Source organism: Agrobacterium sp. LR_9 (assembly GCF_041954855.1).
Lineage (GTDB): Bacteria > Pseudomonadota > Alphaproteobacteria > Rhizobiales > Rhizobiaceae > Agrobacterium > Agrobacterium leguminum.
The window spans coordinates 1-48724 of the sequence record NZ_JAVAYA010000028.1 but is presented as its reverse complement, the minus strand read 5'-3'; the positions used below and the strand labels follow the sequence as shown (position 1 = coordinate 48724).

The 48724-nt window shown below is 62.6% G+C and carries 43 protein-coding genes and 1 pseudogene; 10 read left to right on the top strand and 34 right to left on the bottom strand.

Features of this window, described 5'->3' with window-relative positions; genetic code table 11:
* Positions 1-108: 108 nt before the first annotated feature.
* Positions 109-1773, bottom strand: coding sequence for an electron transfer flavoprotein-ubiquinone oxidoreductase (locus tag RAC79_RS22625; RefSeq protein ID WP_174038971.1), 1665 nt, complete (start codon positions 1771-1773; stop codon positions 109-111).
* Positions 1774-2303: 530 nt separating this feature from the next.
* On the opposite strand from RAC79_RS22625, the gene RAC79_RS22620 reads away from it, so the two are divergent.
* On the top strand, positions 2304-2816 hold the full coding sequence (locus RAC79_RS22620) for a YcxB family protein (protein ID WP_078054242.1): 513 nt from the start codon (positions 2304-2306) through the stop codon (positions 2814-2816).
* Positions 2817-3069: 253 nt separating this feature from the next.
* On the opposite strand, the gene RAC79_RS22615 is transcribed toward RAC79_RS22620, so the two are convergent.
* Entirely contained in the window at positions 3070-3990 is a 921-nt protein-coding gene (locus tag RAC79_RS22615) for a cation diffusion facilitator family transporter (protein WP_003524087.1), read from the bottom strand.
* Between the two features lie 181 nt (positions 3991-4171).
* Here RAC79_RS22615 and RAC79_RS22610 point away from each other — a divergent pair, with 181 nt between their 5' ends.
* Complete coding sequence (locus RAC79_RS22610) at positions 4172-4960, top strand: SDR family oxidoreductase (RefSeq protein ID WP_142846221.1); 789 nt, start codon at positions 4172-4174, stop codon at positions 4958-4960.
* Positions 4961-4982: 22 nt separating this feature from the next.
* Here the strand turns inward: RAC79_RS22610 and RAC79_RS22605 are convergent, their stop codons facing one another.
* A complete protein-coding gene (locus tag RAC79_RS22605) occupies positions 4983-5954 on the bottom strand; it encodes a diguanylate cyclase (RefSeq protein WP_174038969.1) in 972 nt (323 codons plus the stop codon).
* Between the two features lie 305 nt (positions 5955-6259).
* Between RAC79_RS22605 and RAC79_RS22600 the strand changes: the two genes are divergently transcribed.
* The 3 genes from RAC79_RS22600 (at position 6260) to RAC79_RS22590 (ending at position 8843) form a co-directional block, all read left to right on the top strand.
* Positions 6260-7558, top strand: a complete 1299-nt coding sequence (locus RAC79_RS22600; RefSeq protein WP_174038968.1) for an Hsp70 family protein — start codon at positions 6260-6262, stop codon at positions 7556-7558.
* 43 nt (positions 7559-7601) lie between these two features.
* A complete protein-coding gene (locus tag RAC79_RS22595) occupies positions 7602-8501 on the top strand; it encodes a uracil-DNA glycosylase family protein (RefSeq protein WP_174038967.1) in 900 nt (299 codons plus the stop codon).
* Positions 8502-8651: 150 nt separating this feature from the next.
* The gene (locus RAC79_RS22590; protein ID WP_003509784.1) at positions 8652-8843 is read left to right on the top strand and encodes a hypothetical protein; all 192 of its coding nucleotides are present in this window, start codon (positions 8652-8654) and stop codon (positions 8841-8843) included.
* Between the two features lie 256 nt (positions 8844-9099).
* Here RAC79_RS22590 and RAC79_RS22585 read toward each other — a convergent pair whose 3' ends face one another.
* Positions 9100-10035, bottom strand: a complete 936-nt coding sequence (locus RAC79_RS22585) for a DMT family transporter (RefSeq protein WP_059753763.1) — start codon at positions 10033-10035, stop codon at positions 9100-9102.
* A 440-nt stretch (positions 10036-10475) separates the two neighbouring features.
* On the opposite strand from RAC79_RS22585, the gene pepN reads away from it, so the two are divergent.
* The 3 genes from pepN to RAC79_RS22570 all read left to right on the top strand — a co-directional run bounded on the left by pepN (position 10476) and on the right by RAC79_RS22570 (position 16147).
* Positions 10476-13124 (top strand): aminopeptidase N, encoded by a 2649-nt coding sequence (pepN, locus tag RAC79_RS22580; RefSeq protein ID WP_174038966.1) that lies wholly within the window; start codon positions 10476-10478, stop codon positions 13122-13124.
* A 128-nt stretch (positions 13125-13252) separates the two neighbouring features.
* Positions 13253-13573, top strand: a complete 321-nt coding sequence (locus RAC79_RS22575) for a carboxymuconolactone decarboxylase family protein (protein ID WP_065654163.1) — start codon at positions 13253-13255, stop codon at positions 13571-13573.
* A 237-nt stretch (positions 13574-13810) separates the two neighbouring features.
* Positions 13811-16147: a PAS domain-containing sensor histidine kinase gene (locus RAC79_RS22570; RefSeq protein WP_078054246.1), complete on the top strand. Its 2337-nt coding sequence runs from the start codon at positions 13811-13813 to the stop codon at positions 16145-16147.
* Between the two features lie 230 nt (positions 16148-16377).
* On the opposite strand, the gene RAC79_RS22565 is transcribed toward RAC79_RS22570, so the two are convergent.
* Positions 16378-19347, bottom strand: a complete 2970-nt coding sequence (locus tag RAC79_RS22565; RefSeq protein ID WP_374997556.1) for a bifunctional [glutamine synthetase] adenylyltransferase/[glutamine synthetase]-adenylyl-L-tyrosine phosphorylase — start codon at positions 19345-19347, stop codon at positions 16378-16380.
* A gap of 287 nt (positions 19348-19634) precedes the next feature.
* Between RAC79_RS22565 and RAC79_RS22560 the strand changes: the two genes are divergently transcribed.
* Positions 19635-20498, top strand: a complete 864-nt coding sequence (locus RAC79_RS22560) for a MipA/OmpV family protein (protein ID WP_174038964.1) — start codon at positions 19635-19637, stop codon at positions 20496-20498.
* A gap of 75 nt (positions 20499-20573) precedes the next feature.
* On the opposite strand, the gene RAC79_RS22555 is transcribed toward RAC79_RS22560, so the two are convergent.
* The 22 genes and pseudogenes from RAC79_RS22555 to RAC79_RS22450 all read right to left on the bottom strand — a co-directional run bounded on the left by RAC79_RS22555 (position 20574) and on the right by RAC79_RS22450 (position 42221).
* Complete coding sequence (locus RAC79_RS22555; protein WP_374997555.1) at positions 20574-22295, bottom strand: DUF4166 domain-containing protein; 1722 nt, start codon at positions 22293-22295, stop codon at positions 20574-20576.
* Between the two features lie 61 nt (positions 22296-22356).
* A complete protein-coding gene (locus tag RAC79_RS22550) occupies positions 22357-22782 on the bottom strand; it encodes a thiol-disulfide oxidoreductase DCC family protein (RefSeq protein WP_125144621.1) in 426 nt (141 codons plus the stop codon).
* A 279-nt stretch (positions 22783-23061) separates the two neighbouring features.
* Positions 23062-24471 carry an ATP-binding protein gene (locus RAC79_RS22545; RefSeq protein WP_174044137.1) on the bottom strand — a complete coding sequence of 470 codons (1410 nt, stop codon included), beginning with the start codon at positions 24469-24471 and terminating at the stop codon, positions 23062-23064.
* A 9-nt stretch (positions 24472-24480) separates the two neighbouring features.
* Positions 24481-25239, bottom strand: coding sequence for a response regulator transcription factor (locus tag RAC79_RS22540; protein WP_031233368.1), 759 nt, complete (start codon positions 25237-25239; stop codon positions 24481-24483).
* Positions 25240-25440: 201 nt separating this feature from the next.
* The gene (locus tag RAC79_RS22535) at positions 25441-27009 is read right to left on the bottom strand and encodes a Do family serine endopeptidase (protein WP_174038962.1); all 1569 of its coding nucleotides are present in this window, start codon (positions 27007-27009) and stop codon (positions 25441-25443) included.
* A 153-nt stretch (positions 27010-27162) separates the two neighbouring features.
* On the bottom strand, positions 27163-27630 hold the full coding sequence (locus RAC79_RS22530; protein ID WP_174038961.1) for a cytochrome c-type biogenesis protein CcmH: 468 nt from the start codon (positions 27628-27630) through the stop codon (positions 27163-27165).
* 26 nt (positions 27631-27656) lie between these two features.
* Positions 27657-29648, bottom strand: coding sequence for a heme lyase CcmF/NrfE family subunit (locus RAC79_RS22525; protein ID WP_020808641.1), 1992 nt, complete (start codon positions 29646-29648; stop codon positions 27657-27659).
* A complete protein-coding gene (gene ccmE, locus RAC79_RS22520) occupies positions 29645-30157 on the bottom strand; it encodes a cytochrome c maturation protein CcmE (RefSeq protein WP_174038960.1) in 513 nt (170 codons plus the stop codon). The genes RAC79_RS22525 and ccmE overlap by 4 nt, the downstream gene beginning before the upstream one ends.
* Positions 30154-31317, bottom strand: a complete 1164-nt coding sequence (ccmI, locus tag RAC79_RS22515) for a c-type cytochrome biogenesis protein CcmI (protein ID WP_174038959.1) — start codon at positions 31315-31317, stop codon at positions 30154-30156. Before ccmI ends, ccmE begins: the two co-directional genes overlap by 4 nt.
* A gap of 161 nt (positions 31318-31478) precedes the next feature.
* Positions 31479-31907, bottom strand: a complete 429-nt coding sequence (locus RAC79_RS22510) for a hypothetical protein (RefSeq protein WP_078054311.1) — start codon at positions 31905-31907, stop codon at positions 31479-31481.
* Positions 31908-32012: 105 nt separating this feature from the next.
* Positions 32013-33413, bottom strand: a complete 1401-nt coding sequence (locus RAC79_RS22505; RefSeq protein WP_065654175.1) for a HAMP domain-containing sensor histidine kinase — start codon at positions 33411-33413, stop codon at positions 32013-32015.
* Positions 33403-34074, bottom strand: coding sequence for a response regulator transcription factor (locus tag RAC79_RS22500; RefSeq protein WP_003509815.1), 672 nt, complete (start codon positions 34072-34074; stop codon positions 33403-33405). The genes RAC79_RS22505 and RAC79_RS22500 overlap by 11 nt, the downstream gene beginning before the upstream one ends.
* A 94-nt stretch (positions 34075-34168) precedes the next feature.
* Entirely contained in the window at positions 34169-34423 is a 255-nt protein-coding gene (locus tag RAC79_RS22495) for a hypothetical protein (RefSeq protein ID WP_003497070.1), read from the bottom strand.
* A gap of 137 nt (positions 34424-34560) precedes the next feature.
* Positions 34561-34767 carry a hypothetical protein gene (locus tag RAC79_RS22490; protein ID WP_035262738.1) on the bottom strand — a complete coding sequence of 69 codons (207 nt, stop codon included), beginning with the start codon at positions 34765-34767 and terminating at the stop codon, positions 34561-34563.
* Between the two features lie 34 nt (positions 34768-34801).
* Positions 34802-38599 (bottom strand): glycoside hydrolase/phage tail family protein, encoded by a 3798-nt coding sequence (locus RAC79_RS22485; RefSeq protein ID WP_374997554.1) that lies wholly within the window; start codon positions 38597-38599, stop codon positions 34802-34804.
* A 15-nt stretch (positions 38600-38614) separates the two neighbouring features.
* Complete coding sequence (locus RAC79_RS22480) at positions 38615-39049, bottom strand: NlpC/P60 family protein (protein WP_174038957.1); 435 nt, start codon at positions 39047-39049, stop codon at positions 38615-38617.
* Entirely contained in the window at positions 39046-39930 is an 885-nt protein-coding gene (locus RAC79_RS22475; protein WP_174038956.1) for a DUF2163 domain-containing protein, read from the bottom strand. The genes RAC79_RS22480 and RAC79_RS22475 overlap by 4 nt, the downstream gene beginning before the upstream one ends.
* Entirely contained in the window at positions 39927-40565 is a 639-nt protein-coding gene (locus tag RAC79_RS22470) for a TIGR02217 family protein (protein ID WP_174038955.1), read from the bottom strand. Before RAC79_RS22470 ends, RAC79_RS22475 begins: the two co-directional genes overlap by 4 nt.
* Positions 40566-40621: 56 nt before the next feature.
* Entirely contained in the window at positions 40622-41203 is a 582-nt protein-coding gene (locus RAC79_RS22465; RefSeq protein ID WP_174038954.1) for a phage tail tape measure protein, read from the bottom strand.
* 70 nt (positions 41204-41273) lie between these two features.
* Entirely contained in the window at positions 41274-41483 is a 210-nt protein-coding gene (locus RAC79_RS22460) for a rcc01693 family protein (RefSeq protein WP_174038953.1), read from the bottom strand.
* A pseudogene (locus RAC79_RS22455) lies at positions 41480-41814 on the bottom strand (gene transfer agent family protein). The gene RAC79_RS22460 and the pseudogene RAC79_RS22455 overlap by 4 nt, the downstream one beginning before the upstream one ends.
* Positions 41814-42221 carry a phage major tail protein, TP901-1 family gene (locus tag RAC79_RS22450; protein ID WP_174038951.1) on the bottom strand — a complete coding sequence of 136 codons (408 nt, stop codon included), beginning with the start codon at positions 42219-42221 and terminating at the stop codon, positions 41814-41816. Before RAC79_RS22450 ends, RAC79_RS22455 begins: the two are co-directional and overlap by 1 nt.
* 90 nt (positions 42222-42311) lie before the next feature.
* Here RAC79_RS22450 and RAC79_RS22445 point away from each other — a divergent pair, with 90 nt between their 5' ends.
* Entirely contained in the window at positions 42312-43511 is a 1200-nt protein-coding gene (locus tag RAC79_RS22445; RefSeq protein WP_174038950.1) for an MFS transporter, read from the top strand.
* 7 nt (positions 43512-43518) lie between these two features.
* Here RAC79_RS22445 and RAC79_RS22440 read toward each other — a convergent pair whose 3' ends face one another.
* The 7 genes from RAC79_RS22440 to RAC79_RS22410 form a co-directional block, all read right to left on the bottom strand.
* Positions 43519-43914 carry a DUF3168 domain-containing protein gene (locus tag RAC79_RS22440; RefSeq protein ID WP_174038949.1) on the bottom strand — a complete coding sequence of 132 codons (396 nt, stop codon included), beginning with the start codon at positions 43912-43914 and terminating at the stop codon, positions 43519-43521.
* Positions 43911-44246 (bottom strand): phage head closure protein, encoded by a 336-nt coding sequence (locus RAC79_RS22435; protein WP_174038948.1) that lies wholly within the window; start codon positions 44244-44246, stop codon positions 43911-43913. The genes RAC79_RS22440 and RAC79_RS22435 overlap by 4 nt, the downstream gene beginning before the upstream one ends.
* A gap of 3 nt (positions 44247-44249) precedes the next feature.
* Positions 44250-44819: a head-tail connector protein gene (locus RAC79_RS22430; RefSeq protein WP_174038947.1), complete on the bottom strand. Its 570-nt coding sequence runs from the start codon at positions 44817-44819 to the stop codon at positions 44250-44252.
* Positions 44820-45008: 189 nt separating this feature from the next.
* On the bottom strand, positions 45009-46277 hold the full coding sequence (locus RAC79_RS22425) for a phage major capsid protein (protein WP_174038946.1): 1269 nt from the start codon (positions 46275-46277) through the stop codon (positions 45009-45011).
* A gap of 30 nt (positions 46278-46307) precedes the next feature.
* A complete protein-coding gene (locus RAC79_RS22420; RefSeq protein WP_174038945.1) occupies positions 46308-46880 on the bottom strand; it encodes an HK97 family phage prohead protease in 573 nt (190 codons plus the stop codon).
* 28 nt (positions 46881-46908) lie between these two features.
* Positions 46909-47229 (bottom strand): DUF6107 family protein, encoded by a 321-nt coding sequence (locus tag RAC79_RS22415; protein WP_003521211.1) that lies wholly within the window; start codon positions 47227-47229, stop codon positions 46909-46911.
* 194 nt (positions 47230-47423) lie between these two features.
* Positions 47424-48590, bottom strand: a complete 1167-nt coding sequence (locus tag RAC79_RS22410) for a phage portal protein (protein WP_174035803.1) — start codon at positions 48588-48590, stop codon at positions 47424-47426.
* Between the last annotated feature and the right edge of the window lie 134 nt (positions 48591-48724).

Genomic DNA, 48724 nt, shown 5'->3' with positions numbered 1-48724 from the left:
GAATACGAGTAGAATCAACACCGTGCGCCATGTCCACCAAATTTAAACCGGACAGTAGTGGGACAGGCCCGAGCATGACGGAAGAGAAGGCTTCGGCCGTAATCGCCATCACATATTGGCGTAAACCGGCCCCTCGCCGCCCTGCGGCGGCACCCAGTTGATGTTCTGGTTGGGGTCCTTGATGTCGCAGGTCTTGCAGTGCACGCAGTTCTGGGCGTTGATGACGTAGACTTCTTCGCCGTCCTTCTCCACCCATTCGTAAACGCCGGCCGGACAATAACGCGTCGAAGGGCCGGCAAAGACGTCGTGCTCGGACGATTTCTGCAGCGCCATGTCCTTCACCTGAAGATGCACCGGCTGGTCTTCCTCATGGTTGGTGGAGGACAGGAACACCGAGGAGAGGCGGTCGAAGGTCAACACGCCATCCGGTTTCGGATAGGCGATCGGCTTGTGTTTCGAGGCCGGCTCAAGGCTCTGCGCATCCGTCTTGCCGTGCTTCAGCGTGCCGAAGAAGGAGAAGCCGAACAGCTGGTTCGTCCACATGTCGAGACCGCCAAGACCGACGCCGATGAGCGTGCCGAATTTCGACCACAGCGGCTTGACGTTCCTGACCCGCTTCAGGTCCTTGCCGATGTCGCCGTCGCGCCATTCCGCCTCGATCTCCGCCACCTCGTCATGGGCGCGGCCGGCGGAAATCGCTGCGGCGATCTTTTCCGCTGCCAGCATGCCCGACAGCACCGCATTATGGCTGCCCTTGATGCGCGGCACATTGACGAAACCGGCGGAACAGCCGATCAGCGCACCGCCGGGGAAGGTGAGCTTCGGCACCGACTGGTAGCCGCCTTCGGTGATGGCGCGCGCGCCATAGGAGATGCGCCTGCCGCCCTCGAAGGTCTCGCGGATGGCCGGATGCGTCTTGAAGCGCTGGAATTCCTCGAAGGGATAAAGATAGGGGTTCTTGTAGTTGAGGTGCACCACGAAGCCGACGGCGACGAGGTTATCCTCGAGATGATAGAGGAAGGAACCGCCGCCGGTCTTGAAACCGAGCGGCCAGCCGAAGGAATGCTGCACGAGACCCTGTTTGTGCTTCTCCGGCTTCACCTGCCAGAGTTCCTTGATGCCGATGCCGAATTTCTGCGGCTCGCGATTCCGGGACAAATCGAATTTGGAAATCAGCTGCTTGGCGAGCGAACCGCGCACGCCTTCGCCGATCAGCACGTATTTGCCGTGCAGCTCCATGCCGCGGGTGAAGTTCGGGCCCGGCTCACCGTTCTTCTCGATGCCCATATCGCCGGTGGCGACACCGATCACCGCACCCTCATCGTTATAGAGCACTTCGGTTGCGGCAAAGCCCGGATAGATTTCGACGCCGAGCCCTTCCGCCTTTTCCGCCAGCCAGCGACAGACCAGCCCGAGCGAGACGATGTAATTGCCGTGATTGTTCATCAGCGGTGGCATCATGAAATTCGGCAGGCGGATGGAGCCGGCCGGGCCTAAGAACAGGAACTGGTCGTCCTTCACCTCGGTCTTGAAGGGATGCCCCTCCTCTTCGCGCCAGCCCGGCAGCAGCCTGTCGATGCCGATCGGATCGACAACCGCGCCGGAGAGAATATGCGCGCCGACTTCGGCACCCTTTTCGAGAACGACGACCGAAAGCTCCGGCTCCACCTGCTTCAGCCGGATCGCGGCGGCAAGGCCCGCAGGACCCGCGCCAACGATCACAACGTCGAATTCCATCGCTTCGCGTTCGGGCAGTTCCATCGCTTCCGTCATCTCATCCTCTCCGCATCGCCGGTCCCATCCGGCTGTTGTTATATCCGCTTTCCGGCATTCCCGGCGCATCGCCTGCGCCGGTCAAAAAGCCATACGCGACACCGCATCCACCAGCGCCTGTCTTCGCAAAGCAGGACGCCTTTGTCGAGCTTCTATAGCGGCAAAACATGTCGCACGCCAGTCAATTGTCAGACAACCTGATGATTGATGAATTACTTTTACGTTCACGTAATAATGAAAATAGAAGTTGGGAGTGTAGCCGTCAAGGGTAGTCGGCATTTGTGCCACTCTCGCGTTTACCGCGGGTGAAACGCCCATTCGGCTCGCTTCATCAATGGCGGCGCTTCTGTTTGCGCCAAAAGCGGACGTACCTTTACGTATCGATGATTGTCCGCTGTCGCCCCCATTGAAGACGTTCACCGGCTTGATCGCGACGCTGCAAACCGGACATAGTACAACAGCAAAACGTGTCGCAGGTTTTGAGAATTATGTCATAGGTGTGGTATCTTACCAGGGAGACAATGAGAGATATGAACCGCAGCGTCACCTTCACTTTGACCGCCGACGACTATGTTGCTGCCAACAAGCTGTTCATACTGAAATATTCAACCTCACGCTGGCCGCTCGTTTGCTGGCTGATTTTCGTTGCTTTGCTGCTTGCCTCGCTCTTCACGTTGGCGCTGCGATTCCCCGATGCGCCTTTCATGTCGCTCTTCTACATCTGTGTGGTGGTTGTGATCTCAATACCGCTCTACCAGTATTTTTTCGGCGCTGCCGTGTTTGCCCGCAAGGCCTACGCAGAACAGAAAACCCTTCAGCAGCCGATCACGGTTACATGGTCTGAGGAAGGCTTTAGGAGCAAGGGACAGCAGGGCGACTGGAATGTTCCTTGGAACGACTATCTCAAATGGACCGAAGACAGCAAAGTGATCCTCCTCTATCAGAGCGCGCGCGTGTTCAACATGCTGCCCAAGCGCGTCCTGACGCCAGCACAGATCGAGGACTTCAGGCAATTGGTGGCCACCCACATCAAACGCGCGTAAAATGCCCCCACGAAGATGGAGCCGTTCCTATCGCAAACTCCCAAGTTGCTTCAAAATCGCCACTGCCGACTTCTAAAGGAATTTCTGTAGCAAGCGTTTGGTGCAAAACTCCGGCTTGAGCGACACTGGAAGACCTCTTCCCTCTCTCTCAGCGTGAAACTTGCCAATCCGCTCTCCCCTCATCGGTCCCGTCCAGATCAGTGCTACAATCGGTTTGGGCCACAAGCCGACTAGCTAAAATCGCTCTCCAACATCAAACCGCCCATTCCTCATCCGTCGTGAACACGATCGTCAGCCAGCGGTCGCTCCCCTCGCCGCCCAGCGCATCGCCGATTTCGTCGCGGATCGCGTCCCATTCTTCCAGACGCCGTGGCGGCCAGTTCTTCGGCACGATGAAAAAGAGTTCGATCTGACGGCCGCGGCCGACGCGGGCGACATAGGAATAGTGCGAGGAAAAGCCGAATTTCTCCACCGTTTCGGCCGCCACGCGGTCCACATGCTGCTTGAATTCCAGCGGGGTCACCAGAAGGATGTCCGCGAGCGCCTGTTTCACATTGCCGAGCGGCATGGGAATGATGACGAGGCAGACCAGCGCCAGCACGGCCGGGTCGATGTAGGGTGCGAGCCATGCCTGCGCCGTTCCCGTGAGCCCGTAACCCACGGCGAAGGCGACGAAGAGCGCCATGCTCAGAAGCGCGCTCATCAGCCAGCTTTTGGCGTCCAGCGCCACGAAGGCGGATTTCAGCCGGCGGTTCTGCCGTTTGACGAACCATGCCATGGCGAGCGAGACGGCGAAGCTGACGAAGGTGACGACAATGGCGTAATCGAACTCGATCGATCTGCCGCCATCCATCAGGCTGTCGACGGCATTGATGAGGGCGTAGATCGCCGCCCCCATCAGGAGCGTGCCGTTAAGCCCGAGCACCATCGGCTCCAGATGCCAGAAGCCCATTGTGAAACGCTCCACCAGCCGGCCGCCGGGCTTGGGCGCTGCGGAAGCGGCGATCAGCCGCGCGACAAGCAGCGCCAGCACCGTCATGAAAGCATCCGTCAGCGCATAGACACCATCGAAAACCACGGCGAAGGAGCCGGAGAACAGGCCTGCGCCGATGCCGAAGAGCGCCAGGAGAACCGTGACGGCAATGGAGAATTTGAGCAGGGATTGTTCTGTCATGACGTGTCTTTACCTTCAAACCGGACGCTACCTTGCTCTAAGCGTTTTCCCTTTTCCTTGAATCGAGAAAACCCTCTAACTCTTTGTTTTGTAGCATTTCCAGGCGGAAAACCGGGGTCCACTTTTCCTGGAAATGCTCTATAAACAGCACATCGAGCACTCACAAGACAGGACAAAACCCATGGATCTCGGCATTTCCGGCAAACGCGCCCTCGTTCTCGCCTCCTCTCGCGGCCTTGGGCTGGGCATTGCCACCGCGCTGGCGAAAGAAGGCGCACATGTCCTTCTTGTCGGCAGAAGCGGCGAAAAGCTGGAGGCGAATTGCAAGGCGATCAATGCGCTTGGCAAGGGCAAGGCCGACTGGGTCTGGGGCGATCTGGCCGAGGACAATTTCGTCGAGGCCATGGTTCAGGCCGTCAGGGAAAAGCTCGGCGGCATCGATATTCTCGTCAACAACACCGGCGGCCCGACGCCGGGCCTTGCGCAGGAAATGACGGCCGACAAGCTGGATACCTTCTTCCAGTCGATGGTGCTGCGCGTCATCACGCTCACCAATGCGCTTTTGCCGCAGATGAAGGAACAGGGTTTCGGCCGCATCCTGACCGTCGCTTCCTCCGGCGTGTTCGAGCCGATCGCCAATCTGGCGCTGTCCAATACGCTGCGCGGCGCACTGGTCGGCTGGAGCAAGACGCTGTCCTCCGAAGTGGCCTCCTTCGGCATCACCTCCAACCTGCTGCTGCCCGGCCGTATCCACACCGACCGCATCGATGAACTCGATGGCGCCAACGCCAAGCGTCTGGGCAAAAGCGTCGAGGAAATTCGCGAGGCTTCCGTCAAGAGCATTCCGGCCGGTCGTCTCGGGACGGTCGAGGAATTTGCCGCCGCCGGCGCTTTCCTCTGCTCGGTGCCGGCAAGCTACATCACCGGCACGATGCTCAGGGTAGATGGCGGCGCGGCGAAGTCGAATTAAGGCCACAGAGCTACGAATCCGGTCAGGAAGCCGCTCCGTAGATCACGTAGCGGTTCCGGCCAGTATTCTTGGCCTCGTAGAGGGCGGTATCGGCGCGGCGCAGGACATCGCTTGCGCTCTCGCCCGGATTTGCAAAGGCAATGCCCGCCGAGCAGCTGTATCGGAAACCGGGCATGTCTGCGAGCGGTGAGGCCTGCGCCAGTGATGACAGCACCCCCTGCATGACCGCCTCAACCCCCAAAACGCGCGAACCGGCGACCATCAGCAGGAACTCCTCACCGCCGATCCGCCCCACGAGATCGTCGCGGGCGACCGCAGCGGAAAGTCGGGCGGCGAAGTCCTTGAGAACCAGATCGCCGCAGGCATGGCCAAAACGGTCGTTCACGGACTTGAAGTGGTCTATGTCCATGATGATGACGGCAAGGGCCTCGGCCTTGTTGGGGCCAAGCCTGTGATTAAGAATATCCATGACGTAGCGGCGGTTGCCGAGGCCGGTCAACTCGTCGCTCAGGGCGAATTTCAGCGCCCTGTCCCGCTCCTGGCGAAGATCGCGCAGCTCAACACCGAGTTCGGAAATATCGGTGACGACGCAAAGCATCCAGCCGCCCGGCAGCGTCGTCTCGGTCGTCAGCATCCAGCGCCCGTCATTGAGGCTGGTTTCAATGGTGCGATACGGCAGCTTGCCGCGCCTCGTTCCCGCCGAGCGCAGCCATAATTCGAAATCGGCGGTCTCGACGGCCGTGCCGGTGGAGTTGCGGTAACCGATGCGCATCAGATCGGCCCATGTCGGAAATTCGTCCGGCCCGATGCCGAGCGCCATGCGGAACGCCGTGTTGGCGAAACGCAGTTCATCTTCGCCGTCGAAAAGGGCATAACCCTGCTGGGACGCCGCCATCAGGTCCATGAGATGGCGGTTGAAGCTCTCCGCATCGCCGCGGGCGTTTTGCGCCGGCAACACGTCTTCGAGGGAGGAACGGGCCGGCTTTCGGGACATCGGGGCTCCGCGTCTGCAAACACAACAAATACAAAAATAAATCTGCTCTTTAACGCTATAGTTCAGCCTTATACTCGCTTTATGCGAAAAAATATTTAATGCCGGCAGCAGGACGGCCTTCCAGCCATGGCAATTACTTCATGCAATTTTCACAATAAACCCGGGTGCAGGCGCTTGCCATTCCGTCAGCCCTGTGCAATCAACCGCCCTCCTCTGACATCGGGGTGCCAAAGGCATCCCTTATTTTCACGCCGGGCCGCCTTTCAGGCCGGGCGGGTGTTTCTATCGGCAACAAGGATATGGCGATGACGCAAAAGCGGGCTCTCGGCCTCGATTTCGGCACGACCAACACGGTCATGGCTCTTTCCGACGCGGGCGGTGCCAGCCGTTCCATGCGCTTCACCAGCAGCGCGGGCACGGATGATAGCATGCGCACGGCGCTCTCCTTCATGAAGGATGCCGGCCTTGGTGCGGCCGCCCTGCATGTGGAAGCCGGCCATGCCGCCATCCGGCAATTCATCGACAATGCCGGCGACTGCCGTTTCCTGCAGTCGATCAAGACATTTGCGGCCTCGCCGCTGTTTCAGGGCACGCTGATCTTCGCCAAGCGCCATAGCTTCGAGGATCTGATGGACGTGTTCCTGCGCAAGCTGAAGACCTATGCGGGCGAGGAATGGCCGGGGGATGTCTCCACCGTCATCGCCGGCCGGCCGGTGCGTTTCGCCGGCAGCAATCCGGATGAAACGCTGGCGCTCGCCCGTTACAACGAGGCGCTCACCCGCGCCGGTTTCCCGGAAATCCACTATGTCTACGAGCCGGTGGCAGCCGCCTATTATTTCGCCCAGAGCCTGAAGAAGGACGCCAATGTGCTGGTGGCGGATTTCGGCGGCGGCACGACGGACTATTCGCTGATCCGTTTCGAGACCCATGCCGGCAAGCTTTCCGCCACCCCCATCGGCCATTCCGGCGTCGGCGTGGCGGGCGATCATTTCGACTTCCGCATGATCGACAATCTGGTCTCGCCGGAAATCGGCAAGGGCAGCAAGTTCAAGAGCTTCGACAAGGTGCTGGACGTACCCTCCGGCTATTACGTGAATTTCGGCCGCTGGAACCAGCTGTCGATCTTCAAGACCTCGAAGGAGTTCACCGACCTGAAATCGCTGGTGCGCTCGGCGCTGGAGCCGGAAAAGCTCGAACTCTTCATCGATCTGGTCGAACATGACGAGGGTTATCCGCTCTATCAGGCGATTTCCGCCACCAAGATGGCGCTCTCCTCGGCGGAAGAAGCGGAATTCAACTTTGCACCATTGGGCAAGGCCGGCCGCAAGATGGTGAAGCGCAGCGATTTCAACAATTGGATCGCCGAAGACCTCGCCAAGATAGAAGAAGCGCTCGACGAGGTTCTGGAAAAAACGAAAGTCGCGCCCGAAGCCATCGACAAGGTGTTCCTGACTGGCGGCACCTCCTTCGTGCCGGCGGTTCGGGAGCTTTTCACCCGCCGTTTCGACGCCGACCGCATCGAAAGCGGCGGCGAGTTGCTCTCGATTGCCCATGGTCTGGCCATGATCGGCGAAAGCGGCGACATTCAGCGCTGGACAGTGTGATTTGCGGGTTTCCCGGGCGGGGAACATGGGGTAATTTCCGCCCATGATCGCCGCTCACGACCTCTCCCCGGCCGAACTCGCCGCCCTCCTGCATTTCCATGCGGATGCGGGCGTGGACTGGCTGCTGGAAGACCAGCCGGTCGATCGTTTCGCCGAATTTGCCGCCGCCCGCCCGGCCCGATCCGCGCCTGCGCAGGAGGCCGCAGCAGCTTCACGCCAGATGGAAAGGCCGGCGGACCGCCGTGCCGATGCGCCTCAGCGGCAGGCGGCGACGCGCAGCGCCCCGGCGCGCGGCGCACCGGCGGCTCCCGCCATTCAGCAGAATGTCGCCATGCCGGACGAGCAGGCGGTGGCGGCGGCGCGTTTTGCGGCCGAAAGCGCGCGGTCGCTTGCCGAGCTGAAAACCGCGCTCGACGGTTTCAGCGGCTGCAACCTCAAGAACAGCGCGCGCAATACGATCTTTACCGAAGGCGACCCCGCTTCCGCCATCATGGTCATCGGCCCGATGCCGGATGCCGATGACGACCGCGAGGGCCTGCCCTTCGCCGGCAAGGCCGGGCTGTTGCTCGACCGAATGCTGGCAGCCATCGGGCTTGAGCGCAGTACCATCATGCTCGGCAATGTCGTGCCGTGGCGGCCGCCGGGCAACCGCCCGCCGACTCAGGCCGAAATGGATATCTGCCGCCCCTTCATCGAGCGTCAGATCGCCCTTGCAGAGCCGAAACAACTGTTGCTTCTCGGCAACTTTACCGCACGTTTCTTCTTTGGCGGCACCGGCACGATCCATACGCTGCGCGGACAGTGGCGTGATGTCGCAGCCGGACACCTGATTTTGCCGGCTTTGGCCAGCCTGCATCCGCAGGAACTTTTGAATGCGCCTGCCAGCAAGTCATTGGCATGGCAGGATTTATTGGCTTTTCAGGCAAGGATTGCCGAAGGCTGACTGCCTTATTATTGCTCAATGTAAATGAATTATGAAAAAAGCCATGCACAATGCGCATAACAGCGGCGCATTTGCTCAGCTTGCCGAATCCATGCTGCGCTGCGATATAGCCCCATGTCTTGGGAGGAATAGGTTTAAGGAACCAAGGCAATGACCACTCGCTTCCGTCCGGTACATTCCGGCTTTGAAACGCTCCGCCTGGCGGGCCTCGGCCCTCGCTCCAGTCAGGGCTACCATCGTTTCGGCGCAGCCGCAAACGAACAGATGACCGCACGCGCTGCCATGCAGCAGGTCCGCGTGACGCGTCCCTCGGCAGTCTTTGCGGATTTTCGCGAGCGCTGAGAAGCACTCAGGCCAGTCTAGCGCTGGTCCACAGATATGATTGCGCGCTGGCGTCTTTCTTCGGGAAGGCGCCTTTTGCTTTTGCGGTTTTTACGATCATAAGTCTCCGTCATGCCGAACCTGATCCGGCATCCAGCCAGCCCAAGTCCTTGGGCTGAAAGAACTCTTTTCGCCGCGCGGACGCGCGTCGGCTGGATCCCGGCTCAAGGCCGGGATGACGGAAGCGGTTGCCATGAAACACCGGCAATAACATCTCTCACCCCTGCGGCGTCGAGGCCTTGCGGGCCGCCCGTCTTGCCAGGCCCAGCTGATGCTCGCGAAAGATGATGAAGATGCCGGCAAGGATAACGATCGCCGTGCCGATCAGCATCGTCACCGTGGGAATATCTCCGAACAGAATGTAGGAGACCGCGATGCCGAAGATGATGGAGCTGTATTCGAAGGGCGCGATGACCGAGACTTCGGCGTGCCGATAACTCTCCGTCAGGAAGATTTGCGCAACCCCGCCGCAGATGCCGCTGGTGATCAGCAGCATGGCCTGCGTCATGCTCAGAGCGCTCCAGCCGAAAGGCACGCTGACGAGCGACAGCAGCGTGGCGGTGAGCGAAAAATAAAGCACGATGGTCGGCGTCTTTTCTGTCTCCACCAGTTGCCGCACCTGGATCATCGCCAGACCGCCGAGCGCCGCACCGCACAATACGGCAATGGCCCCCAGCCCCTCACCCGCGGCAAAACCGCCTTCCCTCAGAAGCGTCATCTTCGGCCAGAGAATCACCAGCACGCCCGTCATACCGACGAAGACCGCGCTCCAGCGATAGATGCGCACCTTTTCATGCAGGATGACGGCCGCGAAAACGACCGCGAGAAGCGGCGAGGCATAACCGATGGCGATGAATTCCGGCAGCGGCAGCATGGTCAGCCCGTAAAAGCCGCAGGCCATGGACAGGATGCCCAGAAACCCGCGCTTGAAATGGCCGAAAAGATTATTGGTGTGCAGCGCGCTCGTCAGCGCATGCAGCCACGCCAGATAGACGACAATCGGGAGAATGGCGAAAGCGGAGCGGAAGAAGGTGATCTGGCCGGCAGGTACATCGCCTGCGGCCTTGATACAGGTCTGCATGACAAGAAAAAAGCCGACCGAAATCAGCTTCAGGCTAATCCCGCGAAAGGGATTCATCGGTTCGGCGTTCATTGGCAACTACTCATATCGGCTGCGCAAACACGCCATCGGGAGATTTTTCATGCGGGGAGGACGACGCAGGGGAATTGGAATTGCGCAAGGCTAGAGCATTCCTCCGGCGCTTTACAACAAAAAATGTAATTTACCCGTGAATTCCGTCGATTTGGGGAGGGATTGTTTTCGCGGCTGCGGAAATGATGCAAACCAAAAGCGACGCGCGCTAAAATTTGAAGAAAATAAAATATAATTTCAGCAATCGTTCAACATTTGCTGCCATGGTCCACAGGTCCGGCGGCGGGAGGATTGTCTGCATGGCCGGCAAAGCCTTCCATGGCGGGACAGAACGTCCTCCGACGCGCACATGAACGTGACGAATATTCTACCCATTTTACATCCGGGCCTTATGACGACATGATGCCGGGAAGACCACGCAAAGTTATTCAGGGACAGTCATGCGAACAGACACGGGCCAGATCGTTCACCTGGCAGATTACCGCCCCACCGATTTCGTTCTGGAGCGGGTGGATCTCACCTTCGAACTCGACCCCAAGAATACCAAGGTCGAAGCCCGTCTGATCTTTCACCGGCGCGAAGGCGCCGAGCGGCAGGCGCCGCTGGTTCTCGATGGCGACGAGCTGAAGCTTTCCAGCCTGCTGCTCGACCAGGTGGAGCTTCCCGCCGGTCAATATGAGGCGACGCCGGAGAGCCTGACCATCCGCGACCTGCCGGCGGAGGCGCCCTTCGAAATCTGCGTCACCAATTACATCAATCCGCAGGTCAATACGCAGCTCATGGGGCTTTACCGCACCAATGGCGTCTATTGCACCCAATGCGAGGCGGAAGGCTTCCGCCGCATTACCTACTTCCCCGACCGCCCGGATGTTCTGGCGCCCTATACAGTGACGATCATCGCGGCGAAGGACGGCAATCCCCTGCTGCTCTCGAACGGCAATTTCCTCGGCGGCGGCAATTACGATGAAGGCCGTCACTTTGCGGCATGGTTCGATCCGCATCCGAAGCCCAGCTATCTCTTCGCACTCGTCGCCGGCGATCTCGGCGTGGTGGAAGATACCTTCACCACCATGTCCGGCCGGGAAGTCGCGCTGAAGATTTATGTCGAGCACGGCAAGGAGCCGCGTGCGGCTTATGCCATGGACGCGCTGAAGCGTTCGATGAAGTGGGACGAAGAGCGCTTCGGCCGCGAATACGACCTCGATATCTTCATGATCGTCGCCGTATCCGATTTCAACATGGGCGCCATGGAGAACAAGGGTCTCAACGTCTTCAACGACAAATTCGTGCTGGCAGACCCGGAAACCGCCTCCGATGCGGATTACGCCAATATCGAGCGCATCATTGCGCACGAATATTTCCACAACTGGACCGGCAACCGCATCACCTGCCGCGACTGGTTCCAGCTGTGCCTGAAGGAAGGCCTGACGGTCTATCGCGATCAGGAATTTTCCGCCGAGATGCGCTCTCGGCCGGTCAAGCGCATCGCCGATGTGCGCCATCTGAAATCGGAGCAGTTTCCCGAGGATTCCGGCCCGCTGGCGCATCCGCCGCGTCCCGATACCTATCGCGAAATCAACAATTTCTACACGACGACCGTTTATGAAAAGGGTGCCGAAGTCACCCGCATGATCGCCACGATCCTCGGCGCGGACGACTTCAAGAAGGGCATGGACCTCTATTTCGAGCGCCATGACGGCGAAGCCGCCACCGTCGAGGATTTCGTCAGGAGCTTTGCTGACGCCAGCGGCCGTGACCTTTCGCAGTTTTCGCTGTGGTACACCGAAGCGGGCACGCCGCTCGTTTCCGTCTCCTCGGCCTACGACGCCGGCAACGCCACCTTCAGGCTGACGCTGGAGCAGACGACCGCGCCGACGCCCGGCCAGCCGGTAAAACAGCCGCGTCACATTCCGCTGTCGCTGGCTCTGATCCTCGACAATGGCCAGATCGCCGAGCCTCAGGCCGTCGAAGGCGGCGAGTATCGCGACGGCGTGCTGCATCTGACCGAACGCAACCAGACATTCTCCTTCTCCGGCATTTCCTCGCGGCCGGTGGTGTCGATCAACCGCAGCTTCTCAGCGCCGATCAATCTGGATTTCGAGCAGAATGCGGCCGATCTGGTGCAGATCGCCCGGCATGAGACGGACATGTTCGCGCGCTTTCAGGCGCTGACCGATCTTGCCCTGCCAGCGCTGATTGCCGCCACCAGGGCCGTGCAGAATGGCAAGGACGTTCAAACGGATGCGGAGCTGACCGCAACGCTCATCGAAATCATCGGCAACGACGCACTTGAGCCCGCCTTCAGGGCGCAGGCTCTCGCCTTGCCGAGCGAAACGGATATCGCCCGCGAAATGGGCGGCGACAATGACCCGGACGCCATCCACAAGGCGCGCAACGCCACCATCAAGGCCATTGCGACAGCCGGGCTCGAAACGCTGCGGCGGCTTGCCGAAAGCACGGCTGATGGCGAGGCCTACAGCCCGGATGCGGCAAGTGCGGGACGCCGTTCGCTGCGCAACGGCGCGCTGACCTTCCTCGCCTTTGCCGAGGAAACGCCGGCCCGCGCGGCAAAGGCCTTTACTGAGGCCACCAACATGACCGATCTCGCCCATGCGCTCAGCGTGCTGACCCAGCGTTTCCCGGAAAGCACGGAGACAAAGGAAGCGCTTGCCGCCTTCGAAAAGCGCTTTGCCGACAATGCGCTCGTGCTCGACAAGTGGTTCTCGCTGCAGGCAGCCATTCCGGGCGACGGCGCACTCGACCGGATCAAGGCACTGATGAAATCGAAACATTTCATCGCCACCAATCCGAACCGGGTCCGCTCGCTCGTCGGCACGCTTGCCTTCGCCAACCCTACCGGCTTCCACCGCGCCGATGGCGCCGCTTACCGGTTCCTGGCGGAGCAGATCATCGCCATCGACAAGCGCAATCCGCAGCTTGCCGCCCGCATTCTCACTTCCATGCGCTCCTGGCGGTCGCTGGAGGCAAGCCGTGCCGAGCACGCCAAGGCGGCGCTTTCGACGATCGCCGACGCCAAGGGCCTGTCGACGGATGTAAGCGACATCGTCGGGCGCATCCTGAAGGGCTGACCGCCCCGCCAAAACTCCGGACAATGCCGATACGCCGTCTTGATCGCCATCAAGGCGGCGTATTGCGTTGCGCGGCATGATGGTGCGCGAGAGGCCGGGAACGGCTGAAGACCGGAAAGGAATTTCAGATGACGGATATGTCCAGGACCAGCGCTTCGTTTCAGCGCTTCATGACCGATGCTCCGGCCCACAAGGCGGCATGGTTTCAGGCCGTGCAGGGTCTCGGGGCGGCGTCCACGCTCGATGCGAAAACACAGAGCCTGATCTATATCGGCATTCTTGCCGCCCTGCGTCTTGAAAGCGGTCTCGCCTTTCACGTGATGGAAGCCAAGGTGCGGGGCGCAAGCCGCGACGATATCATCAGTGCGGTGCTGACCGGTCTTCCGGCGGCCGGCAATGGCGTGATCAGCGCGCTTGGCCCGGCTCTCGACGCCTTCGACGGAGCCTGACGCCTGTTCCAGCGGCGCTCCGCAAAGACCGGATCAGATTGCCGGCTCACTGATTTCGTTCATAATTCCCGCCTTCACCAAAGCGGAAACAGACCGTCCCGAAAAAATACGGAGTCGGTTCAAGGGGTTAAAATTCTTTTAACTTTTGCCTCTGGACACGGCGAATCGCATTTGATTCACTAGTCATATTCGAGCGGCGGCGCTTCGAATCACTGGGGACATCTTGAAGGCGGGACAATGACGAACGTGCGGCGGGCGACTGCGGGCGATGAGCGGCCGTATGCCAAATTTTCTGATCTTGCGGCCTGGGGCGAAAGGCTTTCCAGCGACCTGATGGGTTTGATGAATGGCTCCGACCGCCCGATGCCGCAGGTCGAGACCCTGCTGAAACGTCTCATTCCCATTCTCATCCTCGCCTTTCTCGTCGTCGTCGCGGCCTCGCGCATGCTGGGCATCGTTGCCGAATATAGCCGCATGGAAGAGGCCGCCCGCCATTCCACGGCGCTGACGGCGCTGACGGCCAAGGCGGCCCTTCTCAACAACGATACCGTTTTCACCGCGCAGGACCGTGCCCGCGCCGAAGCCAATCTGGTCGCGGCGCTGCCATCCGGCAGCCTTGCCGACGGCACCATGGTGCTTCTTTCGGGCAGCAATGGCCGCATTTTCGCGGGCGCCGGCAAGGAAGCGATGCTTTATATCGGCACGTCGCTGCCGGCTTTGCTTCCTGAAATAGCCATCGTGCAGCGTTTCCCCGGTGCGCCCGGCACCATCGAGACCAATATTGACGGCCAGCAGCACTATGCGACGATGATCCCCTTCGGCGACGACGGCGCGATGGTGATCGCGGCCCGCTCGCTACAGCCGATCCGTTCCTTCTGGCGCAGCGAAATCGCCATGAACGTGACGCTGTTTGCCGGCATCTCCTCGATCCTGCTGGTCGTGCTCTATGCCTATTACATGCAGGTGAAGCGCGCCCGCGACGCCGACGACATCTTCGCCGAATCCAACCTGCGGGTCGAAACCGCGCTGTCTCGCGGCCGCTGCGGCTTGTGGGATTTCGATCTTTCCACCCGACGCATGTTCTGGTCGGGTTCGCTCTACGAAATTCTCGGGCTGCCGCCCAAAGCAGCGCCGCTTTCCTTCTCCGACGCCGCCCGCATGATGCATTCCGAAGACGGCAATCTCTATGAGCTTGCCCGCGCCGTCGGCTGCGGCAATCTGCGCCAGATCGACCAGATCTTCCGCATGCGCCATGCCAAGGGCCATTATGTCTGGCTGCGCGCCCGCGCCCAGGTCATCCGCACCAATAACGGCCCGCGCGTCATCGGCATCGCCATGGATGTGACCGAACAACACCGCCTTGCGCAACGCTACGCCGAGGCCGACCAGCGCCTTGCCGACGCCATCGAGTCCACCTCGGAAGCCTTCGTGCTATGGGACAAGAACGACCGTTTGGTGATGTGCAACACCCATTACCAGAAGGCCTATGGCCTGCCGGACAGCGTGCTGGTGGCCGGCACGGAAAAAAGCACCGTCTATGCCGCAGCCGCCCGCCCCGTCGTTGAACGTCGCGTTGCCGATCCGGACCAGTCCGGCCTGTCGCGCACCACCGAAGTGCAGCTTGCCGATGACCGCTGGCTGCAGATCAACGAACGCCGCACCCGCGATGGCGGTCTCGTCTCGGTCGGCACCGATATTACCCTTCTGAAGCGCCATCAGGAACGACTGCGCGATTCCGAGCGCCGGCTGATGGCCACCATCGGCGATCTTTCCGCCTCGCAGCACAAGCTGGAGCGGCAGAAGACCGAGCTTTCCGACGCCAACGCCAATTACCTCGCCGAAAAAGAGCGCGCCCAGGCCGCCAACCGGGCGAAATCCGAATTCCTCGCCAATATGAGCCATGAGCTGCGCACGCCGCTCAACGCCATTCTCGGCTTTTCCGACATCCTGCAAAACGAAATGTTCGGACCGGTCGGTTCGCCGAAATATTCCGAATATGCCCGCGATATTCACGATAGCGGCAAACACCTCTTGAACGTCATCAACGATATTCTCGACATGTCGAAGATCGAGGCGGGCCATATGCGCATCAACCGCGAGACAATCGATCTCGCGCCGCTGATCGAGGAAACCCTGCGGCTGACCGCCATTCAGGCCGAGCAGAAGAACATCACCGTGCAGCAGAAGGTCTGCGCTGGGCTGACCATGCAGGGCGACCGTCGCGCCATGAAGCAGATCATGCTCAACCTGCTCTCCAACGCCGTGAAATTCACCGGCGACGGCGGCCGCATCGCGCTGCGCACCCATGTGCATCAGGCGGCGATGATCCTCACCATCGCAGACACCGGCATCGGCATTCCCGCCCAGGCGCTCAACAAGATCGGCCAGCCCTTTGAACAGGTGCAGAGCCAATATGCCAAGAGCCAGGGCGGCTCCGGCCTCGGGCTTGCGATTTCCCGCTCGCTCGTCAAGCTGCATGGCGGCACGATGAAAATCCGCTCCTGTGAGGGCCGTGGCACGGTGGTGACGATCATCATTCCGCATGCGGCGGGGTGCTGCGGGACGGTGCATTGAGGTGGCGTCGGACGCGCTGAGTTTCCTGCAATATGTACAGGTCGAGTGCGCGATTACCCCCCTCTGCCCTGTCGGGCATCTCCCCCTCAAGGGGGGAGATCAGCTAGACGGATGCTCCCCGCCAAATTCGCAACGTTTGAGATGATCGCGCCGTTGCTGCATATCGATCTCCCCCCTTGAGGGGGAGATGCCCGGCAGGGCAGAGGGGGGTGAAGCCTTACCCACCCACATCACCCACCATTCTTCACCGTCCCCACAAACGCCTTCCGCACCGCCTTCGCCAGCCGCTTCACCTCTCCCTCCAGTGTAGGAATGTCAGGGCAATCCCCCGCCCGGCAGACGAGATCAGTGAGACCCGCCGGCGCCTCCTTCGGGTTGAAGGCGCCATCGATGCACAGCCGTACGATCTGCGATATTTCCGTATAAAGCCCCATCGCCGCCATGCAGTCATCGAAAGCCTGCGGCTCCATGACAGGCGCGGCGAGCGCCTGCAGCGCCTCGGCCGTGTTGCGCCCCGGTTCGTGCGCGGCAAGCCCCTTCACCGGCCCCACCAGCGCCAGATATTGGGCGATGAATTCGAGGTCGATCAGCCCGCCATTCATGAGCTTGAAATCCCAGTTGTTTTCCGGCGGCTTTTCCTGCTCGATGAGGTTTCGCATCTCCAGCACATCGGCCGAGACCTTGGCCACATCGCGCTTCTGCGAAAGGATGGAGGCGATGATGCGGCGTGCATCCTCCATCAGCGAGGCATCGCCGCAGATCAGGCGGGCGCGGGAGAGCGCCATGTGCTCCCAGGTCCAGGCCTCCTCGCGCTGGTATTTCTCGAAAGCGGAAATCCGCGTCGCCACCGGCCCCTTGTTACCGGAGGGGCGCAGCCGCATGTCCACCTCGTAAAGCACGCCCTCCGCCGTCGGCGCGGAAAGCGCGGCGATCAGTCTCTGGGTGACGCGGGTGAAATAACGCACGACATCGAGCGGCTTTGCGCCGGTGGATTCATGGGCGGCATCGTCATAATCGTAAAGCAGAATGAGATCGACATCCGAACCGGCCGTCAGCTCGAAGGAGCCGAGCTTGCCCATGCCCATGACAGCCACGCGCCCGCCGGGATAAGGCCCATGCGCCGCTTCCATCTCCGCCAGAACCGCATTCAGCGCCGCCTCGATGACAAGATCGGCAAGGTGGGTGAAGGCGCGGGCGGCAACCTCGCCGCGGATCGCGCCGGTCAGCAGCCGAACCCCGATCAGGAACCGCTGTTCGGCAGCGAAAATGCGAAGTCGGTCGAGAATATCCTCATAATGCCGGGCATTGGAGAGAAAGCTTCCCATGCGGTGGGCGAGATAATCGCGCGTCGGCACGTCGCTCATCAATGCCGGGTCCAGCATGCCGTCGAAGACATGCGGACGGGCGGCGATGATTTCGGCAAGGCGCGGTGCGGACGACATGATCGTCACCAGCAGGTCAAGCAGCGCCGGGTTGTTTCCGAGCAGCGAAAAGAGCTGGATGCCCGCGGGCAGACCGGAGAGGAAATTGTCGAAACGCAGCAGCGCGTCATCGGCCCGCTTGCTTTCACCGAAGGCCCTGAGCAGGTCAGGCGTCAGCTCCGTCAACCGCTCGCGCGCCTCGACGGATTGCGTCGCCCGGTAGCGGCCATTGTGCCAGGTGCGGATGACGCGGGAAATATCCTCCGGCCGCTCGAAGCCGAGGGCGGAGAGCGTCTTTAACGTATCGGGATCGTCCTTCTGGCCGGTGAAGACCAGATTGCCGGCCTCGCCAGACAGTTTCACCTCCTGCTCGAACAGCGCCGAATAACGCCGCTCCACCAGCCGCAGCACCTGTTCCAGCTTTTCCGAAAAGGCCTTGGTGTCCTCGAAACCGAGCATGAAGGCGATGCGCTTCAGTTCGGCTTCGGTGTCGGGTAGCACATGGGTCTGCTCGTCGCGCACCATCTGGATGCGGTGCTCCACCTCACGCAGGAACCAATAGGCCTCCGTCAGGCTGTCGCGCGTCTCGGCGTCGATCCATTTCGCCTCGGTTAGCGCCGCAAGCGCCTCCTGCGTTGCGCGCACCCTGAGCGCCGGCATGCGGCCGCCGGCGATAAGCTGCTGGGTCTGCGCGAAGAACTCGATCTCGCGGATGCCGCCGCGCCCGAGCTTGACATTGTGGCCCTTCACCGCAATCGCGCCATGGCCCTTATGGGCGTGGATCTGCCGCTTGATGGAATGAATATCGGCAATCGCCGCATAATCGAGATATTTGCGGAAGATGAAGGGCGTCAACTCGCGCAGGAAATTCTCACCCGCCTTGATATCGCCCGCCACCAGCCGCGCCTTGATATAGGCGGCGCGTTCCCAGTTCTGCCCCCTGCCCTCGTAATAAAGCAGCGCCGCCTCCACGGGGATGGCGAGCGGCGTCGAGCCGGGATCGGGGCGCAGCCGCAGATCGGTGCGGAAGACGTAACCATCGGCCGTGCGCTCCTGCATGATGCGGACCAGGCGGCGCATCATCCGACCGAAATTCTCCGTCGCATCATAGGGATCGTCCATGATGCCGGCTGAAGGTTCGAAGAACACTACGGCGTCGATATCGGAGGAATAGTTCAGTTCGCGCGCGCCGAGCTTGCCCATGCCGAGCACGATGAGGCCCGACCCGTCGCTGGGGGCTGCGACATTCTTCAGTTTCAGCTTGCCGCTCTCATGGGCGGCGAGCAGCAGGTGATCGATGGCGGCGGAAAGCGATGCATCCGCCATGTCGCTCAGCCAGCGTGTCGTATCGCGGGCGGTGAAGATGCGCGCCAGATCGGCAAGTGCTGCGATGAAAGAGAGCCGCCGCTTGGCCACCCTCAGCCGCGACATCACCTCGTTTTCGCTCGGCACCCCGCCTTCTTCGCCCGGCTTCCAGCAATCGCGCGCCTCATGGACGAGACCCGCCAGCAGCGGCTCGAGCGGTTTCGACATCGCCAGCGACAAAAGCCCCTCATCCGCCGACGCCATGTCACGCAGATAGGGGGACAGCGTGAAAGCCGCGGCGATAAAATCCTTCAGCGGACTTTCCCCGGCAAGCAGCGCGGCCACCGCCGGCTCGCTTTTGCCGATATCCTTCAGCGTCGAAAGAACGGATTTCAGTTCCGTCTGCGTGTAGGGGCGGATCACGCCCGGCAGAACCTCGCTCAGCCGCCTTTCAGCGGTTTCCCGTTTCGTCACTTTGTCTCTCCCTCTTCCGACTATCCTCTCGCCGCTCCCTGACATGCGGCTTTCAGGACCGGATGCGCCGCACCCGAAACGTCCCTGCCGCCGCACCTCTCGGAATCCTCCCGGCGCATGCATCTGGCGTTGTAACAAATGCAGGCCGCTTTGCGATCATAAAACCGCCGATGGCGATGTTTTCCAAAGCGCCGTTCCCCGTAATGTCTCCGCAATTGTGCCCGCGTAGCGTCAGCCTCAACGAAACCCGACTCCCCGGTTTTCCAACGCTCGGTGTTGCAACGGATATGATCATGAAACAGATTTTTACAGCGAAATTGCAAAAGAACCTGCGCGCGATGGCCCTTTGCCTGACGGCGCTGCCCATGGCGCAGGCCGTCTGCACACCCGTTTTTGCCGCCGACATCGGCAAATCGGACCGGTTGGCCGATCCGCAGGGCAATTTCGACAATGCCCGCTACAGCAGCTCCAGCGACTGGAAGATCACGCTCGGTGTCGGTGCCGCCTACGCCCCCAAATATGAAGGCTCTGACAAGCTGGAAGCAGGCGCCGTGCCGCTGGTTTCAATCGAATATGGAGATACACTGAGCATCGATTTCAGCGGTGTCACCGTCAACCTTTTGAACCACAACGGCTTCAGGCTGGGTGTGAAGGGCGGCTGGGAAGCCGGGCGCAAGGAAAAGGACGACAGGAAAAACCTGCGCGGAATGGGCGATATCAAGGCGGCCGGCGTGGTCGGCGGCGTCATCGCCTATGGCGTGGACCCCTTCGACATCTACGCCAAGGTGGACAAGACCATCGACGGCAGCGAAGGCCTGACCGCGACCATCGGCGCCAGCGTCTCGCACAAGGTGGACCAGTTCATCCTGGGCGCCGACCTTTCCGCCACCTGGGCCGACGACAAGCACATGAAATCCTATTTCGGCGTCACCTCGGCCCAGTCCGCCCGCTCGGGCCTGCGCCGCTTCGACGCGAAATCAGGCTTCAAGCGCGTCGACGCCAGCGCCTCCGTCACTTACCTTATGACCGAGAACTGGTCTATCACCGGCACAGGCGGCGTCGGCTTCCTGCTGGGCGATGCCAAGGACAGCCCCCTGTCGAAGAAAGATATTCAGCCGTTTGCGATGGTGGGCGTGGCTTACACGTTCTGAACCGCGAGCAGGAGAACCGCGCGGCCACGGATGCGAACTCCGCCACGTCCCCAATGAGGAAAGGCGTCCCTGCCCTCACGCCTCCTCACCCGGTGAAGCGCCGCAAGGCGTTTCACCGGGGCCGCGATGGTCCACAGAACCGGCGGCCGGTTCCAGCGTGCCCTTATAAGCGACGACGAGACCGATGAAGGGCAGAGAAATTTCCACATCGAAGTGGAAGCGGCCGTTTTCCTCTGACTCGAAACTCTGACCCTTCGGCAGAAGAAAGCCGGGCAGCGGTACGCCCAGAAGATGCCATCGCCGGGGGATGAGAGCCAGCCGGCCGCCATCGAGCACCAGCGCCAGAGCGACGGTAACGACGCCGAAGCGCTCCGCCAGCAGATATTGATCCTTGCCCATGCCGGCCGACTGTGTGGACGAGAAGCGCCGCCCGCCGAAATTCCGCGTCCAGCGCTCCTTGCCCTTTTCCGGCCTGAAGGTGACCCTGACGGGAATCTGCTTTCCCGCCTGCGGAAAGCCGACGAGCGCGGAAACCATGCGGGCCAGCATGCCCTGTCCGCGGCGTATCTCGGCGACCCCGCTCCATTGTCGCGGAGCCTTGCTGTCGTGCAGTTCCCGCAGCCGCGGCGCCAAGTCATCGAAGGCCGGGCCGAGAAGCTGGCGGAACAGCGGGACGTCGGGTTCCTCGCGGCGGAACCCCGTGTAGATCGTCTTGCTGCGGAAAAGCCGGTCGTAATCGGCAAGGTTCAGCGCATCCGTACCAGCGCGTGCGCCGGGCAGCGGGCGCTCGCCGCTCAGCATCTTGCGGACAAGGGCCTCGATAGCCATGGAGGGGATGTAGGGGCCATCATCGCCTTCGGCCAGCAAATGCCAGCTCATCTCCATCGGCCTGCCCGCTGCACGCCCCTGCGCGCGGACGAACATGCCGCCGCGATGTTCGCCAAAGCGCATCCGGTTCAGCACGGCATGAAACAGCGGCGATAGCGGCGCGAATGAGGGAAGGCCGAACCGCGCTCGCGCTTTCGCCAGAAGGTTCAACATGCGGTGCAAAAACTCCGGCACGGGACCGGCCCCCATCCATATATCGGTCATCGACGGGTGTTCCGGTGGAATCACCTGCAAATCCGGCACATCGACCAGCGAAAAGTGAATATTGCGCAACGGCAGCCTGCCGGGCACGGCGACGGTGAAGCGCCTGCTTTCCGCAAGGCCGACGCCATGCGACGGCCCGCCATGCCGCCAGAGTTTTACCGGCGCGCCGGCATAACCCACGACCGCCCGCATGACGTTGAGGCCGATCCCGGCATAAGGAGACGGCGCTATTCCGCCCTCGACGGCGAGAATGTCCATGGTCCTTTCCATTTCGCGCAGAACGGCGGCCGTCAGAACGGGAAAACTGCTGACGCCTGACAGAACGAAAACACCGGCGGCTTTTGCCCGCTCGTCGAATTGGCTGACGCCGAAAACGAAATCGGCGGCATCGGCGAAATCGAGATAGTCTATCCCGGCGTCGATGCATGCCGTTATCACGCCGTAACATGCGCTGCCATAGGTCTGGAAAGGCCCCGATGCATCGACGACAAGGTCGGGCTTGTGGATGCGCAGGGCGTCTGCGATATCGCGGCGATCGAGCATCAGCGGGCGCAATTGCGCCTGTCCGCACCAGGCTGTGCAAAAGGCCTCCGCCCGTGCGCGGCTGCGGCCGCAGACGAGAATTTCAAGGCTGGACATATCGGCAAGCAGTTCCGCCAGTCGACCGCCGAACACACCATAACCACCGAGGATCAATATTTTCATTACCCTGCCGACGCCTCTGTGCCACTGCCCGGTTTACCTGAACGGGGGGCCATTGCCATGGTCAAAGGATTCTCTCCCGGTACTCCGGCGGCGCTACCCAGCATTCTTCGCGTTTTCCGAACCATCGGTATCGATGGCGGGCGACATAACGATAGACGGGATCGCGCAGGAATGCGGGAACGATGCGCAGGACGCCCAGCAGCAGCCAGGGCATGCCAAGCGCTTCATAGATGCTCAACACGGCATCGCTGTCCTGCCGCACCCTGTCGCCATCCACGACCAGCAGGCTGACCGGATTTTTCGGGTCCATGCCATGACGCCGATAGATTTCCGCCCCCGCTTCTCCCTGCATGGATGCGAGCCGGAAGTATCCCCGCCTGTCATGCCGCAGAACGAATTGCGCATTCACGGAACACAACACACATTCGGCATCGAAGAGGATGATCGGGTGATGCCGGTCGACGGCCAAGGGAATTGTGCCTGCCATCCGTCGCAAGTCCTTTTGTCGATCACATCAAACCGACCTATGAAGTTCAGCAATAATCCAGACGAATATTCTTCCGATCATCTGTCAATTCAATCGCAAAAGACAGTTATTTTTCGAGGAGTTTCCACGCAAACATCGGTGATCACCATTGGTTACGAACGCTTGCGTCACAGGACAGATTGCAGGCGTCTCTGACGCCACGCATTCCTGCAAAATTCGACCCTGTTTTACCGGCGCGGTTTGACTGTTATGTACCATGCCGGGTTCGTACGAGACGCATCAGGGTTTCGGAAGGGGAAACACCATCGAAACGGTCAGCCCCGGACAGGCGGCATTCGTGGCATCCGTGTCCGACAGCGTCAGCGATCCGCCATGCAGCTCCATCACGGCCTCCACCAGCGACAGGCCGAGCCCGGTTCCGGGTTTCGAGCGGCTTTCATCCAGCCTGACGAAGCGTTTCAGCACCTCGCCGCGTTTGTCGGCGGGAATGCCGGGGCCGTTATCGGCGACGGAGAGCACGATGGCCTCCGGTTCCCTTGCCAGACGTACAACGAGTTTTTTATCGCCTTCGCCCTCGCAGGCATATTTCATGGCATTGTCGATGAGGTTGGAGAGCGCCTGGCCGATCAGCTCGCGGTTGCCCTTTACCGAAAGGTCAGCCTCTATTTCGGCCTCCAGCACAAGCCCGGCATCCTCGGCCACCGGCTCGTAGAGTTCGGCGCTGTCGGCGGCAATCGCCGAGACGTCCACATCGGTCATTTCTGCTGCAATTGAGCCGGCCTCGACGCGGGAAATCATCAGGAGCGCGTTAAAGGTGCGGATAAGCTGGTCGGATTCGGCGATGATGCCTTCAAGCGCTGCGCGCCGTTTCGTCTCGTCATTGTCGTCAAGCGCTGCGGCCGCCTTGTTGCGCAGCCGCGTCAGCGGCGTCTTCAGATCATGGGCGATATTGTCGGAGACCTGCCGCAGGCCTTCATTCAGCTTTTCGATGCGGCCGAGCATGGCGTTGAGCGAGCCGGACAGGCGGTCGAATTCATCGCCGGAGCGGCCCTGCGGCAGTCGCTGCGAAAGGTCGCCCGCCATGATCTTCTTGGTCGCCGCCGACATGCGGTCGATGCGTTTCAGCGCGTTGCGGCCGATGCCGAACCAGATGAGCAGCGCGCCGCCGCCCATGATGGCGAGCGCCACCATCAGCGCATTGCGCACCAGCGCCCGGAACTTGGTGGGTTCGCCGAGGTCGCGGCCAATCAGGATGCGCAGGCCATTGTCCAGCATGAAGACATTGGCGGTGGCCAGATGCTGCACGCTGTCGCCGCTTTCGGAGTAACGCTCGTAACGGAAAGGAAAACCGGTCCAGCCTTCCTTGTCGAAAACGCCCGGCTGCACCGAAGCGACGTTGCCGGCAAGGATTTCGCCATTCGGCCCGGCGATGACGTAAAGGCTCGCCCCCGGCTGGCGGGCGCGGCGTTCCATCATTCGCAGCAGCGGGTTGATGCCGCCGCGATTATAGATGCGCTGCACATCCGAGACTTCCTGCAAGACGGCGTCACGCGTCTGCTGGTTCAGCAGCCGTTCGGAAAGGGCAGTGACATAAAAGACCAGGAAGGCGGCGCAGAGCGCAAACAGCAAAATATAGAGCGCCGAAAGGCGCACCGCTGTCGACCGGAACACTATTCTGAGGCGGGCCATTTTCGCCAATCAGCCCTCGTCCTTCATCATGTAACCGGCGCCGCGAATGGTCTTTAGAAGCGGCTTCTCGAAGTCCTTCTCGATCTTCGAGCGCAGGCGCGAGACATGCACGTCGATGACATTGGTCTGCGGGTCGAAATGATAGTCCCAGACGTTTTCGAGAAGCATGGTGCGGGTCACGACCTGACCGGCATTCTTCATCAGATATTCGAGCAGGCGGAATTCGCGCGGCTGCAGCAGGATTTCCTTGCCGTTGCGGCGGACGTCGTGGGAGAGCCGGTCGAGTTCGAGATCGCCGACCCGGTAGATCATGTCCTGCTCGGGCTTGCCCTTGCGGCGGCCCAGCACCTCGATGCGGGCGAGCAATTCGGAAAAGGCATAGGGTTTCGGCAGATAATCATCGCCGCCGGCGCGCAGGCCGGTGACGCGGTCATCCACCTGCCCCAGCGCGGAAAGGATCAGAACCGGCGTCTCGATGCCGCGGCGGCGCAGCTCGCTGATGACGGAAAGTCCGTCGCGGCGCGGCAACATGCGGTCGATCACCATCACGTCGTAAGCGTTCTCGCAGCCCATGAACAGGCCGCTCTCACCGTCGCTCGCATGGTCGGCGACGATCCCGGCTTCGCGGAACGCCTTGGTCATATAGGCCGCAGCCTCGAGGTCGTCTTCAATGACAAGAATCTTCATGTGCGGGACAATAGCGCCCTCGCCCTTTTCCGCACAACCGGAAACAGATGCGACAGACATTTCCTGAACCTTGTTTTCCATGAGGTTTCCTCCGAAGACCTGGTCTTTGGCGTTATCTGGCTTCAAGACGGGGCGACCGCCTGTGGAGTGAGTGGTTGCCGCTTATTCTTCCCCGGCGGGGAGAAGAAGCGGGCCGTAGCGCCCTGCCATGCTCAACCGCCCCATCTCAAGAGCGGGATACGATGCCGGCTCCCGAAAGAACCGGCATCGCCTTTCAGCCTATCAACCCTGGTCGATATCCAAAGCGATGAAGCGGCTGCCATCGTCCGTCTGGATCTGGAACAGCGCCTTGGAGCGTCCGTCCTTCTTGGCCTGTTCAAGGATCTTCTCGATATCGGCGGCGGAAGCGACCTGCTGGTTGTTGACCGAGGTGATCTTCTCACCCGTCTTCAGGCCACGGGCGGCGGCATCGCTGTCGGGGTCGACATCGGTGATGGCAAGGCCGTTGCCGTCATCGGCGGGCGCAACCGTCAGGCCGAGGCTGGAGAGCACCTTTTCGCTGGAGGACTGGCTGCCCTTGTCGTCGTTCTGGGCAGGCGTCGCCTTGGAAGCATCGTCGCTGGCGAGATCGCCGAGCGTTACCGTGACAGGCTGCGACTTGCCGCCGCGCCACAGCGAGATTTCAACCTTGGTGTTGGGCGCCATGCCGCCGATGCGGCGCGACAGGTCGCGGGCATCCTTGACGGGCTCGCCATTGACGGCGGTGATGATGTCGCCCTGCTTGATACCGGCCTTGTCGCCCGGCGAGCCGGCCTGCGGCGAAACGACGAGCGCGCCGCTGGCTTCGGAAAGGCCGAGCGATTCGGCGATATCCTTGCTGACGGGCTGAATCTGCACGCCGAGCCAGCCACGTTCCACCTTGCCGTCCTTCTGCAGGTCGGCGATCACGTCCTTGGCGACCGATGCCGGAATGGCGAAGGCGATGCCGACATTGCCGCCGGAAGGCGAGAAGATGGCGGTGTTGATGCCGACGACTTCACCGTTGAGGTTGAAGGCGGGACCGCCCGAGTTACCACGGTTCACGGCGGCGTCGATCTGCAGGTAGTCGTCATAGGGGCCGGAGCCGATATCGCGGCCGCGGGCCGAGATGATGCCGGATGTCACCGTACCGCCAAGACCGAAGGGGTTGCCGACGGCGACAACCCAGTCACCAACGCGGATCTTGCTGTCATCGGCAAATTGGACATAGGTGAACTTGCGGTTCACATCGACCTTCAGCAGCGCCAGATCGGTGCGCGGATCGCGGCCGACGAGCTTGGCATCGAGTTCGGTACCGTCATTCATCACGATCGTATAGGCGGAGCCGTCATCGACGACGTGGTTGTTGGTGACGATGTAACCGTCTTCGGAAATGAAGAAGCCGGAGCCCTGAGCGACGGGGCGCAGCGGACCCTTGCCGTCACGGTGGCGGTTCGGGCCACGGTCGGAGCGATCCTGGTTGGGGCCGCCGAATTCCTTGAAGAAGCGCTTCAGCGGATGGTCGTCCGGCAGCTGGTCGAGGCCACGGCCACCGAAATTGAAGGAGAAATTGCTGCTATCATCGGAAGCGGGCTGCACGTTGGACTGCACGCGAACGGAGACGACGGCAGGCGATACCGCATCGACCACATTGGCGAAACTCGGAACCTGCGGCGCAGTCACCTCGACGGGGGCGGCAAACGAATGGAGGATCGGTGCGGCGATGCCGGTGGAAAGCATCAGCGCCGCAAGGCCGCCAACGGTCGTGGCCTTCAAAGCCGTCTTCAGCGAGGCCGTCTTCAGCGAGGAATGGCCGTTTTGCGAATGAGACATGGTGTACCTTCTTTCTTCATTCAGACTGGAGCCCGTTTGACCGGGGAAGCGGTGGATGATGAAGATATAGGAGGCGACACCTTACGGCGAAGTGTCTGACGAATGAAAAATCCGTAATGTTGAAAAAGAACCGTGGGGAAAAATGAAAAACGGTTATTTTTCAATGAGATTGCGAATTCTCATCTCTTCGTCCGCGCTCAGTTTCTGCGGCTGTTCCTGGCTTGCGCGACGGCGCGAAAACACGAAGACGGCGAAAATTCCCGCAAGGGTGAGACCGATGGGCGCGCCCCACAAAAGCACGGTGCGCAGGCTGAGACGCGGTTTCAGGAGCACGAACTCGCCGTAACGCGACACGACATAATCGATGACGGCCTTGTCGCTGTCGCCCTCGACCAGCCGTTCGCGCACCAGAACCCGCAGGTCACGCGCCAGCTCGGCATTGCTGTCGTCGATGGACTGGTTCTGGCAGACCATGCAGCGGAGCTGAGACGTGAGGTTGCGGGCGCGCTGCTCCAGCACGGGGTCTTTCAGCACTTCGTCCGGATTGAACGCGAAGGCCGGAGAGGCTGCTGCGAAGATGAGGGTGAGAATAAGAGCGAGCCTTGCCACTCTCTCCCTCATTCCTGTTCCCCGGAACAAGGCCGCACTCATTCCGCCGCCTCCGGCATTGCAGCCCGCACCGGCTTCGCCTTGCGATTCGGCGCTCCGACCCGCAACCGTCTGTCGGAGAGCGAGATAAAACCGCCCGCCATCATGAACAGCGTGCCGCCCCAGATGCACAGGATGAAGGGTTTCCACCAGATGCGCACCACCATGCCGCCATCGGCCATGGGGTCACCCAGCGAGACATAAAGCTGGCTGAGGCCGAAGGTCAGGATGCCGGCTTCCGTCGTCGGCATGCGCCTCGCGGTATAGAGCCGCTTGGACGACCAGACATCGGCCACCTCCACCCCCGCCTTGCGCACGGTAAAATGGCCGCGATCCTCGGTAAAATTCGGGCCGACGGCGTGGCGGACGCCATCGAAGGTCAGGCTGTAACCGCCCGCTTCCGCCGCCATGCCCTCTTTCATTTCCAGGACCGTCTCGGTCTCGAAAGTGGTGACGATGACGATGCCGAGCACGGTGATGCCAAGCCCCATATGCGCCAGCGCCGTGCCGAAGGCCGAACGCGGCAGGCCCTTCAGGCGGCGAAACGCGATACCGAAGGCGAGCTTGCCGAAATTGGCGCGATACCAGAGATCGGCGAAAGCGCCGAAGATCAGCCAGAAACCGGCGGCGATGCCGAGTGCGGCCAGCACCGGACCGCCATTTTCGATGTACCAGAGCGTCAGCCCGGCAAGGGCTGCAAGCGCTGCCGCCACATAAAGCCGCTGGAAGGCTCCGAGAAGATCGCCGCGCTTCCAGGCGAGCATCGGTCCAAAAGGCGTGACGATCAGGATCGGGATCATCAGCAGACCGAAGGTGAGGTTGAAGAAAGGCGCGCCGACCGAGATTTTTTCGCCCGTCAGCGTTTCCAGAATGAGCGGGTAAAGCGTGCCGATCAGCACGGTCGCGGTCGAGACCGTCAGGATGAGGTTGTTGAGGACAAGCGACCCTTCGCGCGAGATCGGCGCAAACAGGCCACCGGCCTTCAGGGAAGGTGCACGCCATGCAAAGAGCGCGAAGGCGCCGCCGATGAAGACGGTCAGGATGCCGAGAATGAAGATGCCGCGGCTCGGATCGGTAGCGAAAGCGTGGACCGAGGTGAGCACGCCGGAGCGGACGAGGAAGGTGCCGAGCAGCGACAGCGAAAAGGTCATGATCGCCAGAAGCACAGTCCAGATCTTCAGCGCCTCACGCTTTTCCATGACGAGCGCCGAATGCAGCAGCGCGGTTCCGGCAAGCCACGGCATGAAGGAAGCGTTTTCCACCGGATCCCAGAACCACCAGCCGCCCCAGCCGAGTTCATAATAGGCCCAGTAGGAGCCCATGGAGATGCCGGCGGTCAGGAAGGTCCATGCGGCGAGTGTCCATGGCCGCACCCAGCGCGCCCAGGCGGCGTCGATGCGTCCTTCCAGCAGCGCCGCAACGGCAAAGGAGAAGCAGACGGAAAAGCCGACATAACCGAGGTAAAGCAGCGGCGGATGGATGGCGAGGCCGAAATCCTGAAGAATGGGATTGAGGTCCTGCCCCTCGGCGGGCACCGGCTCCAGCCGCAGGAACGGGTTGGAGGTGAGCAGGATAAACAGCAGGAAGGCGACCGAAATCCATGCCTGCACCGCAAGCACATTGGCTTTGAGCGTTTCCGGCAGGTTGCGGCCGAAGGCGGCGACGAGCGCGCTGAAAAACACGAGGATGAGCAGCCACAGCAGCATGGAGCCTTCGTGGTTGCCCCAAACGCCGGTCAGCTTGTAGATCATCGGCATTAGCGAATGGGAGTTTTCCCAGACATTGCGCACGGAAAAATCCGAGACGGCATAAGCCCGCGTCAGCGCCGCGAAGGAGAAGGCGACCAGCAGGAACATCAGGACCGAGCCGAGCGAGGCGACATCCATCAGCGCCCGGTCGTTGCGGCGCGCGCCGATGACCGGCAGCGTCGAGACGATAAGCCCCACACCGAGCGCCAGAACCAGAACATAATGGCCGATCTCGTTGATCATCTGGTCGCTCCGGTCTTGTCGGAAGAAGTTGCGCTGGCCGTTGGCGTTGCGGCGGCGGGTTCTTCGCCTTCCCCCGCATGCTGCCACAGGCCCTTGTCCTTCAGCCGGTCTGCCACTTCCTTCGGCATGTAGTTCTCGTCGTGCTTGGCCAGCACGCTGTCGGCAACGAAACCGTGGGTCGCGGCATCGAACATGCCTTCGGTCACCACGCCCTGCCCTTCGCGGAAAAGATCGGGCAGGATGCCGGTATAGCTGACCGGCACGTTCGCTTCACCGTCGGTCACCGTGAAGCTCACCGTGCGGCCCTCGCCGCGCTTGATCGAGCCTTCCGCCACCAGCCCGCCGAGACGGATGCGGGTGCCGGGGTTGACGGGCGTTTTCTCCAGATCGGCCGGCATGTAGAAATAGGCAATGGACTGACCGAAGGCGAACATGACCAGCAGCACGGCTGCAACGATGAAGCTCATGCCGCCGCCGATGATCGCCAGGCGTTTCTGTTTGCGGGTCATTGCGTCACTCCCTGCGGCGCGGCATCCTGCTGCCCGCTCATGCGGATCGGTCCGGCGGAAACGCCCAGTTCCTTGGCCAGCGCCAGAAGTTGGCGGCCCTGCTCGCCCTCCGGCGGGAAGGCCTTCAGCCCCGCCCGCAGAGCCTCTCCGGCCTTGGCTTCGTTCTTCAGCACGGAATAGGCACGGACAAGCCGCATCCAGCCTTCAAAATCGGCCGGGTTTTCCTTCAGCTTGGCGTCGAGGCTCGACACCATGCCCTCGATCATCGCCTGCCGGTCAGAAGCCGTCATGTCTTTTGCCGCCGCCATGTCCTCAGCGGTCGGGCCGGGTGCGGCAGGGGTCGCCGCGCCGCCGGTCCGGGCGATATGTTCGCGCACCAGCGGCAGCCACGGCGCGCCGGCCGGTGCATCGGCCGCCAGCGCGGTGAAGGCGGCGCGCGCTTCCTCGGCCTTGCCGGCCTGTTCCAGCGACAGCGCCAGATAGAAGCGGGCGCGCGGATTGCCAGGTTTTAGCTCTTCGGCCTGCGCAAACGCATCCCGCGCGGCCTCGATGACGATGCCGTCATTGCCGGCCACCAGCGTTTCGCCAAGGCCCGTCAGCCGTTCCGGGCTCGGTCCCAGAATACGAAGCGCGTTGCGATAGGCAAGCTCGGCATCACCAAGCCGCAATGTCTTGAAATAGATCGGCGCGAGGATCTCCCAGCCGGCGCCGTCCTCCGGGTTCTGCGCCAGATGCCGTTCCGCCCGCGCGACCAGCAGGTTCATGTCGTTGCCGGGCTTTTCAAGACGCGCCTCGAGCGGCATGTCCGGCACCTCCGGACTGCCGTTCCAGATGTAAAGACAGAGACCGAGCGCGGGCAGCAGAACCGTGATGAGGCTGGCGGCGAGATTGTGCCGGCGCGGCCGGGTTTCTTTGCCGGATTGCTCTTCCGCTTCGGCGGCGGCGAGAAGCCGGCGGCCGATTTCGGCGCGGGCATAATCCGCCTCGGTGTCGCCGATCAGGCCGGCAGCACGTTCGCGGTCCAGTTCGGCCAGCTGATCGCGATAAACGGCGACCTCACCGTCGCGGCGCGTCTGCGACGCCTCGGTCTTCCGCATCAGCGGGTACATCAGGACGATGGCGACAGCCGCCGTCAATATCGCAACGACAATCCAGAACATAAGGCTCAATTACTCGAATGCGCGGCACATGGAAACATGAAGCGCGGGGATGACGTGAATTTGAGACATCACGCCGCACCGCAGGCCATTTCCCGGCTGCACCGCCATGCCTCTTCTTGTCATCGCAAAAGGTCCGTGACCTTGATTTACGTCAAACTATTTTAAGTTAGCGGCGACCAGCTTCCATCGGCATTGCGGCAGGCTGCGCCGCGCGCCCTGGTTTCGCGTCCGTCGACCGTCAGGGTGTGGGAATATTGCCGGCAATTCTGGTTGCCGACCTGATAGGGCGCATTGGCGACCACCTGCCCCTTGGCGTCATCGCCGATCCACGACACGGGCGTGCCGACGGGGGCCGTTTCCAGCGCCTTATATTCGGCCTCCAGCGCCTTGGTCTGGTCACCCCTGTCGAGCTGCACGCCGCTTCTCCCGACAATGCCGCCCTCAAGATTGGCAAGGAACGGCGTCGAAGGCTGCGCAGAGCGGCCGAACAGACCGCCGCCCGCCGGGCGGGTGCCCGTGGTGGTGCAGGCGCTCAGCATCGATACACACAGGATCGAGAGAAGTGCCGGGCGTGACACCAGCGAACGCATTGTCACGGAGCGGCAGCCATCATACACGTCAACCAAACCCTGTCCTCTTTTTTACCGCATCGCACCTAATATAGTGCCATTGAATTTCTTGCCTTTTTTCTTGCCTCACGCAAGCTCTTTCGAAAGGCCCGGCAAAATCAGATCGGCTTTCAGCCCGCCGATGGCGCTGCGCGACAGCGAAAAGCGGCCATGGTACTCTGACACCACCTCGGAAACGATCGACAATCCGAGGCCCGTGCCCGGCCGGCTCTCGTCCAGCCGCCGCCCGCGCTTCATCGCTTCGCTGATCTGTTCCGGCTCAAGCCCCGGCCCGTCGTCCTCCACCGTCAGCTCCACCCAGGAGCGACGGGCAATTTCCGCATCGGAGGATGGGTGCGTGCCGGCCGCAAGCGTGATGACCACGCGCGTCTGCGCAAAACGCGCGGCATTTTCCAGAAGATTGCCGACGACCTCTTCCAGATCCTGCTGCTCCATACCGAGCACCGCGCCGGGTTGCTCGAAATTCAGCACGAACTGCTTGTCGGGGTTCAGGCGGCGCATCACGCGCACAAGCCGTTCCAGCGCCGGCTCCGCTTCCACGCGGGCAAGGATGGAGCCGCGCTGGGCGGCGATGCGGGCGCGGGAGAGATAGGATTGCACCTGCGCCTGCATGGCGTCCGCCTGCGCCCGCACCAGATCGCCATGCTGCGGCTCCAGCGTGCGGGCCTCGTTCAGAAGAACGGCGATCGGCGTCTTCAGCGAATGCGCGAGATTGCCGACCTGCATGCGGGCGCGCTCCACGAGGCGGCGATTGCTGTCGATCAGCGCATTGACCTCATTGGCAAGCGGCTGGATTTCACGCGGGAATTCACCTTCGAGGCTTTCCGCCTCCCCGCCCCTGATCTTGCCGAGCGCCACGCGAGCCTGATCGAGCGGCCGCAGACTGTAGAGAATGGCAAGACCGTTGACGACCAGACTGCCGACACCGAAAACGGCGAGCGCCAGATAAAGGCTGTTGGAGAAATCACGCACATCGTCTTCCACGACGTTCAGATTGCCGGAGACACGGAAACGCGCCGCGCGCCCCTCGCCATCCAGCACAACTTCCGTTTCCGCCACGCGCACCTGATTGCCGGCCTCGTCGGTGACGGCATAAAAGCGCTCATAGCGGTTGTCGAAGGGCGCATCGAGAATGCTCGGCACCGGCAAAGTGGAGACGCCGAGCGACGACGACACCAGCGGCGCGGTCTGGAAATTGCCGAGCGGCTCGACAACCCAGTACCAGCCGGTATCGGGCTGCGAAAAGCGCAGATCGCCGAGCTGCGGGCTGCCCGCCAGCGTGTTCTCATTGGAAATCGTCACGGAATTGATGACGTTATAAAGCTGCGCCCTCAGAAGATCGGTGAAGCTGCGCTCCACCCCCTGCCGGTAAAGCGTCGAGATCACGACGGCGATCACCACCAGCGCCAGCACCGACCAGAGCGAGGCGAGCAGCAGAACGCGGGCGGTGAGGGAATTACTTCGCATCTGCCGGCGCTTGCATCCGGTAACCGAGACCACGGATCGTCTCGATCAGATCAACACCGAGCTTCTTGCGCAGACGGCCGACAAACACCTCGATGGTATTGGAATCGCGGTCGAAATCCTGATCGTACATGTGTTCGACCAGCTCCGTGCGCGAGACGACCTCGCCCATGTGGTGCATGAGATAGGACAGGAGCCGGAACTCGTGCGAGGTGAGTTTCAGCGTCGTGCCGTTGACGGTGGCCTTGGAGGATTTGGTGTCGAGCCGGACCGGGCCGCACACCAGTTCGGACGAAGCATGGCCGGCGGCGCGGCGGATGAGCGCGCGCACGCGGGCAAGCACTTCTTCCACATGGAAAGGCTTCGTCACATAGTCATCGGCACCGGCGTCGATACCGGCAACCTTGTCGCTCCAGCGGTCGCGGGCGGTGAGGATGAGCACCGGCATGGCCTTGCCGGCCGCACGCCATTTTTCAACGACGGTGATGCCATCGAGCTGCGGCAGGCCGATATCGAGAACAATGGCGTCATAGGGCTCGGTATCGCCGAGATAATGGCCTTCCTCGCCGTCGAATGCCTGATCGACAACATAACCGGCTTCTTTCAGCGCATCGGTCAGCTGACGATTGAGATTGGCATCGTCCTCAACAACGAGAATACGCATTGTCCGCCCTTTCCTGTATCCCGGCCCGCAGGCGCGTCGCCGGTCATGCTAAATGTGTCGGATTGTTTTCCGATATTTCGGCGATGCGGGCAAGCTACATCGGCACGCGCATCGTCACCTTGCGCGGGCGTTCGCCATTGCCCTGGACGAGAACGGTGACGACACAGGACTGACCGTCACCGGAAGGATAGACCGAAAGCAGCTGACCGCCGGTTTCGCGCACGACGCGGGCGACGGCTGCGCCGCAATCGCTCGCCGCCAGAATGTAATGGCCCTGCAGATCAGCCTCGGGCGCCGTGAAACCGGAAAGCCCGGCTGCAAGCGTCGCGATGATGAGAGGTGATGCCATTCTACAAACTTCCAAAAAAGCGGGTGCGTCTCGAACCGTATTGTGACCGAATATGTAGCGCAAAGCGTCTGAATGGCAAATGAATGCCGCCCCCGCCGCGTGGGCGCCAGGCGGGAACGGCGTTGTCGCGGGTGCTGTCAGCGAATGGCGCTGGTCGCCGAAAGACGGCCATAAAGTGCGACCAGACCACCGATTCCGCCCGCAACCGTCACCAGCCCGTCCGCCAGTTCTCCTTGCAGACCGGCGGGCAGATCAAGGCCTGCGATGCTGAAAAGCGGTGCGAAAACCGCAACCAGAGCGCCCCAGATCGTGCGCGATTGATACCATGCTTTGGTACTGTCCATAGTCTCATCCTTTGCGTTGTTTTTCAGGCACATGTCAGATCGGGAGGGTGGCCTGCGCCACCACGCCCGAGGGCACCGCGCGGCCGAGCATTCGGACACGCACGGAAATGTGATCCCGCAATGCCGGGAAATCTGTGAGTTCGTCCGCTGCGGGGTAAAACCAGAAGGGTTGCGGAACCTCCGCCATGCGCCGCACGGTCTCGCCGTCCAGCACCTCGATACGATAAAGCTCGAAGGGCTCGTCCAGCGGGATGTCGCTCGCATCCCAGCCATCGGCCTCCACCCGGCCCCGTCGTTTCCACCTGATGAAAACGCCGTCGCCGCGCCGCTCGGCGGCAAGATGCACCGGCGCGAGCGGTGTCAGCGCCCGCAGGCCGCCCTCGAAGGCAAAAGGACCGCTCGGCGCGCCCGCCATTCCGGCTGCTTCCGCGATCCAGTTCAGGCGTCGCCCGCGCTCGCTCGCGGCAAGACCGAGCGGCTGCACCGCCGCATCCAGCACCACCACCGGCGCACCTTTCGGCGCGCCCGCGGCGAGCGCGTCTTCCGTGCCGGCCAGTCCCCGCAGAAGAGCGGAGAGCCGCCAGCGCGAGGGTGTGATTTCCTCGGCTTTTGCGAAAGCGACGATCTCCCACACGCCGTTCGCCGCCTTGATGGCGAGACGGTTCTCGCCGTTCAGCACCGGAAGCTCCCCGGCCGACGATACCTCGCCGAAGGGCAGATCGACGACAACGGTGTTTTTCCGGTCGAAGCGGCCGGAAGGGCCTGATGTCAGCGGCATCGCCAGCGCGCCGAGCATCGCCGGCCGGTCCAGCAGCACGCGCTGCCGGTAACCTTCCCTGCCCGGCGACGCGGAAATGACGATTGGCCGCCAGGGCTTTGCAAGCGCCGCACTCCGCGCCGAATCCTCCGGCGCGGTGCCGTCATGGTAGGGCAGATCGAGAAACAGCACTTCCGGCGCGAAACCTTCGGCTCCGCTTGCGCCGCTGCTGCGCCGTTCCTCCGCGCCGCCGGCAAAGACCGGAAAGGCAGCGGAAAAGGCCCGCGCCTCCACCTGCCGCACCGCACCGTCCTCGATCCGGCTGACCAGAAACCGCCCTGCCGGCGCCTGCGGAAAATCCCCTTCCGGCAGGCGGATGCAATCACCCGGTTCAAGCGCGATATCGCAAGGCGGCAGAGCAAAGCGCAGGCTGCGCCGCGCCTGCCGGTTGTCGCGCAACAACGCCTCGACGGCGGCTTCCGCCGTTTCCGCAGGCAGGGCAGCGTTAAGATCGAGCCGCATCACCCGGCTGCCGGCATTGTCGATGCGCCGGGACCGTACACTTGCCTGCTCGTAATCCAGCGTGGGGTTGAAAGAGGTCAGCACGGCTTCAGCCGCGAAATCGCTGTCATGGCCGCGATTTTCCGACCAGAGCGGCTCGTCTTCCAGATCGGCCAGCACGGCAATATCCCGGACCGGCAAGACCACCGTATTGCGGGAGCGGAAACGCAGGGTTCCGCCATCTTCCGTCACATCCACCTGAAACGCCGCCATCAGCGGCTCCAAGAGGTTGCGGGCAGAGGTCACGTCTCCCTGCACATAACCTCCCAGATCGCCGCTGACGGCGGAAACATCGAAGTCTGAAAAGCCGTGATCGGTGAGGATGGCGGCGATGGCATCGGCGAGCGTTGCCGTGCCCAGCCTCCCGTTCAGCCAGTGGCCGGTGCGCCAGTTCGCCCCATCGCTCCAGGCCGCGCTATTCTGCGGAAAGGCCGGAAAGGGCCGTGCATCCCAGGTCCACAGATAGACCCGGCTTGCATCGACCATCGCCGCATCGCCCTTTCCCCAATGGTCGAGATGCGCCTCCAGAAACCGTCGCTGCTGGCTGTCGGCGCGGTTGCGGCGGGAAAAATAGGGAAAAGCGTTTTCCGCCGATTTCGGATCAGGAAAGACATTGGGCCGCGTCGCGCTCTTGTCCACCGCCGGGCAGCCGAGTTCGGTGAACCAGACCGGCTTGGAGCGCGGCGCCCATGCCGTGGGCGCGGTTTTCTCCACACCCCGCACCCGGTCGTAGTGGAGGTTTCCCCACCAGTTGCGCAAGTCCTTGTAACGGAACACCCACGGCTTCCCCTTCAGCCCGTCGGTAATCGGCGTGCGCCGCCGCGCGGCGCGGTCCGCATCGCTGGCATAATACCAGTCGAACCCCTCTCCCGCCGTGATCGCGCGGCGGAAGGCGCTCACATCGTCCGGGCCGGTCATGCCGTCGGGATTGCCGTTTGCGGCATCCCCGTCGCGCCAGTCGGAAAGCGGCATGTAATTGTCGATGCCGATGGCGTCGATATTCGGGCTCGCCCAGAGCGGATCGAGATGGAAGAACACGTCGCCCGAACCGTCCGCCGGCTGGTGGCCGAAATATTCGCTCCAGTCCGCCGCATAGGTCAGCTTCACCGCCGGCCCCAATATCGCCCGCACATCGCCCGCCAGCCGCACCAATTCCCCGACAAAGGGAAAGGCATCATTCTCGTCTCTCAGCGCCGTCAGCCCGCGCAGCTCCGAGCCGATCAGGAAAGCATCCACCCCGCCCCGGGCCGCCAGCGCCGCATAATGCAGCACCATACGGCGATAGCCTTCATCGCGGTTGCAGAAGGCGGAAACCTGCGCCCTTGCGCCCGCGCTGCGATCCGCAGAACCGGCCCTGCCGGGTGCGGGAAAGCAGGTGATGCGCCCGCGCCAGGCATAGGCGTCCTGTTCGCCTTTGCCATAGGGGTCCGGCAGACCATTGCCGATGGGAACATCCATCATCACGAAGGGGTAAAGGCACACCCGAAGGCCGCGCGCCCTGAGATCGGCTATCGCCTGCAACACGCTTTCATCATTCGGCGTGCCGCCATAGGCCGGGCCGCCGCCATGATGGCTGACAGGATGCGCCTCATCGCGCGAAAGGCCAGCGACGGACCATGGCATGGTTTCCCCATCCCGGTCGGCCACTTCCACACCCGGCAGAATGCGGCATTCCCCCGCCCGCATATCCGTGCCGAACCAGCTCACCACCAGCGCCACGCCTTCAAGATTGGGGCACAGATCCAGCAACTCGTCGATCGCAGCACCCCAGTCGGTCGAAGCTGTCAGGCCGTTGCGGTTCATGATGCGGCTTTGGCCGATCCCCGTCCTCTCGGAAACCTGCGCGGTGGCGTAACCATGTTCCGTTGCCCCCGGAATGACGGTGATGGCGCGGATGGATTTTTCCAGCCGGCCGACCGGCCGCACCACTTCGAACTGCATGAGCGGAATGCGGTTGCCGAACCCGTCGAGCGGCAGGCGTTCGAACACCACATAGGCCAGTCCCCGAAAGGCCGGCGCATTGCCCGCCCCCTGCTTCGCCTCGATCAAAGGATCGGGCAATTGCGTCTCGCTGCCCGGATAAAAGCGCATCTCCACGGCACTCAGGTCCATCTCCCGCCCATCGGCCCAGACGCGCCGCACCCTTGCCGCCTCGCCTTCGCACAGGCCGATGGCAAAGCTGGCGAAATACCGAAAGGTCTCCACTTTCGGGCCGCGATTGCCCTTGCCGCCGCGCCGCTCCACCTCCACGCTTTCTTCGAAGCGCGTCGCCCAGATCAGCGTGCCGCCGATCCGCGCTGCGCCGTAAAGACGGTTGATCGCCGCTCCCTCATCCGCGCCGGGAATGCGCGCGGTCGAGAGCCGCGCGCCCGTTACCGTCCGCCCGCTCGAAAGCAGCGTGCGGTCGATGGCGTTGCCTGCCAGCGCCCCGGCCGCCCGGCCGATCACCGCGCCCAAAGGACCGAAAATGCCGCCGAGTGCCGCGCCCGCCGCCTGAAAAACGATTGTCGCCATGCTTGCCTCGAAAAATCAGGAATCGGGAAAACGGAAGACGCCGGCGATGCGCCGCCGCCAGCCGGGCACCAGCGCCGAACGCACCACCGCCGCCTGTTCATAGGCGTGGATGAAATGCTGCGAACCGGCCAGAATGCCGAGATGCTTGGCGGCGGCATCGGCCCGCCAGCGGAACAGCAGCAGGTCTCCCGACCTTGCCTCTTCCAGGCCCGACACCGCCGGAAAATGGCGTTTAGCCGCCGCCATCAGCCGGTCCTCGCCGCCGCGTTCGGCCCAATCGGGCGCATAGGGCGGCGGCAATTCCGGTTCGTGGCCGTAAAGGTCACGCCAGATGCCGCGAATGAGGCCGAGGCAATCGCAGCCGACACCCTTCAACGAGGCCTGATGCCGATAGGGCGTGCCGATCCAGCCTTCGGCCAGCGCAAGCACTCTTTCGCCGGGGTCGCTCATGAAAACAGCGCCCCGCCGTCGTGGCTCTCGCCGCCCGCCGCATAGGAATAGGCGAAATCCGCCCCCGGCAGATGCGGAAAGCCGCGAAAATTCAGATGATTGGCGAATTTCGCCCGGCAGGTGGCAAAGCTCTTGTCACAGCCGGCGGTGACGGAAAACGCGTCTCCCGGCAAAGGCGGCTGTTCCGGCGGCAGCCAGAAGGACAGAAGAACGCCACCGTCACGCCGCTCCTGCCCGTCGAGATCGAACCCCTTGCCGGCGAGCGGGCCGGTCAGAAAACGCAGCTTCCCCCGGCTGAAAAAACCGTCGGCAAAGGCATCGAGCCCGGAAACGAGCAGGCCGCCCGAGGCATCCACCGCCGCCACGCTGCCATGCCCGGTGAAGCGGGCCAGATCGACACCGCAACGCCTGTCGCCAAGGGCGGCGTCGCAGCGCCGCCCATAGACACTGCCCTGCGGCTGGCCGAGGCGATGGGCAAGGCTCCGCAGCTCGGCGCGAAATGCCCCGCCGGCCCGCGTCACCTCGCCAATCTCGCGCCTGTTCAGAAGCACATGCTGGTCAGGCGCCTGCCAGTTGACGAGGAAAAGCTCCACCCTCGCCCCATCGAAACGCCCGGCGGCCAGATCGCCCTCCGCAATCGCCTCGCTCGAAAAACCGCCCGCCACCTCCCCGGCGCCGGCACCCAGCCCCGTTTCGCCGTCACTATCGCTGGCCGAAAAGCCGCTGGCGGCGAGATAGGACAGACCACCGAGTGATATTGCCTCGTCATGATCGGTAAAACCGATCACCGCACCGTCCTTCAGTGTCACCTTCCAGCAATGGCATGTGGTCGTCGCATCTTGCCCGAGATGCCCGGCAAGGGCGGTGGGAATGGTTTTCATGGCAGGATTTCCATCAGTGGAATGGAGGGAATGCGGCCTGCCTCGAAAGCGGTCAGGTTCACGTCGATACGGTCGATCCCGAAGCGGACCGGCACGTCGAATTCGAAACCGGCGCGGATCGTGGCGCCGGCGGGCGGCACCCGCCCCGCACGGAACACGATCATGCCGGTTACATGATCGACCGCCACCTCAGCCGCTTCGACCTTCACCCCCTCGACCGAAACCATGACCGAACCTTCGACCGGTTTTTCTATCCGCCGCACGAAGGAGCCGCCCGCATCGGCATAGGTCTTCCGCAACTGAAAACCCGCTGTCACGCCGTCGCCGGTGCCGATCCTCTGATCGGTCGCGGCGGGCGTCTCTCCCGGCGGGCAGGATTTGAAATCCACCGGGTCGCGAAAACGAAAGCCGTAAAGTTCGCCGCGTCGCGCCTCGAAAAAGGCGAGCACCTCATAAAGATCGGCGACGGAGCGGATACCGGATCCGGCGTCATAACTGCGTCTGGCGTTCCTCCAACGCTGATTGCGGCTTTCGCGGCCATTGGACAGGTTGACGATGTCCGTCCGCCGCACCGGCCCGCCGCTCACCCCGAGTGCGAGCCGCAGCGGAAACCGCACTTCATGAAATGCCGCCATGTCATTGTTCCTGGATTCTTTTCGATGGTCTTGAAACGTGGGAGGACGCGCGTGCGTCACAATCCGCGCTGGCCGCGCCCGACGCTGCGCGCCAGCATGGCCGCGATCTGGCCTTCGCTTTTCCGAAAGCTCGCAGCATCCGTCGCCGTCACGTTAAAAATGATCTGCGCCCCGCCGCCGCCGGACGGCGCGGCAACGCCGAGAGCGCCATCCGAACCGCGCTTCAGCGGCAGGATCGCTTCCGCCCCCGCCTCGCCCATCAGGCCAAGCCCGCCACCCATCGGAAAAAAGGCGGGGCTGGAAACGACGCCGCCATCTGCAAAGGGCGTGATGCCGCGTCCCGGCACGCCGCCGTCGGCAAAAGCGAACAGCGAACCGCCGCCATTCAAAAGCCCGCTGACGGCACTGCCGATCATGCCCTCCAGCGGTTTCAGACCGGCCGAAAGCGCGATGCCGGACAGCCGCTGCCCCAACCCGCGCAATACATTGTCCAGCCCGTTGCCGCCCGCTGTCGCCGCCTGCAGGGCCGAGGTCAAGGCCGCGCCGAACCGCTCGGACCGGCGCTCAAGATCGCCCATCACCTCGGACAGCGCCTCCGCCTCTTCCCGGTTCTCCGCCATCGATCCTTCGCCCGCCATCGCGCTTGCCTTTCTGATTCAAATCGGAACCATAAATTTTTGAAATGCTTGATCGTTTTAGGGGATCAACTTACCCATCCGGAAACCGCCGCATCATCGCTTCCATCGCCTGACGGTCGGGGCCGCGGAGAAGGGCGTTGCCGCCCGTCATCGCGAAGAATTCTCGCGGGGTCAGCCGCCAGAAGGTTTCGGGGGAGAGCCGCAGCAGGCAGAAGCCGGCATGGATCGCCGCCTCCCAGGGGAACGGGCGCGGCGTCGCCTCGCCTGCTGCGGCGCTCAAGGGTCCGGTGGCGCCTCGCCTTTCAGGCGGCGACGATGGCGGCATGGCCGGCAATGCCGCCTTCCACCGTGGCGGCGGCCACATCCTCGTCGGAAAAGACATTGCCCGCACCGCGCAGGCCCGCGCCGATCACCCTTACCATGTCGACCGCCTTCATGCGGCCGCTCGCAAAACGTTCGGCAAGCGCGGTGAGGTCGTCGGCTGCAAAGGCGGTTTCGAGTTCGGCGAGAGCCCCGAGCGTCAGGCAGAGAACGCGCCTTTCGCCGTCGATCAGCGCCTCGATCTCGCCGCGATGGCGGTTCGCCCGCCCGTAACGCAAACGCTCAGCCATCACAGCTCTCCGAATGCGAGAAGACCGGCCGATTCCAGCGCGATCTCGAATTGCACCTCGCCATCGTGACGGCCGGAATATTCGAGCGCCACGATCTGGAACGGCCCGGTAACGATGCCGAAACCGGGAATGACGATCTGCCAGCCGGGAATGCTGCCCGCAAAAAATGCGCCGCGCACCAGCGCATCGCTCGCCTGATCCTTGAAGATGCCGGAGGCCGTGAGCGACGCCCGTTGCACGCCGGCGCCGGCAAGAAGCTCCCGCCAGCGCCCCGCGCTTTCGGCATCCGTCACATCGACGGCCTGGGCATTGAAGGCCAGCCGCTTTGTCCTCAGCCCCGCAACGGTTACGTGGGAACCGGCATTGTCGATCTTCAGCAGCAGGTCCTTGCCCTTCTGCGCCACCATGTTGTTTCCTTTCGTCTCGATTGCTGTTGCGGGGTCGCGAAGGGCCTGCTACCAAAAGCGTTCCTGCACCTCGCACCCCGCGATCTCACCATGTCCGACGCTGCCCCCATGACGTCTCGCGCGCGCCTTATCGGCGTGCTTGCGGTCGGGCAGATCGTGAGCTGGGGTAGCGGTTTCGATATGCTGGCCGTCCTCGGGCCACGGATCGGCAAGGAACTGGCCATCACCAATGGCGTGGTTTTCGCCGGCCTCACGATCATGATGACCATCAGCGCCCTGTGCGGCCCGCTGCTTGGACGAATGCTGATGCGCCACGGCGCGGCGCCGGTGCTGGCGGCCGGTTCGGTATTCTTCGCGGCCGGCTTTGCCGTGCTCGCCCTCGCGGGCGGGGCAATGAGCTATCTCTTGGGTTGGGCCGTGATGGGTTTTGCCGCCACCTGCGGCCTGACGACGGCGGCCCATGCGGCCGTGGTGGAACGTGTGGGCGCGGAAAGCGGCCGGCTTTTGACGCTGCTGATGCTGTTCACCGGGCTTTCGGCGGCGGTTTTCCTGCCGGTCACCACCATTGCCGATCAGCATCTCGGCTGGCGCGGCACGCTTGCCGCCTATGCCTGTCTGCAAATCTTCATCCTGCTGCCGCTTTATCTTTTCGTGCTTCCCGGCCGTCCGGCCCGAAAAGAGGCAAAGCCAAAAGAAGAGACGGCGATGTCGCCCTCACCGGTCGATACGCGGCGCGCCTTCGTGCTGCTGGCCGCCATGACGACGATCAGCGCGTTTACGACCTTCGGACTGTCACCGCTTCTGCCGCTGCTTCTGGTTCAGGCCGGCGCAACGCAATCGCTTGCGGTGCAACTGGCATCGGCACGCAGCGTGCTTGCGATTACGGCGCGCGGGCTGGATTTCCTGCTCGGGAAACACGGAAACCCCTTCCTCACCGCCATGATCGGCTTCTGTCTGCTGCTCTTTTCCCTGCTGCTCCTGCTCGTTTTTGCTCCGGCCATGCCTGCCTTCATCGGCTTCATCGTTTTCTTCGGCTTTGGCGCCGGCGTGCTCACCGTCAGCCGGGCCGTGTTGCCGCTCGCGGTATTTTCGCCGGAAGAATATGGGCTTCAGGCCGCACGCATCTCCCTGCCGCAGAACCTCGCCATTGCCGTGGCGCCGGTCGTCTTCACCGTGGCGCTGGATCGCGGCGGCGTATCCGCCATGCTCACCATCGCCTCCGTGCTGATCGGCATTTCGTTTCTGCTGCTGATCGTTCTGTGGAAAACCGTGCGCAGGCAGGGTTCCTGAAACGGCGCTACTCCGTCACCGCCCTGAAGCGCATTTCCGCGATGAAATTCCGTGTCTTCGCCTCGCGCCGCGAGCGGCTGGAAAGAAGATGCAGATTGACGAGAGAAACGCCGGCAATCGGCAGCGCGGCATCATCGAGCAGGATCTTCACCCGGTCGACGATTTCGCCGGCACCCCTGCGGCCTTTGGCGTCGCTCCATATCTGCAGCGACAGAAAATGCTCCTCGGCTCTTTCCGTCGCCGTCGAATAGTCCCGGCTTTCGAGATCGTCGATAACGATGCACGGCAGAAGCGCGCGCGGCAGAAGCCGGTCGACGATGCCGCCGGGGATAAGCGCCGTCAGCGCCGCATCGTTGCCGAGCCTTGCGAAAATTGCCTGCAGAAACAGGTTTGCAGCACTCATCGGCTTTCCTCCTCGCAGCGGCAGACGATGAAGCGACGTGTCTCATCCGGGTCGATCACCGCCCGGATCGCCAGAATGCGGCGGCCCTTGCGAAAGCGCATGCCGGCGGCGATGTCGCCGCGGTAAGCCAACCAGACGCGGTGGGTGATCGTCACGCCCTCGGCCGAGCCCCGTTCATGCGATGCCTCCGAAACGGGTTCGATCGCAGCCCAGATCGACCGCAGGAAATTCCAGCTTTCCGCAGCACCGCCCTGTCCGTCCGGCGTTTCGGTCCGCACGTCCAGTTCCAGCCGCGCCGTCAATCTGCCGGGATCGAGAAAAACAAGGTTCATGTCTCAAAGCCCCAGACGGCAGAAAGGCGCCACCAGCCGCTCGTAACCGGCGGGAATGGCGGCGGGCTGGTTTTCCGGGGCGACCGCACCGCGAAAGGCGAACATCTGCGCCACATGCATCAGCATGGCGCGTTTCAGCGTGTCGGGCACATCCGTTCCCGCTTCGCCATAGCCGGCAATGAAATCGATCTCGATGCCGTTCATCGCCCGTCCGGGGGCTGGCGGATCGCGCAGCCACAGCCTTGCCGGCCGCGCCGCGCCATCGAGCAATTTCTCCACGGCGGTGATGTCCGCCGAGCGACCCTCACCGTCAAAAACCAGTATAGTTTCGATGGCTTGCACCGGTGTCCTGCCAATCGGAATCACGCCGTTCTCAGGCCACCGGTCGAGGTAAAACCGCCAGATCTGGCGGATGAGGCAAAGCCCGGTCGTACGTTCCAGATGCTCGCGGGCGGTGCGGATGAGCGCGGCAAGAAGCGCATCCTCATCGCCGCTGTCGAGACGCAGATGCGCCTTCACCTCGGCAAGCGTCAACGGCTCCGCCTGCGGCGGATGAATGAGGGCATAGGTCATGGGGTCTCCGGAAGAAAGGTAGTCGCATTAGCGAGCGGGCACCGCCTGTTTCTTCTCCCCGAGGGGGAGAAGTCCGCGGCAACGGGATAAGGGGCAAGGGTAGATGTGTTCGGAGAGCTTGCCCCCTCATCTGCCCCTTCGGGGCATCTTCTCCCCGACGGGGAGAAGAAAGGGCCGCAAGGTCTGCGGTCAATTCACCCCAAATTTCACCAGTTTGATCGCCTCGAAATTCTGCACGCCGCCGCCCACGCGTTTGGTGGTGTAGAACAGCACGTAAGGTTTGGCCGAATAGGGATCGCGCAGGATGCGCACCCCGGTACGGTCGACGACGAGATAGCCGGCGCGGAAATCGCCAAAGGCGATGGCGAAGCTGTTGGCCGCCACATTCGGCATGTCCTCCGCCTCCGTCACCGGAAAGCCCATCAGCGAGGCCGGCTGGCCGGCAGCGGCGGGCGGATGCCACAGATAGGCGCCGCTGGTATCCTTGAAGCGGCGCAGCGCCCCTTGCGTCTTGCGGTTCATCAGGAAGGTTCCGTTCTGGCGGTGGCCGGCCTTCAGCGCATAGACGGCATCGAGCAGCACATCCATCGGCCCGGCGGAGGCGAATCCGGCCGAAACGCCGGTCGCGACATAACCGATATTGCCCCAGCTCCAGCCATCATTGGCGACGGCCGCATAGGAGAGGAAACCCTTGGGCTTATTCGCGCCATCGCCGGCAATAAAGGCGGCGGCCTCCTGTTCGGCGAAAGCGATATCTACTTCGGAAGCGATCCAGGCTTCGATATCGACTGCCGCATCATCCAGCAGGCCCTGTGTCGCCGCCGGCATGGCGTAAAGCTCCATGGTTGGGAAGGAAAGCTCGGCAAGCTGCGGCGTTGCCGTTTGCGGACGCGCCGCCGTTTCGGAAACCCAGCCGGTCGTCATGCCGCCGGGCGAGAAGGGTTTCTTCAGCACGGCGGCGGAAACCTGCCGGATGGTCGCCAGCGCACGGATCGGCGAAATCGCCGTCATGCGCCGGCCGATCTCGCCATCGGTTTCGTTCGGCAGCAGAAAACCGCCATCGGCCCCGGTCGAACCGGCAAAGGCCTTGGCCTCCAGATCGCGCAACGCGCCCTCCTCGCCGCGACGGATATAGGCCTCGAAAGCGGCCTTGTGCTCTTCGGCATCGTGGGAAAGCGTATCCTTGCGGCCAAGCGCGGGACGCGCCTTTTTCAGCGCCAGATCGTCCATGATCCGGCGGTTGTCGTCGAGCGCCCTGTCGATGCGGTCGAGCTTGTCACGGGTCACGACATCCGCGCCCATCTTGCGCTCGATATCGGTAAGCCGCTGGTCGTTGGTCTCGCGAAAGGCCTCAAAGGCCTCCATGAACTCGTCGAAGGCGGCCGTCACCGTATCGGGCACGGCCTTCACTTGCGGCGCGACGGTCATCGGGGCCGGTTTCGTCATCTGGTCTGTCATGTCGTTTCCTTGTTGGTGATTGTCCGGAAGTCAGCGTTTGGGTGTCGTGTCGAACAGCGCGCGGGCGGCGCGGCGCATGGTGCGCACCAGCTCGGTCTCGCGGTCGCGGAAGAAGCGGGCATGCTTGACGTCGGAAACGCGCGCCGAGGGCAGCATCGGGAAGGTCACGACCGAGATTTCCCAGAGGTCGGCTTCCAGGATGCGCCGGACGCCGTGGCTCGCCGCCTTGCCGGAACGCACCGTTCGGAATCCGATGGACAGCCCGTCCAGCGCCCCGGTCTTCATCAGCGAATGCACCTCGCGGGAGCGGGCGACGCCGGGGGCGAGAACGCCCTCGACATAAAGGCCGCGCTCGTCCTCGCGGATGGTGCGCCAGGCGCCGATGGGCTCGGCCGGATCGTGCTGGTAGAGCATGCGGATGCCAGCTGCGCCCCGCTCCTCGATGGAGCGGCGGAAAGCGCCGCACTCGATGACATCCTGACCGAGATCGACCTCGCCGAAGACGCTGGCATAACCGGAAAAGGTGCCATCGCTGGTAATGCCGCGCAGTTCCAGATTGGCGAATTTGCGCGTGGCGGGACGCGGCCCGCGATAAACGTGCATGGAAAACTCCTGCGATGTGAAGGAAGTGTCAGGCGCGCGGGCGCGCACCGTAACGGTCGGCGATGCGCACCAGCACGCCCAGCCCCCACCACGCGCCCATGCTGGCGGCGGCGGAACCCGCCACCATGATTTCCCGGCCCGAAAGCGCGCCGGCGATATCGAGCTGCTGCACGATCCAAAGGCCGATAGGCCCGCCGAAGATCATGCCGCAGGAAACGCCGGTGATGAAACGGCTCGCGGCCTCGCGTCTGCTTTTCGGCAGGAGATAAACAAGCGACACACCCGCGCCCGCGACGGCGCCGGTGATGCGGGCGGCCCAGATGCCGGCCTCATTGGCGAATTCAGACATGGGTAATCATTCCGTTCTAGGATGTGGTTATCGGGCGGACGCGCCGCGTCGCGCGCAGGCGCTTTTTGCGCGCCTGCGCCGGTGATTTTGCGAATCTTCGGAATCGCTTGGACGGAAGACCTCACAGGGAGATTCCGCTTCTTCAGAAAATGATTGAACAGGAAACCGTGGTTCCGATCCCGCCGGGGCGGCGATCAATAACCGACGGCTTCGCGCTTTTCCTCGTCGCTCAGGAACGAGGCCGCGCCGATGCGAGCCCAGAGCGCATCCCGCTCGCCGGCAAGCCCGGCAATCCGGTCGAGATCGGGTTCAAGCCTCAGCCCAGAGCCGAAGACCGGAGAAAGCCAGCCGCAGAGCCTTGCCGCCGTGCGATAAACGAGCGGCAGGACGGTCAGGCGATAAAAGGCGCGGTTCGCCTCCTGATAGTTGGCATAGGTATTGTCACCGGGAATGCCGATCAGCATCGGCGGCACGCCGAGCGAAAGCGCAATATCGCGCGCCGCACCGTTGCGGGCCTCCAGAAAATCCATGTCGCGCGGCGAAAGCCCCATGGCCTTCCAGTCCAGCCCGCCTTCCAGCAGCAAAGGGCGGCCGGCATTCATCGCCCCCTGATAGCCTTCCTCCAGCTCACGCTTCAGCCGCTCATATTGTTCGGTGGAGAGATTGCCGCCCTCCTTCGGCTGGTAGACCAGCGCGCCGGATGGCCGGGCGGAATTGTCGAGCAGGCGCTTGTTCCACTGGCTTGCGGCATTGTGCAGATCGAGCGCGGCCCCTGCGGAGGCGAGCGGCGCAAAACCCGCCCGGTCATCCAGCGGATGGAAAAGTTTCAGATGCAAAAGCCCCAGCCCGTCGCGCTCGGCGGCGATGCGCCGGGAGGCGCGGCCCTCGGCGCGGTAATCATAGGCCACCGGCCAGCCATCCGGCCCCTCTACGATGCTGACCCGGTCGGGCCGCAGGAGATGCAGCTCGCGCAGCCGCCCGCCCACCATCAGCGGCTCGATATAGGCATTTCCGGCGAGCATGAGGTGGCCATAAAGCGCCTCGAAGAAATCCGGCCCGCCCATATGGGCGCCCGGTTTTGAGAGCAACGCCAGGAGCGGATGATCGGCGAGTTCCTCTTCGCCATCATAAAGCAGCCAGCTGACGGACGCCGAGGTCTCCGCCACCATGCGGGCGGCCCGGTGCGCGACCGGGTTCTTCATGAAGCCCTCGCGGGCAAGTGCGGCATAGGACCGGCCCGACCAGAAGGCCTGCCCGCCCTGCACGGCAACCGCCATGAAGCCATCGGCCATTTTCCGGCTTTCAGGCACGGCTCTGCCATCCGCCGGGCGCAGCCACGGCAGGGAAAAGGGAAATCGCATGGAGTTGTCCTTGTTTTGATGGCGCGCGGCGTCGCTTCCTGCGGCGTCGCCCGCGTGGGGTTTTCACCGAAGGGTAGACCCTGAAATTTCTGACGAAGTCCTGAAAGCTCTCTTTCGTCATGCTCGGGCCTGTC

Coding starts and splice junctions, on each gene's coding strand:
- RAC79_RS22625 (WP_174038971.1), bottom strand. CDS start 1,773: ATGACGGAAGCGATGGAACTGCCCGAACGCGAAGCGATGGAATTCGAC.
- RAC79_RS22620 (WP_078054242.1), top strand. CDS start 2,304: ATGAACCGCAGCGTCACCTTCACTTTGACCGCCGACGACTATGTTGCT.
- RAC79_RS22615 (WP_003524087.1), bottom strand. CDS start 3,990: ATGACAGAACAATCCCTGCTCAAATTCTCCATTGCCGTCACGGTTCTC.
- RAC79_RS22610 (WP_142846221.1), top strand. CDS start 4,172: ATGGATCTCGGCATTTCCGGCAAACGCGCCCTCGTTCTCGCCTCCTCT.
- RAC79_RS22605 (WP_174038969.1), bottom strand. CDS start 5,954: ATGTCCCGAAAGCCGGCCCGTTCCTCCCTCGAAGACGTGTTGCCGGCG.
- RAC79_RS22600 (WP_174038968.1), top strand. CDS start 6,260: ATGACGCAAAAGCGGGCTCTCGGCCTCGATTTCGGCACGACCAACACG.
- RAC79_RS22595 (WP_174038967.1), top strand. CDS start 7,602: ATGATCGCCGCTCACGACCTCTCCCCGGCCGAACTCGCCGCCCTCCTG.
- RAC79_RS22590 (WP_003509784.1), top strand. CDS start 8,652: ATGACCACTCGCTTCCGTCCGGTACATTCCGGCTTTGAAACGCTCCGC.
- RAC79_RS22585 (WP_059753763.1), bottom strand. CDS start 10,035: ATGAACGCCGAACCGATGAATCCCTTTCGCGGGATTAGCCTGAAGCTG.
- pepN (WP_174038966.1), top strand. CDS start 10,476: ATGCGAACAGACACGGGCCAGATCGTTCACCTGGCAGATTACCGCCCC.
- RAC79_RS22575 (WP_065654163.1), top strand. CDS start 13,253: ATGACGGATATGTCCAGGACCAGCGCTTCGTTTCAGCGCTTCATGACC.
- RAC79_RS22570 (WP_078054246.1), top strand. CDS start 13,811: ATGACGAACGTGCGGCGGGCGACTGCGGGCGATGAGCGGCCGTATGCC.
- RAC79_RS22560 (WP_174038964.1), top strand. CDS start 19,635: ATGATCATGAAACAGATTTTTACAGCGAAATTGCAAAAGAACCTGCGC.
- RAC79_RS22555 (WP_374997555.1), bottom strand. CDS start 22,295: ATGAAAATATTGATCCTCGGTGGTTATGGTGTGTTCGGCGGTCGACTG.
- RAC79_RS22550 (WP_125144621.1), bottom strand. CDS start 22,782: ATGGCAGGCACAATTCCCTTGGCCGTCGACCGGCATCACCCGATCATC.
- RAC79_RS22545 (WP_174044137.1), bottom strand. CDS start 24,471: ATGGCCCGCCTCAGAATAGTGTTCCGGTCGACAGCGGTGCGCCTTTCG.
- RAC79_RS22540 (WP_031233368.1), bottom strand. CDS start 25,239: ATGGAAAACAAGGTTCAGGAAATGTCTGTCGCATCTGTTTCCGGTTGT.
- RAC79_RS22535 (WP_174038962.1), bottom strand. CDS start 27,009: ATGTCTCATTCGCAAAACGGCCATTCCTCGCTGAAGACGGCCTCGCTG.
- RAC79_RS22530 (WP_174038961.1), bottom strand. CDS start 27,630: ATGAGGGAGAGAGTGGCAAGGCTCGCTCTTATTCTCACCCTCATCTTC.
- RAC79_RS22525 (WP_020808641.1), bottom strand. CDS start 29,648: ATGATCAACGAGATCGGCCATTATGTTCTGGTTCTGGCGCTCGGTGTG.
- ccmE (WP_174038960.1), bottom strand. CDS start 30,157: ATGACCCGCAAACAGAAACGCCTGGCGATCATCGGCGGCGGCATGAGC.
- ccmI (WP_174038959.1), bottom strand. CDS start 31,317: ATGTTCTGGATTGTCGTTGCGATATTGACGGCGGCTGTCGCCATCGTC.
- RAC79_RS22510 (WP_078054311.1), bottom strand. CDS start 31,907: ATGCGTTCGCTGGTGTCACGCCCGGCACTTCTCTCGATCCTGTGTGTA.
- RAC79_RS22505 (WP_065654175.1), bottom strand. CDS start 33,413: ATGCGAAGTAATTCCCTCACCGCCCGCGTTCTGCTGCTCGCCTCGCTC.
- RAC79_RS22500 (WP_003509815.1), bottom strand. CDS start 34,074: ATGCGTATTCTCGTTGTTGAGGACGATGCCAATCTCAATCGTCAGCTG.
- RAC79_RS22495 (WP_003497070.1), bottom strand. CDS start 34,423: ATGGCATCACCTCTCATCATCGCGACGCTTGCAGCCGGGCTTTCCGGT.
- RAC79_RS22490 (WP_035262738.1), bottom strand. CDS start 34,767: ATGGACAGTACCAAAGCATGGTATCAATCGCGCACGATCTGGGGCGCT.
- RAC79_RS22485 (WP_374997554.1), bottom strand. CDS start 38,599: ATGGCGACAATCGTTTTTCAGGCGGCGGGCGCGGCACTCGGCGGCATT.
- RAC79_RS22480 (WP_174038957.1), bottom strand. CDS start 39,049: ATGAGCGACCCCGGCGAAAGAGTGCTTGCGCTGGCCGAAGGCTGGATC.
- RAC79_RS22475 (WP_174038956.1), bottom strand. CDS start 39,930: ATGAAAACCATTCCCACCGCCCTTGCCGGGCATCTCGGGCAAGATGCG.
- RAC79_RS22470 (WP_174038955.1), bottom strand. CDS start 40,565: ATGGCGGCATTTCATGAAGTGCGGTTTCCGCTGCGGCTCGCACTCGGG.
- RAC79_RS22465 (WP_174038954.1), bottom strand. CDS start 41,203: ATGGCGGGCGAAGGATCGATGGCGGAGAACCGGGAAGAGGCGGAGGCG.
- RAC79_RS22450 (WP_174038951.1), bottom strand. CDS start 42,221: ATGGTGGCGCAGAAGGGCAAGGACCTGCTGCTGAAGATCGACAATGCC.
- RAC79_RS22445 (WP_174038950.1), top strand. CDS start 42,312: ATGTCCGACGCTGCCCCCATGACGTCTCGCGCGCGCCTTATCGGCGTG.
- RAC79_RS22440 (WP_174038949.1), bottom strand. CDS start 43,914: ATGAGTGCTGCAAACCTGTTTCTGCAGGCAATTTTCGCAAGGCTCGGC.
- RAC79_RS22435 (WP_174038948.1), bottom strand. CDS start 44,246: ATGAACCTTGTTTTTCTCGATCCCGGCAGATTGACGGCGCGGCTGGAA.
- RAC79_RS22430 (WP_174038947.1), bottom strand. CDS start 44,819: ATGACCTATGCCCTCATTCATCCGCCGCAGGCGGAGCCGTTGACGCTT.
- RAC79_RS22425 (WP_174038946.1), bottom strand. CDS start 46,277: ATGACAGACCAGATGACGAAACCGGCCCCGATGACCGTCGCGCCGCAA.
- RAC79_RS22420 (WP_174038945.1), bottom strand. CDS start 46,880: ATGCACGTTTATCGCGGGCCGCGTCCCGCCACGCGCAAATTCGCCAAT.
- RAC79_RS22415 (WP_003521211.1), bottom strand. CDS start 47,229: ATGTCTGAATTCGCCAATGAGGCCGGCATCTGGGCCGCCCGCATCACC.
- RAC79_RS22410 (WP_174035803.1), bottom strand. CDS start 48,590: ATGCGATTTCCCTTTTCCCTGCCGTGGCTGCGCCCGGCGGATGGCAGA.